69 protein-coding genes and 4 tRNA genes (2 of these 73 cut by a window edge) are annotated in these 54,524 nt (G+C 45.6%); 53 read left to right on the top strand and 20 right to left on the bottom strand.

Features of this window, described 5'->3' with window-relative positions; translation table 11 throughout:
- The 46 genes from pth to rplQ form a co-directional block, all read left to right on the top strand.
- Positions 1–530: the 3' portion of an aminoacyl-tRNA hydrolase gene (gene pth, locus B0F88_RS05005; RefSeq protein ID WP_104422841.1), read on the top strand. Its footprint begins 40 nt before the window's first position; only the last 530 of its 570 coding nucleotides appear in the window; its start codon lies beyond the left edge, outside the window; the stop codon is at positions 528–530.
- Positions 531–586: 56 nt separating this feature from the next.
- Positions 587–671: transfer RNA gene (locus B0F88_RS05000), tRNA-Tyr, on the top strand.
- Positions 672–688: 17 nt separating this feature from the next.
- A tRNA-Gly gene (locus B0F88_RS04995) sits at positions 689–762 on the top strand.
- A gap of 13 nt (positions 763–775) precedes the next feature.
- Positions 776–851, top strand: a tRNA-Thr gene (locus tag B0F88_RS04990).
- A 26-nt stretch (positions 852–877) separates the two neighbouring features.
- Positions 878–2,068 carry an elongation factor Tu gene (gene tuf, locus B0F88_RS04985; protein WP_104422840.1) on the top strand — a complete coding sequence of 397 codons (1,191 nt, stop codon included), beginning with the start codon at positions 878–880 and terminating at the stop codon, positions 2,066–2,068.
- Positions 2,069–2,116: 48 nt separating this feature from the next.
- A tRNA-Trp gene (locus B0F88_RS04980) sits at positions 2,117–2,192 on the top strand.
- Positions 2,193–2,236: 44 nt separating this feature from the next.
- Positions 2,237–2,614 (top strand): preprotein translocase subunit SecE, encoded by a 378-nt coding sequence (secE, locus tag B0F88_RS04975; RefSeq protein ID WP_104422839.1) that lies wholly within the window; start codon positions 2,237–2,239, stop codon positions 2,612–2,614.
- Between the two features lie 4 nt (positions 2,615–2,618).
- Entirely contained in the window at positions 2,619–3,152 is a 534-nt protein-coding gene (gene nusG, locus B0F88_RS04970) for a transcription termination/antitermination protein NusG (RefSeq protein WP_104422838.1), read from the top strand.
- 107 nt (positions 3,153–3,259) lie between these two features.
- A complete protein-coding gene (gene rplK / locus B0F88_RS04965; protein ID WP_006890501.1) occupies positions 3,260–3,691 on the top strand; it encodes a 50S ribosomal protein L11 in 432 nt (143 codons plus the stop codon).
- Entirely contained in the window at positions 3,691–4,383 is a 693-nt protein-coding gene (gene rplA / locus B0F88_RS04960) for a 50S ribosomal protein L1 (RefSeq protein ID WP_104422837.1), read from the top strand. Before rplK ends, rplA begins: the two co-directional genes overlap by 1 nt.
- 182 nt (positions 4,384–4,565) lie before the next feature.
- Positions 4,566–5,060: a 50S ribosomal protein L10 gene (gene rplJ / locus B0F88_RS04955; protein ID WP_104422836.1), complete on the top strand. Its 495-nt coding sequence runs from the start codon at positions 4,566–4,568 to the stop codon at positions 5,058–5,060.
- 74 nt (positions 5,061–5,134) lie between these two features.
- A complete protein-coding gene (gene rplL, locus B0F88_RS04950) occupies positions 5,135–5,503 on the top strand; it encodes a 50S ribosomal protein L7/L12 (protein WP_104422835.1) in 369 nt (122 codons plus the stop codon).
- A gap of 138 nt (positions 5,504–5,641) precedes the next feature.
- Entirely contained in the window at positions 5,642–9,736 is a 4,095-nt protein-coding gene (gene rpoB, locus B0F88_RS04945) for a DNA-directed RNA polymerase subunit beta (RefSeq protein ID WP_104422834.1), read from the top strand.
- A 124-nt stretch (positions 9,737–9,860) separates the two neighbouring features.
- The gene (gene rpoC / locus B0F88_RS04940; protein ID WP_104422833.1) at positions 9,861–14,054 is read left to right on the top strand and encodes a DNA-directed RNA polymerase subunit beta'; all 4,194 of its coding nucleotides are present in this window, start codon (positions 9,861–9,863) and stop codon (positions 14,052–14,054) included.
- 185 nt (positions 14,055–14,239) lie between these two features.
- Positions 14,240–14,614, top strand: coding sequence for a 30S ribosomal protein S12 (gene rpsL / locus B0F88_RS04935; protein ID WP_006890494.1), 375 nt, complete (start codon positions 14,240–14,242; stop codon positions 14,612–14,614).
- 19 nt (positions 14,615–14,633) lie between these two features.
- Positions 14,634–15,104 carry a 30S ribosomal protein S7 gene (gene rpsG / locus B0F88_RS04930; RefSeq protein WP_104422832.1) on the top strand — a complete coding sequence of 157 codons (471 nt, stop codon included), beginning with the start codon at positions 14,634–14,636 and terminating at the stop codon, positions 15,102–15,104.
- A gap of 30 nt (positions 15,105–15,134) precedes the next feature.
- Positions 15,135–17,231, top strand: a complete 2,097-nt coding sequence (gene fusA, locus B0F88_RS04925; protein ID WP_104422831.1) for an elongation factor G — start codon at positions 15,135–15,137, stop codon at positions 17,229–17,231.
- Between the two features lie 29 nt (positions 17,232–17,260).
- Positions 17,261–18,451 (top strand): elongation factor Tu, encoded by a 1,191-nt coding sequence (gene tuf / locus B0F88_RS04920; protein WP_104422830.1) that lies wholly within the window; start codon positions 17,261–17,263, stop codon positions 18,449–18,451.
- A 5-nt stretch (positions 18,452–18,456) separates the two neighbouring features.
- The gene (rpsJ, locus tag B0F88_RS04915) at positions 18,457–18,768 is read left to right on the top strand and encodes a 30S ribosomal protein S10 (RefSeq protein WP_005373966.1); all 312 of its coding nucleotides are present in this window, start codon (positions 18,457–18,459) and stop codon (positions 18,766–18,768) included.
- Between the two features lie 19 nt (positions 18,769–18,787).
- A complete protein-coding gene (rplC, locus tag B0F88_RS04910) occupies positions 18,788–19,438 on the top strand; it encodes a 50S ribosomal protein L3 (protein WP_104422829.1) in 651 nt (216 codons plus the stop codon).
- A gap of 3 nt (positions 19,439–19,441) precedes the next feature.
- Positions 19,442–20,062 carry a 50S ribosomal protein L4 gene (gene rplD, locus B0F88_RS04905; protein ID WP_104422828.1) on the top strand — a complete coding sequence of 207 codons (621 nt, stop codon included), beginning with the start codon at positions 19,442–19,444 and terminating at the stop codon, positions 20,060–20,062.
- Positions 20,059–20,358, top strand: a complete 300-nt coding sequence (gene rplW, locus B0F88_RS04900) for a 50S ribosomal protein L23 (RefSeq protein WP_104422827.1) — start codon at positions 20,059–20,061, stop codon at positions 20,356–20,358. Before rplD ends, rplW begins: the two co-directional genes overlap by 4 nt.
- A gap of 41 nt (positions 20,359–20,399) precedes the next feature.
- The gene (rplB, locus tag B0F88_RS04895; protein WP_104422826.1) at positions 20,400–21,227 is read left to right on the top strand and encodes a 50S ribosomal protein L2; all 828 of its coding nucleotides are present in this window, start codon (positions 20,400–20,402) and stop codon (positions 21,225–21,227) included.
- Positions 21,228–21,239: 12 nt separating this feature from the next.
- The gene (gene rpsS / locus B0F88_RS04890; protein WP_006890485.1) at positions 21,240–21,512 is read left to right on the top strand and encodes a 30S ribosomal protein S19; all 273 of its coding nucleotides are present in this window, start codon (positions 21,240–21,242) and stop codon (positions 21,510–21,512) included.
- 8 nt (positions 21,513–21,520) lie between these two features.
- Complete coding sequence (gene rplV, locus B0F88_RS04885) at positions 21,521–21,856, top strand: 50S ribosomal protein L22 (RefSeq protein ID WP_104422825.1); 336 nt, start codon at positions 21,521–21,523, stop codon at positions 21,854–21,856.
- 9 nt (positions 21,857–21,865) lie between these two features.
- Positions 21,866–22,537 (top strand): 30S ribosomal protein S3, encoded by a 672-nt coding sequence (gene rpsC / locus B0F88_RS04880; protein ID WP_104422824.1) that lies wholly within the window; start codon positions 21,866–21,868, stop codon positions 22,535–22,537.
- Positions 22,538–22,555: 18 nt separating this feature from the next.
- Positions 22,556–22,969, top strand: a complete 414-nt coding sequence (gene rplP, locus B0F88_RS04875) for a 50S ribosomal protein L16 (RefSeq protein WP_104422823.1) — start codon at positions 22,556–22,558, stop codon at positions 22,967–22,969.
- Positions 22,969–23,160: a 50S ribosomal protein L29 gene (gene rpmC / locus B0F88_RS04870; protein WP_104422822.1), complete on the top strand. Its 192-nt coding sequence runs from the start codon at positions 22,969–22,971 to the stop codon at positions 23,158–23,160. The genes rplP and rpmC overlap by 1 nt, the downstream gene beginning before the upstream one ends.
- 1 nt (position 23,161) lies before the next feature.
- Positions 23,162–23,425 (top strand): 30S ribosomal protein S17, encoded by a 264-nt coding sequence (gene rpsQ / locus B0F88_RS04865; RefSeq protein WP_104422821.1) that lies wholly within the window; start codon positions 23,162–23,164, stop codon positions 23,423–23,425.
- A 42-nt stretch (positions 23,426–23,467) separates the two neighbouring features.
- A complete protein-coding gene (gene rplN / locus B0F88_RS04860) occupies positions 23,468–23,836 on the top strand; it encodes a 50S ribosomal protein L14 (RefSeq protein ID WP_104422820.1) in 369 nt (122 codons plus the stop codon).
- 13 nt (positions 23,837–23,849) lie between these two features.
- The gene (gene rplX / locus B0F88_RS04855; RefSeq protein ID WP_104422819.1) at positions 23,850–24,167 is read left to right on the top strand and encodes a 50S ribosomal protein L24; all 318 of its coding nucleotides are present in this window, start codon (positions 23,850–23,852) and stop codon (positions 24,165–24,167) included.
- 16 nt (positions 24,168–24,183) lie between these two features.
- The gene (gene rplE / locus B0F88_RS04850) at positions 24,184–24,723 is read left to right on the top strand and encodes a 50S ribosomal protein L5 (RefSeq protein WP_104422818.1); all 540 of its coding nucleotides are present in this window, start codon (positions 24,184–24,186) and stop codon (positions 24,721–24,723) included.
- A 13-nt stretch (positions 24,724–24,736) separates the two neighbouring features.
- Positions 24,737–25,042, top strand: a complete 306-nt coding sequence (gene rpsN, locus B0F88_RS04845) for a 30S ribosomal protein S14 (protein WP_104422817.1) — start codon at positions 24,737–24,739, stop codon at positions 25,040–25,042.
- 33 nt (positions 25,043–25,075) lie between these two features.
- Positions 25,076–25,471, top strand: coding sequence for a 30S ribosomal protein S8 (gene rpsH, locus B0F88_RS04840; protein ID WP_104422816.1), 396 nt, complete (start codon positions 25,076–25,078; stop codon positions 25,469–25,471).
- Between the two features lie 15 nt (positions 25,472–25,486).
- Entirely contained in the window at positions 25,487–26,020 is a 534-nt protein-coding gene (gene rplF / locus B0F88_RS04835; RefSeq protein WP_104422815.1) for a 50S ribosomal protein L6, read from the top strand.
- Between the two features lie 9 nt (positions 26,021–26,029).
- Positions 26,030–26,383 (top strand): 50S ribosomal protein L18, encoded by a 354-nt coding sequence (gene rplR / locus B0F88_RS04830; RefSeq protein WP_104422814.1) that lies wholly within the window; start codon positions 26,030–26,032, stop codon positions 26,381–26,383.
- 9 nt (positions 26,384–26,392) lie between these two features.
- Entirely contained in the window at positions 26,393–26,899 is a 507-nt protein-coding gene (rpsE, locus tag B0F88_RS04825) for a 30S ribosomal protein S5 (protein WP_006890472.1), read from the top strand.
- Between the two features lie 5 nt (positions 26,900–26,904).
- Positions 26,905–27,090 (top strand): 50S ribosomal protein L30, encoded by a 186-nt coding sequence (rpmD, locus tag B0F88_RS04820; protein WP_104423005.1) that lies wholly within the window; start codon positions 26,905–26,907, stop codon positions 27,088–27,090.
- The gene (rplO, locus tag B0F88_RS04815; protein ID WP_104422813.1) at positions 27,090–27,524 is read left to right on the top strand and encodes a 50S ribosomal protein L15; all 435 of its coding nucleotides are present in this window, start codon (positions 27,090–27,092) and stop codon (positions 27,522–27,524) included. Before rpmD ends, rplO begins: the two co-directional genes overlap by 1 nt.
- 21 nt (positions 27,525–27,545) lie before the next feature.
- Complete coding sequence (gene secY, locus B0F88_RS04810; RefSeq protein ID WP_104423004.1) at positions 27,546–28,847, top strand: preprotein translocase subunit SecY; 1,302 nt, start codon at positions 27,546–27,548, stop codon at positions 28,845–28,847.
- Positions 28,848–28,882: 35 nt separating this feature from the next.
- Complete coding sequence (gene rpmJ, locus B0F88_RS04805; protein ID WP_081466878.1) at positions 28,883–28,996, top strand: 50S ribosomal protein L36; 114 nt, start codon at positions 28,883–28,885, stop codon at positions 28,994–28,996.
- 76 nt (positions 28,997–29,072) lie between these two features.
- A complete protein-coding gene (rpsM, locus tag B0F88_RS04800; RefSeq protein WP_104422812.1) occupies positions 29,073–29,429 on the top strand; it encodes a 30S ribosomal protein S13 in 357 nt (118 codons plus the stop codon).
- 28 nt (positions 29,430–29,457) lie between these two features.
- Positions 29,458–29,844 carry a 30S ribosomal protein S11 gene (gene rpsK, locus B0F88_RS04795; protein WP_006890467.1) on the top strand — a complete coding sequence of 129 codons (387 nt, stop codon included), beginning with the start codon at positions 29,458–29,460 and terminating at the stop codon, positions 29,842–29,844.
- A 19-nt stretch (positions 29,845–29,863) separates the two neighbouring features.
- Positions 29,864–30,484, top strand: coding sequence for a 30S ribosomal protein S4 (rpsD, locus tag B0F88_RS04790; protein ID WP_104422811.1), 621 nt, complete (start codon positions 29,864–29,866; stop codon positions 30,482–30,484).
- A gap of 21 nt (positions 30,485–30,505) precedes the next feature.
- On the top strand, positions 30,506–31,519 hold the full coding sequence (locus B0F88_RS04785) for a DNA-directed RNA polymerase subunit alpha (protein WP_104422810.1): 1,014 nt from the start codon (positions 30,506–30,508) through the stop codon (positions 31,517–31,519).
- 17 nt (positions 31,520–31,536) lie between these two features.
- The gene (gene rplQ, locus B0F88_RS04780) at positions 31,537–31,914 is read left to right on the top strand and encodes a 50S ribosomal protein L17 (RefSeq protein WP_104422809.1); all 378 of its coding nucleotides are present in this window, start codon (positions 31,537–31,539) and stop codon (positions 31,912–31,914) included.
- 518 nt (positions 31,915–32,432) lie between these two features.
- On the opposite strand, the gene B0F88_RS04775 is transcribed toward rplQ, so the two are convergent.
- From B0F88_RS04775 to B0F88_RS04750, 6 genes are all read right to left on the bottom strand, one after another.
- Complete coding sequence (locus B0F88_RS04775) at positions 32,433–32,858, bottom strand: hypothetical protein (RefSeq protein ID WP_104422808.1); 426 nt, start codon at positions 32,856–32,858, stop codon at positions 32,433–32,435.
- A 51-nt stretch (positions 32,859–32,909) separates the two neighbouring features.
- Positions 32,910–33,464 carry a cytochrome b/b6 domain-containing protein gene (locus tag B0F88_RS04770; protein ID WP_104422807.1) on the bottom strand — a complete coding sequence of 185 codons (555 nt, stop codon included), beginning with the start codon at positions 33,462–33,464 and terminating at the stop codon, positions 32,910–32,912.
- An 81-nt stretch (positions 33,465–33,545) separates the two neighbouring features.
- Complete coding sequence (locus tag B0F88_RS04765; RefSeq protein ID WP_104422806.1) at positions 33,546–35,009, bottom strand: efflux transporter outer membrane subunit; 1,464 nt, start codon at positions 35,007–35,009, stop codon at positions 33,546–33,548.
- Entirely contained in the window at positions 35,006–35,965 is a 960-nt protein-coding gene (locus B0F88_RS04760; protein WP_104422805.1) for an efflux RND transporter periplasmic adaptor subunit, read from the bottom strand. The genes B0F88_RS04765 and B0F88_RS04760 overlap by 4 nt, the downstream gene beginning before the upstream one ends.
- Positions 35,966–36,251: 286 nt before the next feature.
- Positions 36,252–36,965, bottom strand: a complete 714-nt coding sequence (locus B0F88_RS04755) for an ABC transporter ATP-binding protein (RefSeq protein ID WP_104422804.1) — start codon at positions 36,963–36,965, stop codon at positions 36,252–36,254.
- A gap of 3 nt (positions 36,966–36,968) precedes the next feature.
- Complete coding sequence (locus B0F88_RS04750) at positions 36,969–38,129, bottom strand: ABC transporter permease (RefSeq protein WP_104423003.1); 1,161 nt, start codon at positions 38,127–38,129, stop codon at positions 36,969–36,971.
- Between the two features lie 280 nt (positions 38,130–38,409).
- Here B0F88_RS04750 and B0F88_RS04745 point away from each other — a divergent pair, with 280 nt between their 5' ends.
- Positions 38,410–39,351, top strand: coding sequence for a DMT family transporter (locus B0F88_RS04745; protein WP_104422803.1), 942 nt, complete (start codon positions 38,410–38,412; stop codon positions 39,349–39,351).
- 6 nt (positions 39,352–39,357) lie between these two features.
- Here the strand turns inward: B0F88_RS04745 and B0F88_RS19635 are convergent, their stop codons facing one another.
- The 10 genes from B0F88_RS19635 to dusA all read right to left on the bottom strand — a co-directional run bounded on the left by B0F88_RS19635 (position 39,358) and on the right by dusA (position 48,298).
- Positions 39,358–39,567, bottom strand: a complete 210-nt coding sequence (locus B0F88_RS19635) for a transcriptional modulator of MazE/toxin MazF (RefSeq protein ID WP_258076570.1) — start codon at positions 39,565–39,567, stop codon at positions 39,358–39,360.
- A 121-nt stretch (positions 39,568–39,688) separates the two neighbouring features.
- The gene (locus B0F88_RS04735) at positions 39,689–39,916 is read right to left on the bottom strand and encodes an AbrB/MazE/SpoVT family DNA-binding domain-containing protein (RefSeq protein ID WP_104422802.1); all 228 of its coding nucleotides are present in this window, start codon (positions 39,914–39,916) and stop codon (positions 39,689–39,691) included.
- Between the two features lie 68 nt (positions 39,917–39,984).
- Positions 39,985–40,431: a DUF1810 domain-containing protein gene (locus tag B0F88_RS04730; RefSeq protein ID WP_104422801.1), complete on the bottom strand. Its 447-nt coding sequence runs from the start codon at positions 40,429–40,431 to the stop codon at positions 39,985–39,987.
- 146 nt (positions 40,432–40,577) lie between these two features.
- Positions 40,578–41,948: a GGDEF domain-containing protein gene (locus tag B0F88_RS04725; protein ID WP_104422800.1), complete on the bottom strand. Its 1,371-nt coding sequence runs from the start codon at positions 41,946–41,948 to the stop codon at positions 40,578–40,580.
- Between the two features lie 164 nt (positions 41,949–42,112).
- On the bottom strand, positions 42,113–42,694 hold the full coding sequence (locus B0F88_RS04720) for a lytic transglycosylase domain-containing protein (protein ID WP_104422799.1): 582 nt from the start codon (positions 42,692–42,694) through the stop codon (positions 42,113–42,115).
- 10 nt (positions 42,695–42,704) lie between these two features.
- Positions 42,705–43,907 (bottom strand): formate-dependent phosphoribosylglycinamide formyltransferase, encoded by a 1,203-nt coding sequence (purT, locus tag B0F88_RS04715; protein ID WP_104422798.1) that lies wholly within the window; start codon positions 43,905–43,907, stop codon positions 42,705–42,707.
- Complete coding sequence (locus B0F88_RS04710; RefSeq protein ID WP_104422797.1) at positions 43,907–45,502, bottom strand: MutS-related protein; 1,596 nt, start codon at positions 45,500–45,502, stop codon at positions 43,907–43,909. The genes purT and B0F88_RS04710 overlap by 1 nt, the downstream gene beginning before the upstream one ends.
- Positions 45,503–45,660: 158 nt before the next feature.
- The gene (gene hemH / locus B0F88_RS04705; protein WP_104422796.1) at positions 45,661–46,629 is read right to left on the bottom strand and encodes a ferrochelatase; all 969 of its coding nucleotides are present in this window, start codon (positions 46,627–46,629) and stop codon (positions 45,661–45,663) included.
- Between the two features lie 30 nt (positions 46,630–46,659).
- Positions 46,660–47,202, bottom strand: a complete 543-nt coding sequence (gene folE / locus B0F88_RS04700) for a GTP cyclohydrolase I FolE (protein WP_104422795.1) — start codon at positions 47,200–47,202, stop codon at positions 46,660–46,662.
- A 124-nt stretch (positions 47,203–47,326) separates the two neighbouring features.
- Positions 47,327–48,298, bottom strand: coding sequence for a tRNA dihydrouridine(20/20a) synthase DusA (dusA, locus tag B0F88_RS04695; protein ID WP_258076569.1), 972 nt, complete (start codon positions 48,296–48,298; stop codon positions 47,327–47,329).
- Between the two features lie 134 nt (positions 48,299–48,432).
- Between dusA and B0F88_RS04690 the strand changes: the two genes are divergently transcribed.
- The 6 genes from B0F88_RS04690 (at position 48,433) to B0F88_RS04660 (ending at position 51,909) form a co-directional block, all read left to right on the top strand.
- Positions 48,433–49,455, top strand: a complete 1,023-nt coding sequence (locus B0F88_RS04690) for a tyrosine-type recombinase/integrase (protein WP_181049836.1) — start codon at positions 48,433–48,435, stop codon at positions 49,453–49,455.
- A 554-nt stretch (positions 49,456–50,009) separates the two neighbouring features.
- Positions 50,010–50,429: a hypothetical protein gene (locus B0F88_RS04680; protein WP_219820782.1), complete on the top strand. Its 420-nt coding sequence runs from the start codon at positions 50,010–50,012 to the stop codon at positions 50,427–50,429.
- 199 nt (positions 50,430–50,628) lie between these two features.
- Complete coding sequence (locus tag B0F88_RS04675; RefSeq protein ID WP_104422792.1) at positions 50,629–50,904, top strand: hypothetical protein; 276 nt, start codon at positions 50,629–50,631, stop codon at positions 50,902–50,904.
- Between the two features lie 110 nt (positions 50,905–51,014).
- A complete protein-coding gene (locus B0F88_RS04670; RefSeq protein WP_104422791.1) occupies positions 51,015–51,344 on the top strand; it encodes a TrfB-related DNA-binding protein in 330 nt (109 codons plus the stop codon).
- Positions 51,345–51,397: 53 nt separating this feature from the next.
- Complete coding sequence (locus tag B0F88_RS04665) at positions 51,398–51,589, top strand: hypothetical protein (protein WP_104422790.1); 192 nt, start codon at positions 51,398–51,400, stop codon at positions 51,587–51,589.
- Between the two features lie 92 nt (positions 51,590–51,681).
- Positions 51,682–51,909, top strand: a complete 228-nt coding sequence (locus tag B0F88_RS04660) for a hypothetical protein (protein WP_104422789.1) — start codon at positions 51,682–51,684, stop codon at positions 51,907–51,909.
- Here B0F88_RS04660 and B0F88_RS04655 read toward each other — a convergent pair.
- The 4 genes in view from B0F88_RS04655 to B0F88_RS04640 are tightly spaced (at most 1 nt apart) and all read right to left on the bottom strand, a layout consistent with a single transcriptional unit that may run on beyond the window.
- A complete protein-coding gene (locus tag B0F88_RS04655; RefSeq protein ID WP_104422788.1) occupies positions 51,890–52,894 on the bottom strand; it encodes a contractile injection system protein, VgrG/Pvc8 family in 1,005 nt (334 codons plus the stop codon). The genes B0F88_RS04660 and B0F88_RS04655 overlap by 20 nt on opposite strands.
- Before the next feature lies 1 nt (position 52,895).
- Entirely contained in the window at positions 52,896–53,102 is a 207-nt protein-coding gene (locus tag B0F88_RS04650) for a tail protein X (protein ID WP_104422787.1), read from the bottom strand.
- On the bottom strand, positions 53,099–53,491 hold the full coding sequence (locus tag B0F88_RS04645) for a phage tail protein (protein ID WP_104422786.1): 393 nt from the start codon (positions 53,489–53,491) through the stop codon (positions 53,099–53,101). Before B0F88_RS04645 ends, B0F88_RS04650 begins: the two co-directional genes overlap by 4 nt.
- On the bottom strand, positions 53,484–54,524 hold the end of the coding sequence (locus B0F88_RS04640; protein WP_104422785.1) for a phage tail tape measure protein. It continues 1,263 nt past the right edge of the window; the window shows 1,041 of its 2,304 coding nt (coding positions 1,264–2,304); its start codon lies off the right edge, out of view — the gene reads right to left on this strand; its stop codon occupies positions 53,484–53,486. The genes B0F88_RS04645 and B0F88_RS04640 overlap by 8 nt, the downstream gene beginning before the upstream one ends.

The raw sequence follows: 54,524 nt of genomic DNA, 5'->3' as shown, positions 1-54,524 counted from the left end.
AGTACGAAGAGACCCGGCATAATGCCGGGTTTTTGTTTTTAGATGAGCTGGTATCTGGCTCGAGTAGTACGTGGGCTGGGGAGTCTAGATTTGAGGGGTTGCTGGCGGAGATTTCGGTTGCGGGCGGCAGGGTGATGCTGCTAAAGCCAAGTACCTTTATGAATCGATGTGGGCAGGCTGTCGGTAAGGTTGCTAGATACTATAAGTTGGCTCCTGAAGAGATTCTTGTTGTGCATGATGAGCTTGATTTTGATGCGGGTGTGGTGAGGCTAAAAAAAGATGGTGGTCATGCCGGGCATAATGGATTAAGGGATATTATTGTGCATCTAGGGTCAAAAGAGTTTTATCGGTTAAGGATTGGTGTTGGTCGGCCGTCGTCTGGAAAATCTGTTGCGGATTTTGTGTTGTCAGTCCCGTCTAAAGTTGAGCGGGAGTTGATGTTTTCAGCTTTTGATCTTGCTCGAGGGTGTGTGGGGCAGATAGTTGCTGGTGATGTATCGGTGGTGATGAATAAATTGAATTCAGGATGAATGATTGATTGACAATATCTTTTTTGTAAAAGATAATAGACTGGTTATCTGATAACGGAGGGGTTCCCGAGCGGCCAAAGGGATCAGACTGTAAATCTGCCGGCTCTGCCTTCGGAGGTTCGAATCCTCCCCCCTCCACCATCTAATTAAGAAAATCCGCGGGTGTAGTTCAATGGTAGAACTCCAGCCTTCCAAGCTGATCACGTGGGTTCGATTCCCATCACCCGCTCCATATTCAAAGTTAAGCTCATATAGCTCAGTAGGTAGAGCACTTCCTTGGTAAGGAAGAGGTCACCGGTTCAAATCCGGTTATGAGCTCCATGTGTTGATTTTAGAGGTGTATTTTAATGGCCAAAGAAAAATTCTCACGTAGCAAGCCACACGTAAACGTCGGCACAATCGGTCACGTCGATCATGGTAAAACTACTTTAACTGCTGCTTTAACAAAAGTAATGGCGGAGCTTCAAGGTGGAGAAGTTAAAGCCTTTGATCAGATTGATAATGCCCCTGAAGAGCGCGCTCGCGGTATTACCATCTCTACATCACACGTTGAGTATGAGTCGGCGACGCGTCATTATGCGCATGTTGACTGCCCGGGTCATGCTGATTACGTAAAAAACATGATTACCGGTGCTGCGCAAATGGACGGTGCTATTTTGGTCTGTTCAGCTGCGGATGGCCCGATGCCCCAAACTAGAGAGCACATTCTGTTGTCAAGGCAGGTTGGCGTGCCGTATGTCGTAGTGTTCTTGAATAAAGCGGATATGGTTGATGATCCGGAGCTGATCGAATTGGTTGAAATGGAAATTCGAGAGCTGCTGGATATGTATGAATTTCCAGGTGATGACACACCTATTATTATCGGTTCGGCGTTGAAAGCATTGGAGGGCGATACTAGCGAAATCGGTGTTCCTTCTGTGATCAGATTGGTTGATGCGCTGGATAGCTATATTCCTCTGCCGGAAAGAGCGGTAGATGGCGCATTCTTGATGCCAATCGAAGACGTATTTTCAATATCCGGTCGCGGCACGGTAGTGACTGGACGTATTGAGCGTGGCGTTATTAAGGTTGGACAGGAAATTGAAATTGTCGGTATTAGAGAGACAGTATCAACAACCTGTACTGGCGTAGAAATGTTCCGTAAATTGCTGGATCAGGGGCAAGCGGGCGACAATGTCGGCATCCTGTTAAGAGGAACCAAAAGAGATGACGTTGAGCGTGGTCAGGTATTGGCGCATAAAGGCACCATTAAACCGCATTCATATTTCAACTCAGAAATTTATATTTTGTCTAAAGATGAAGGTGGTCGTCATACCCCATTCTTTAATGGTTACCGTCCTCAGTTCTACTTTAGAACGACCGACGTAACAGGCGCTGTTGAGCTGCCGGAAGGCGTTGAAATGGTAATGCCTGGCGATAACATTTCAGTAAAAGTAAAGCTGATTTCACCGATCGCTATGGATGATGGTTTGCGTTTTGCAATCCGTGAAGGCGGTCGTACAGTAGGTGCCGGTGTAGTTGCATCAATACTTGAATAATAGTATTATTAGATATATAATGTTGGTTTGTATAAGGCTTGTCTGAATAGGTCAGTAGTTCAATTGGTAGAATAGCGGTCTCCAAAACCGCGGGTTGGGGGTTCGAGACCCTCCTGGCCTGCCATTCAGATTAAAGCATCTCAATTCTATTTTCATAGCAAAAAACACATGAGCACTCAGGTAGAAGCATCAACATCAGTCTTTGATGTTGTCAAGCAAGTATTTTCCGTAGTCTTTTTGGTCGCTGGTGTGGCTGCGTTTTATTATTTCTCCGATATTTCGCTTTTGTATCGGGTTCTTGGTTTAGTGGTCATGTCGCTGGTCGTTGTGGGGGTAATGCTTACTACGGGGCTTGGGCAAAATGTTTGGGGTTTTGTTTTAGAGTCTAAGCAAGAAGTTAGAAAAGTTGTTTGGCCAACTCGGGAAGAGACTTTTCGTACTACGCTGCTGGTTTTTGCAATGGTCTTTGTTGTGGGCTTGATTTTGTGGTTGTTGGATATGTTTCTTTTTTGGGGTGTGCGTATTTTGACTGGTCAGGGAGGGTAAGAGGATGGCCCTGCGTTGGTATGTTGTACACGCCTACTCGAATTTTGAGAATAAAGTTAAGCAAGCGTTAGAAGAAAGAATTAAACGAGAAGGTCTGGAAGAGCATTTCGGGAAAATCCTTGTTCCCACTGAAGAAGTGGTTGAGATGCGAATGGGTCAGCAAAGAAAAAGTGAGAGAAAGTTCTTTCCTGGGTATGTTCTGGTTCAGATGGATTTGACCGATGAAACTTGGCATTTAGTAAAAGATGTGCCTAAGGTGTTGGGTTTTATTGGTGGGACTTCTGATCGGCCTGCGCCAATATCCGAAAAAGAAGCGATGGCCATCCTAAATAGAGTGGAGGATGGGGTCAATAAGCCTAGGCCTAAAACCATGTTTGAGGCTGGAGAGGTTATTAGGGTTATTGACGGTCCGTTTAAGGATTTTAACGGAGTCGTTGAGGAAGTTAACTACGAAAAAAGCAAAATAAAGATATCAGTGCTTATTTTCGGTAGGTCAACATCAGTTGAGCTTGGCTTTGGGCAAGTTGAAAAAAGCTAATTAATTTTGGTGTTTAGTGTTTGAAAAGAATCACTGTCTGAATAAGGCAGTGATTTTTTGTGTCTAGGGGAGCTGAAAAGCGTTTGTACCCATTTTTGGAGTAAATAATGGCTAAAAAAATAACAGCGTATATAAAGTTGCAAGTTAAAGCGGGAGAAGCAAACCCAAGTCCACCTGTAGGTCCGGCATTGGGTCAGCGAGGTGTTAATATCATGGAGTTTTGCAAGGCTTTTAATGCTAAAACACAAGACACAGAAAAAGGTTTGCCTTTGCCCGTGGTGATCACGGTTTATAGTGACCGCAGCTTTACTTTTATTACAAAAACCCCGCCAGCTTCAATTCTTTTGAAAAAAGCCACGGGTATTAAAAGCGGAAGCAGTAATCCCAATACCAAGAAAGTAGGTACGGTAACTCGTGCTCAATTAGAAGAAATCGCCAAAACAAAGATGGAAGATTTGAACGCGGCCAATTTAGAAGCAGCAGTAAAGACAATTGCAGGCAGTGCGTACAGCATGGGTCTGAATGTGGAGGGATTATAATGGCTAAGTTGTCCAAAAAGGCGAAACTTATCAAAGCAAAAGTTGATAAAACAAAGCAATATTCAATCACTGAAGCGGTTCAGTTGTTGAAAGAGCTTGGCACCGCAAAGTTTAATGAAGCTATTGATGTTAGCGTTAATCTAGGTGTTGATCCTCGTAAGTCTGATCAAAATGTCCGAGGCGCAACAGTGTTGCCAAATGGTACCGGAAAAACAGTCAGGGTAGCGGTTTTTACACAAGGACCTAATGCTGATGCAGCAAGAGAAGCCGGGGCCGACATCGTGGGCATGGATGATTTGGGAGAGCTGGTAAAAAAAGGCGAAATGAATTTTGACGTCGTCATCGCTTCTCCAGATGCAATGAGAGTGGTTGGTCAGTTGGGTCAGATTTTAGGGCCTCGTGGTTTAATGCCTAATCCTAAGGTTGGAACCGTGACCGCAGATGTCGCTACTGCCGTAAAAAACGCTAAATCAGGTCAAGTGCGTTACCGAACCGACAAGTCAGGGATTATTCACTGTACGCTTGGTAAAGTTACATTTGATGCGGATGCTATTCAGGGTAACTTGGAAGCGTTGCTTGCGGATTTAAGAAAAATAAAGCCGACCGCTGCTAAAGGTATATACATTAAGAAAGTGACCCTGTCTTCGACTATGGGTCCTGGTTTATGGCTTGACCAAAGCACTATTTCTTAATTGTTGTAAAAGACTTTGGGTTGCCGACCCGTTCGGTAACCGTCAAAGACCGCAGGTGTTGTAAAACTTAATATTTCCTGCGTAGACGGGAGCTGGAACCTAAAAGCTGGGGAAAGGGACCGTAAGGGGTGTTCAAATGAATGCTTTTTATTAATTCTGGGGATAAATTCCGGAGGTAAGCTGTGGCACTAAATTTAGATGGCAAAAAAGCTGTCGTAGAAGAAGTCGCTGTATTCGCTGCTAAGGCTCATTCTGCAATTGCGGCAGAATATCGTGGGTTGACAGTTACGGAATTGACCGAGCTGCGCAAAACTGCGAGAGAGACAGGCGTTTATTTGCGTGTAATAAAAAACACACTGGCAAAACGAGCAGTCGCCGGTACTGAATTTGAATGTATGCAAAGTGGACTGGTAGGTCCGTTGTTAATCGCCTTTTCTATGGAAGATCCAGGGTCTGCGGCTAGGTTAGTCAGCGATTTTGCTAAAACTCACGACAAGCTAATTACCAAGATAGTTGCTATTGGCGGACAGGCATTTGGTGCTTCGGAGCTTGCTCGATTAGCCAGTCTGCCTACTCGCGATCAAGGTATTGGTATGTTGATGTCGGTAATGAAGGCGCCTACAGAGAAATTTGTACGTACTTTGGCAGCAATTAGAGACCAAAAAGAAGCGGCATAGCAGCATGAGACGTTGCATCGCAACGTTTCTACCACTCAACCAGTTTAAAACTTATTATTTTAGAGGAATACACAATGGCAATTTCGCAAGAAGATATCTTGGAAGCGGTCTCAAAGATGAGCGTTATGGAAATCGTTGACTTGATTTCAGCGATGGAAGAGAAATTCGGCGTATCTGCAGCTGTGGCTGTGGCTGCGGCTCCTGTAGCGGCGGCGGCGGCTGTTGAAGAGCAAACTGAATTTGATGTTGTTCTGACCGGTTTTGGCGAGAACAAAGTTGCAGTTATTAAGGCGGTACGCGGTATAACTGGCTTAGGTTTAAAAGAAGCTAAAGACGCGGTTGAGGGTGTGCCAACAACATTGAAAGAAGGGGCCCCTAAAGCCGAAGCCGAAGAAGCTAAAAAGCAGCTTGAAGAGGCTGGTGCTACTGTCGAAATCAAATAAATTTTGACCCAATTGCAGAGGCGTTGGAATATACGTCTCTACCAAGTATGGCTGGTGACAATCTTGTCGCCGGCCTTTTACTGTTTGCACTAACTGCACGGTAGAAAATTATCTATGACGAAAAGGTTTGGAAGCGATATGTCCTACTCTTTTACCGAAAAAAAGCGTATTCGAAATAACTTTGGGAAAGGTACTGAGGTACTTGATGTTCCCTATCTTCTGGCAACGCAGATTAATTCATATGCGAGCTTCTTGCAATCAGGCGTTACGGCTGAAAAGCGTGAAGACAGTGGATTGCATGCTGCATTTTCCAGCGTTTTCCCAATTGAAAGCCATTCCGGATATGCAGTACTGGAGTATGTGAAATACAGATTAGGGGAGCCTGTTTTTGATGTAAGAGAGTGCCAACAAAGAGGAGCAACTTATGCTGCCCCTCTAAGGGTATTAGTTCGTCTGGTCATCTATGATAAAGAAGCATCCGCGAACGCAAAAGTAGTTAAAGATATTCGCGAACAGGAAGTTTACATGGGTGAGTTGCCGTTAATGACGGACAATGGAACCTTTGTTATTAATGGAACTGAGCGGGTTATTGTTTCCCAGTTACATCGTTCACCGGGTGTGTTTTTTGATCATGACAAAGGTAAGACCCATTCGTCAGGAAAACTGCTATTTAATGCGCGGGTTATCCCTTATCGCGGATCGTGGCTAGATTTTGAATTCGATCATAAAGATTGCGTTTTTGTTCGGATTGACCGGAGAAGAAAAATCCCTGCAACTATCTTGCTGAGGGGGTTAGGCTACGATAACGAAGAAATGATCAAAATTTTCTTCGAAATGAATAAATTCACCGTAGACGCGCAAAAATGCATTTTTCATATCGTTCCTGAGCGTATGCGTGGCGAAATTGCAGCATTTGATATTAAGAGCAAGAAAGGCGAAGTATTGGTTGAAGAGGGGCGTCGGATTACGGCTAAGCATATCCGTGAAATGATTAAATCCGGATTAACCGAAGTAGAAGTACCAAAAGAATACTTAGTTGGAAAGATATTAGGGAATAACCTGATTGACCGATCTACAGGCGAGTTAGTTGCGAATGTGAACGATGAGCTTACTGTAGCGACGATCGATCGATGCATTGAAAGCGGTATTACTGAGCTTAATACCCTGTTTGTTAATGATTTGGACAAAGGTCCATACATATCTAATGCGATGAGGTTGGATACGACTACCAACACTCTCGAAGCATTGGTTGAAATATACCGGATGATGCGTCCAGGTGAGCCGCCGACTAAAGATTCGGCAGAAAATCTGTTCCAAAATCTGTTTTTTACCGATGAGCGGTATGACTTGTCTACAGTTGGACGGATGAAGTTTAATCGCCGATTGGGACGCCAAGAAACAACAGGCCCCGGTACTTTAACAAAAGACGACGTCATTGATGTACTTAAAGAATTAATAGACATTCGTAACGGCAACGGCAATGTTGACGATATTGACCATTTGGGCAACAGACGCGTTCGCTCGGTCGGTGAAATGATTGAGAACCAATTCCGGGTAGGTTTGGTTCGAGTTGAAAGAGCGGTTAAAGAGCGCTTAACGTTGGCGGACTCAGAAGGCTTGATGCCGCAGGAAATCATCAATGCGAAACCGGTTTCTGCCGCGGTAAAAGAGTTTTTCGGTTCCAGCCAGCTGTCACAGTTTATGGATCAAAATAATCCATTATCCCAAGTGACGCACAAGCGTCGTGTGTCGGCTTTAGGGCCTGGCGGTTTAGCAAGAGAACGTGCGGGTTTTGAGGTTCGCGACGTACATGCAACGCATTATGGCCGCGTATGTCCAATTGAAACGCCTGAAGGCCCAAACATCGGCTTGATAAACTCATTATCGGTTTATGCGCGTACCAATAATTATGGTTTCCTGGAAACGCCTTATAGAAAAGTAGTCGATGGCAAAGTAACCGACCATGTCGATTATTTGTCAGCTATTGAAGAAGGCGAGTTTGTTATTGCGCAGGCCAGTGTGGCCGTGGATGCAAACGGGAAGTTGGTTGAAGGTTTGGTATCATGCCGGCATAAAGATGAATTTACTTTGGCGATGTCTGACACCGTGCAATATATGGACGTGTCATCCAAGCAGATTGTATCGGTTGCGGCCTCCATTATTCCGTTCCTTGAGCATGATGACGCTAACCGTGCATTGATGGGGTCAAACATGCAGCGCCAAGCTGTTCCTACGCTAAGGGCTGAAAAGCCGTTGGTAGGTACCGGTATGGAAAGAACGGTTGCCAAAGACTCCGGCGTAACCGTGGTTGCGGCGCGTGGCGGTAAGATTGAAGCGGTTGACGCGGCCAGAATCGTGGTGCGCGTAAACGATACGGAGACTGAAACAGGTACGCCAGGTGTTGATATTTACAACCTGATTAAATATACCCGTTCAAACCAGAATACCTGTATCAACCAAAAGCCATTAGTAAAGCCAGGGGACATTGTTAAAGCCGGCGACATTATGGCAGACGGTCCATCGACAGATATGGGCGAATTGGCGTTAGGGCAAAACATGCTGGTTGCGTTTATGCCTTGGAATGGATACAACTTTGAGGACTCGATTCTGGTTTCAGAGCGAGTCGTTAAGGAAGACCGCTTCACGACGATTCATATCGAAGAGAAGACCTGCGTAGCACGCGATACCAAACATAGCCCGGAAGAAATCACTGCCGATATTCCTAACGTCAGCGAAGAAGCGTTGTCCAAGCTTGACGAGTCGGGAATTGTTTATGTTGGTGCCGAGGTTAAAGGCGGCGATATTCTGGTAGGTAAGGTAACGCCTAAAGGTGAAACACAGTTAACGCCGGAAGAAAAATTATTACGTGCGATTTTCGGTGAGAAAGCGGCCGATGTTAAGGATACTTCATTACGTGTACCAGGAAGCATCGAGGGTACGGTTATTGATGTTCAGGTATTTACCCGTGATGGCGTAAAGAAAGACAAGCGTGCTTTGGATATTGAACAGGAAGAAATCAAGCGTTACAGAAAAGACCTTGATGACCAGCTGAAAATTCTTGAAGAAGATATTTTTGCGCGTGTTGCCAAGCTGTTGATTGGCAAGGTTGCTCAATCCGGGCCAGGACAATTGAAAGCGGGTGCTGAAATAACGGAAGCTTATCTTAATGGCTTGAAGCATTCAGAGTGGCTAAAGATCCGCATGAAAGATGAAGATATCAATCTTCAGCTGGAAACCGTCGTTGCTCAAGTAGAACAGCAAAGAAAAGACTTTGATGAAAAATTTGAAGTCAAGCGTAAAAAAATCACCATGGGTGATGATTTGGCGCCAGGCGTTCTAAAAATGGTTAAGGTTTATCTGGCGGTTAAGAGACGCATTCAGCCAGGCGATAAAATGGCCGGACGTCATGGAAACAAGGGTGTTATTTCCATGATCAGACCGATTGAAGACATGCCTTATACCGCTGACGGAAATCCTGTCGATATTGTTCTGAATCCATTAGGCGTACCATCGCGAATGAACGTCGGGCAGGTGCTCGAGACGCATTTGGGTTGGGCGGCGAAAGGCTTAGGCATCAAGATCGGTAAAATGCTGGAAGCCCAGTACGATCAAGAAAAAGCCAAGGTTGCTGCGATCAGAGAATATCTGGATAAGATTTATAACAGTAGTGGGCGTAAGGAAGATCTGACTTCATTTTCGGACCAAGAAATCCTGGAAATGGCGAGCAATCTTGTCAGTGGCGTGCCTATGGCGACTCCGGTATTTGATGGCGCCAGCGAAGAAGAAATTCGTACCATGTTGAAGCTGGCGGATTTGCCCGAACATGGACAGGTCACGCTTTATGACGGCTTGACGGGCGAACCGTTTGAACGCGAAGTCACAGTTGGCTACATGTATATGTTGAAGTTGAACCATTTGGTCGATGACAAGATGCACGCGCGGTCAACAGGCCCATATAGTCTGGTTACTCAGCAGCCGTTAGGCGGTAAAGCTCAATTCGGCGGTCAGCGTTTTGGGGAAATGGAGGTTTGGGCGCTTGAAGCTTATGGTGCGGCATATACTCTACAGGAAATGTTGACAGTTAAATCTGACGACGTGACCGGTAGAACGCGTATGTACAAAAATATTGTCGATGGCGATCATAAAATGGAAGCCGGTATGCCGGAATCGTTTAATGTTTTAATTAAAGAAATCCGCTCATTGGCTGTCAATATAGAATTGCAGCGGGATTAGGTGTGTAGATCAGGTTTAGCGTAACCCGAGAAACCAACGAACCCGTTGGGTAACGGCGCAAAAACGCGCCTTACCCAGCCTACAGCCTGTAGTATTTAAAGAGGATAAGCTCTTGAAAGATTTAATGAATTTCTTAAAGCGTCAAGGTCGTGCCGATGATTTTGACGGAATTAGCATTGGTTTGGCGTCGCCGGATATGATTCGTTCTTGGTCGTATGGCGAAGTAAAGAAGCCGGAAACGATCAACTATCGTACTTTTAAGCCTGAGCGCGATGGTTTATTTTGCGCTAAGATTTTTGGTCCTGTCAGTGATTATGAGTGTCTCTGCGGTAAATATAAAAGACTGAAGCATCGCGGCGTTATTTGCGAAAAATGTGGCGTAGAAGTTACTTTGTCGAAAGTTCGTCGTGAAAGAATGGGGCATATTGATTTAGCCAGCCCTGTCGCACATATTTGGTTCTTAAAATCGCTGCCGTCCAGAATAGCGTTGCTATTGGATATGACGCTACGCGAAATTGAGCGCGTATTATATTTTGAATCTTTCGTCGTTTTAGATCCAGGCATGACGCCGTTGGAAAAAGGCCAGCTGCTTACCGATGACGATTATCTGGATGCGGTTGAGTTGCATGGGGATGATTTTGTCGCAAAAATGGGCGCAGAAGCGATTTATGACTTGCTTAAATCGATTGATTTAAAAGAGCAAGTTGAAATTTTGCGTGAAGAGATAAATTCGACTAATTCAGAAACCAAGATCAAGAAATACTCAAAGCGCTTGAAAGTAATGGATGCGTTATTGAGTTCAAAAAATCGTCCCGAATGGATGATCTTGAAAGTATTGCCGGTATTGCCGCCTGAATTGCGCCCGTTGGTGCCTTTGGATGGCGGTCGATTTGCGACTTCTGATTTGAATGATCTTTATCGTCGAGTCATCAACAGAAACAATCGTTTAAATCGCTTGCTGGATTTGAATGCGCCCGACATTATCGTTCGTAACGAAAAGCGCATGTTGCAGGAGTCTGTTGATGCGTTGCTGGATAACGGCCGTCGTGGTCGAGCGATTACCGGCACGAACAGAAGACCGCTTAAGTCGTTGGCGGATATGATCAAAGGCAAACAAGGGCGTTTCAGACAAAACTTGTTGGGTAAGCGTGTTGATTATTCAGGACGCTCGGTAATTGTTGTCGGTCCTACATTAAGACTGCATCAGTGCGGCCTTCCGAAAAAGATGGCATTGGAATTGTTCAAGCCGTTTATTTTTAGTAAGCTGCAATTTCGCGGATTAGCTACAACCATTAAAGCAGCGAAGAAAATGGTTGAAAGAGAAGGGGCTGAAGTCTGGGATATTCTCGAAGAAGTTATCCGTGAGCATCCGATTTTGTTGAACCGTGCGCCTACTCTGCATAGGCTGGGTATTCAAGCATTCGAACCTACTCTAATTGAAGGTAAGGCGATTCAGTTACATCCGCTGGTTTGTAGCGCATTCAACGCTGACTTTGACGGCGACCAAATGGCTGTACACATTCCGTTGTCTATTGAAGCGCAGCTGGAAGCCAGAACATTGATGATGGCGACAAATAATATCTTGTCTCCAGCAAACGGTGAGCCTGTTATCAATCCGTCTCAAGACGTGGTATTGGGGCTTTATTACATTAGCCGTGAAAAAATCAACGCAAAAGGCGATGGCAGCATATTTGTCAGTGTCGGCGAAATTCATAAGGCATTGCTAGCTAAAACAGTTGAATTGCAATCTAAAATTCAATTGCGCATCACCGAAAAAGTGGTGAATGAAAGCGGCGAAACTGAAGACAAAACGCATCGCGTAGAAACTACTGTGGGCCGTGCGTTAATTTGGGAAGTGGTTCCAGATCGCACACCATACGAGCTGGTTAACTGCGATATGACCAAGAAGAACATATCCCGGTTAATAAATTATAGTTATCGTTATTTAGGCAACAAAGATACTGTCATACTTGCTGATCAGTTGATGTATCTGGGCTTTAAGTATGCAACGATTTCCGGAATTTCATTCGGCATCGAAGATATGGTAATTCCGGCTAAAAAAGTCGATATTATTAAGGCTTCTGACGCCGAAGTTAACGAAATTCAAAGTCAATATGCTTCCGGCTTGGTAACTGATGGCGAGCGATATAATAAAGTTGTTGATATTTGGTCGCATGCCAACGATCAAATCGCCAAGGTCATGATGGACGGGCTTGGTGAAGAGTCGGTTGTTGATGCTAACGGCAATACGGTAAAACAAAAATCGTTTAACTCTATCTTTATGATGGCCGAGTCTGGTGCGCGGGGTTCTGCGGCGCAGATTCGACAGTTAGCCGGTATGCGTGGTCTGATGGCAAAACCTGACGGCTCCATTATTGAAACGCCTATTACGGCTAACTTTAGAGAAGGCTTGGACGTATTGCAGTACTTTATTTCTACGCATGGTGCTCGTAAAGGTTTGGCCGATACCGCGTTGAAAACTGCGAATTCCGGTTACTTGACTCGTCGTTTAGTGGACGTTGCTCAGGACTTGGTAATTAACGGTGATGATTGCGGTACGACTAACGGGTTGATTATGACTCCAATCATCGAGGGTGGTGATGTTGTTGAGCCTTTATCTGAGCGTGTATTAGGCCGTGTTGCTGTCAATGACATCATGGATCCGGCTGGCGATGTTTTAGTCGTACCTAAAGGCACATTACTGGATGAGCATTGGGTGTCTGTTCTTGAGGCTCATAGTATTGACCAGGTTTTAGTTCGTTCAATTATTACTTGTGAAAACAGGCATGGAGTATGTGCGGCCTGTTATGGACGTGACTTGGGGCGCGGGCACTTGGTGAATATAGGTGAGGCGGTCGGTGTTATTGCTGCGCAATCAATCGGTGAACCGGGCACGCAGTTGACTATGCGTACCTTCCATATCGGTGGGGCGGCATCCAGATCGGCTGCAATTAGTAATGTACAGGTTAAATCTGCCGGTACTGTAAGGCTTAATAACCTGAAATCGGTTGTTAACCGTGAAGGTAACCTGGTTGCTGTTTCAAGATCAGGCGAAGTTGGCGTGGTCGATGATTATGGTCGTGAGAAGGAGCGTTATAAAATTCCTTATGGCGCCGTACTTTCCGTACAGGAAGGTTCTCGAATTAATGCCGGTGACATAATTGTCGTTTGGGATCCTCACACTCACCCAGTTATCACTGAGGTTGATGGTGTTGTTGAGCTGATTGATTTTGTTGATGGTGTTACTGTACAAAAGCAATCCGATGAGGTTACTGGCTTGAGTTCGTTAGTCGTCACCGATCCGAAGCAAAGGGGAAGTGCAGGTAAAGAATTGCGGCCTATGGTAAAGCTTTTTGATAGCAACGGTCAGGCGATTTATTTGCCGGGAACTGAAATACCTGCCCAATATTTCCTGCCCGCAGGGGCTATTGCCGGAATCAAGGATGGCGGCGAAGTGAAGGTGGGGGATGTTCTAGCCAGGATTCCGCAAGAATCAAGTAAAACAAGGGATATTACGGGTGGTTTGCCGCGTGTTGCAGATTTATTTGAGGCGCGAAAAACAAAAGATCCGGCAATTCTTGCTGAGGCCAGTGGAACCATTTCTTTTGGTAAGGAAACCAAAGGTAAACAACGGGTCATTATTACCGATCCTGCGGGCGAGCAAAGTGAAACACTGATACCCAAATGGCGGCATATCACGGTTTTTGAAGGTGAGTATGTAGAAAAGGGGGAGACGATAGCAGAAGGTGAGTTAACGCCGCATGATATTCTTCGATTAAGGGGGATTGAAGAGTTGGCTAACTACTTGGTTAAAGAAATTCAGGATGTGTATCGTTTGCAAGGTGTAAAGATTAACGATAAGCACATTGAAGCTATTATTCGTCAAATGCTTAGAAAGGTTGAGATTACCGCTTCGGGTGATACAGTATTTTTGAAAGGCGATCAGGTTGAGCGCGCCGCACTGAGAGAGGAAAATGATAGGGTTGAGGCTGAAGGAAAAATCCCTGCAAGCTACAATTCCGTATTACTCGGTATTACCAAAGCGTCATTAGCTACCGAGTCATTTATTTCGGCAGCGTCATTTCAGGAAACAACTCGTGTGTTAACCGATGCCGCAGTGCGCGGGTTAAGCGATGGATTGCAAGGGCTAAAGGAAAACGTTATCGTTGGACGATTAATTCCAGCAGGAACGGGATTGGCTTATCATGAAAGCAGAAAGAATAGATTCTCTCGGCACGAATTAGTAGAAACTGAAGCACCTTTAGCTGTAGATGCGGGAGACGTGGAAGAAGCCCTTAAGCAGGCTTTAAATATTTAGGAGCTTAATAATGCTCATATTTAAATTGAGCTTGACCTGTTGAGTATTAACAAGTATCATGCTCTGCTCAAATGAGCTAACGTGCTTGAGTCGGGTCGAATTGCAATTAACCGTCGACGTTTAATTATGTGCGGCGGTTCTTTTATTATCTGACAATTTAATTGTATATCGGAGTAAACAAAGTTATGGCCACGATCAACCAATTGGTTCGTAAGCCTCGTGCTAAAAAAATAGAAAAAAGCAATGTTCCTGCGCTGGAGGCTTGTCCTCAGCGTAGGGGGGTATGTACTCGCGTTTATACGACAACGCCTAAAAAGCCAAATTCTGCGCTTCGAAAAGTGGCCAGGGTTAGATTGACTAATGGAGCTGAGGTTAGTAGCTATATTGGCGGTGAAGGGCATAATCTTCAGGAGCATTCCGTGGTTCTGATAAGGGGCGGTCGTGTCAAGGATTTGCCAGGTGTTAGGTATCATGTTGTTCGTGGTAGCTTGGATGCGTCAGGGGTAACTAACAGAAAATGTGGTCGCTCTAAGTACGGAACAAAACGCCCTAAAGGCTAAACGTTGGTTGGTGAGATAAATGTCTAGAAGAAGAGTTGCTACAAAAAGAGAAATTATTCCTGATCCAAGATTTGGCAGTGTTATGCTGACTAAATTTATGAATATGATCATGGAGAGCGGTAAAAAGTCTGTTGCTGAAGGGATTGTCTATGGCGCTTTGGATGTGATTGAGAGTAAAGGTCATAGTGAGCCTCTGGAAGTGTTGTCTAAGGCCTTGGAAAACGTTCAGCCTCGTGTTGAGGTTAAGTCTCGCCGGGTTGGTGGTGCTACTTATCAGGTTCCTGTCGAAGTGAGGCCTTCAAGGCGTATGGCTTTGGCTATGCGTTGGTTGATTGATGCTTCTCGCAAAAGAAATGAAAGGAATATGCCGGCCAAGCTGGCTGGTGAGTTGATGGATGCTTTTGAGAGCAGGGGTTCTGCTGCTAAAAAGCGTGAAGACACGCATAGAATGGCGGAAGCAAATAAAGCTTTCTCTCATTATCGCTGGTAATTAACGAATTACATTGAAAGTTGTATAGTTGTGGCACGTAAAACTCCAATAGGGTTTTATCGAAATATCGGTATCATGGCGCATATTGATGCAGGTAAAACCACAACAACAGAGCGTGTGCTCTACTATACAGGTGTGTCTCATAAAATAGGTGAGGTGCATGACGGTGCTGCAACAATGGATTGGATGGAGCAGGAGCAGGAACGAGGGATTACTATTACCTCGGCTGCAACGACCTGTTTTTGGAGTGGAATGGAGGGGCAATTTCCGCAGCATCGTATAAATATTATAGATACGCCGGGGCACGTTGATTTTACTATAGAGGTCGAGCGGTCTCTTCGTGTTTTAGATGGGGCGTGTGCGGTTTTTTGTGCTGTAGGTGGGGTTGAGCCTCAGTCTGAAACGGTTTGGCGGCAAGCTGATAAGTATCGTGTGCCGCGAATAGTTTTTGTGAATAAAATGGATCGCGCCGGGGCTGATTTTTTGCGCGTTATCGGGCAGATTGAGGCTCGATTAGGTGGAAAAGCTGTGCCAATGCAGATGCCGATTGGTGCGGAAGATGGTTTTGAAGGGGTTGTTGATCTAATTAAAATGAAAGCCATATATTGGGATGAGTCCAATATGGGCATGACCTTTAAGGAGAGGGAAATTCCGGCTGATATGTTAGAGCTCTGCAAAGAGTGGAGGGAGCATATGGTTGAGGCGGCTGCGGAGGGAGATGAGGGGTTATTAGAGAAATACCTTGAAGAAGGGGAATTGTCGGATCAAGAAATTAAGCGTGGTATTCGTTCTCGAACGATAGCCAATCAAATTGTCCCGGCATATTGTGGTTCAGCCTTTAAGAATAAAGGTGTTCAGGCAATGCTGGATGCGGTTATTGAGTATTTGCCTGCTCCTGTTGATGTTGAGGCCATAAAAGGCCATCTGGAAGATAATGAGGGTGAGGTGGTCCGCCCTGCTGATGATGAGGCTCCTTTCTCGGCGCTAGCATTTAAAATTGCTGCTGATCCTTTCGTAGGGACGTTAACATTCTTTAGGGTTTATTCGGGTGTGCTTAATTCTGGGGATAGTATTTATAACCCGATAAAAAAGAAAAAAGAGCGCATTGGTCGGATAGTGCAAATGCATGCCAATAGTCGCGAAGAAGTTAAAGAGGTGTGTGCTGGAGATATAGCGGCCGCAATAGGGCTCAAGGATGTGACGACAGGTGATACGCTCTGTGATCTGAAAGAAATTATAGTGCTTGAGCGTATGGACTTTCCTGATCCGGTTATTTCGATTGCGGTGGAGCCCAAAACGAAAGCTGACCAAGAAAAGATGGGGTTGGCATTAGCTAAGCTTGCTCAAGAGGATCCGTCTTTTAGAGTGCATACAGATGAAGAGTCTGGGCAGATAATTATCTCGGGGATGGGTGAGTTGCACCTTGAGATTATTGTTGATCGCATGAAAAGAGAGTTTAATGTTGAGGCCAATATTGGAGCTCCGCAGGTTGCATATAGAGAAACAATTCGAAAGACTGTAGAGCAGGAAAGTAAGTTTGTGCGGCAATCCGGTGGGCGTGGGCAATATGGGCATGTCTGGTTGCGTATTGAGCCGCAAGAAGCTGGTTCTGGTTATGAATTTATTAATGAGATTGTTGGCGGGGTTGTTCCAAAAGAATTTATACCTGCTGTAGATAAAGGTATCCAAGAGCAGCTGAAGAATGGTATCCTAGCTGGCTATCCTGTATTGGATGTAAGGGTGTCTCTGTTTGACGGTTCGTACCACGATGTAGATTCAAATGAAATGGCTTTCAAAATTGCCGGTTCTATGTGTTTTAGGGAAGGGGCAAGAAAGGCGGACCCTGTTTTGCTTGAGCCGATAATGAAAGTTGAAATCGCTACGCCTGAAGAATATATGGGGGATGTTGTGGGCGACATTAACAGGCGGCGTGGAATAATTCAGGGTATGGATGATACTCCATCAGGCAAAACACTTAGCTGCGAAGTGCCGTTGTCGGAAATGTTTGGCTATGCAACTGATTTGCGTTCAGCGACACAGGGGCGGGCTACATACAGTATGCAGTTTGAAAAATATAATGAAGCACCTGCAAATATTGCGGAAGCGGTTATTAAAAAATCTTCATAAAATTGAATATAATTTAAAGGTATTAACTCATGGCCAAAGAAAAATTCTCACGTAGCAAGCCACACGTAAACGTCGGCACAATCGGTCACGTCGATCATGGTAAAACTACTTTAACTGCTGCTTTAACAAAAGTAATGGCGGAGCTTCAAGGTGGAGAAGTTAAAGCCTTTGATCAGATTGATAATGCCCCTGAAGAGCGCGCTCGCGGTATTACCATCTCTACATCACACGTTGAGTATGAGTCGGCGACGCGTCATTATGCGCATGTTGACTGCCCGGGTCATGCTGATTACGTAAAAAACATGATTACCGGTGCTGCGCAAATGGACGGTGCTATTTTGGTCTGTTCAGCTGCGGATGGCCCGATGCCCCAAACTAGAGAGCACATTCTGTTGTCAAGGCAGGTTGGCGTGCCGTATGTCGTAGTGTTCTTGAATAAAGCGGATATGGTTGATGATCCGGAGCTGATCGAATTGGTTGAAATGGAAATTCGAGAGCTGCTGGATATGTATGAATTTCCAGGTGATGACACACCTATTATTATCGGTTCGGCGTTGAAAGCATTGGAGGGCGATACTAGCGAAATCGGTGTTCCTTCTGTGATCAGATTGGTTGATGCGCTGGATAGCTATATTCCTCTGCCGGAAAGAGCGGTAGATGGCGCATTCTTGATGCCAATCGAAGACGTATTTTCAATATCCGGTCGCGGCACGGTAGTGACTGGACGTATTGAGCGTGGCGTTATTAAGGTTGGACAGGAAATTGAAATTGTCGGTATTAGAGAGACAGTATCAACAACCTGTACTGGCGTAGAAATGTTCCGTAAATTGCTGGATCAGGGGCAAGCGGGCGACAATGTCGGCATCCTGTTAAGAGGAACCAAAAGAGATGACGTTGAGCGTGGTCAGGTATTGGCGCATAAAGGCACCATTAAACCGCATTCATATTTCAACTCAGAAATTTATATTTTGTCTAAAGATGAAGGTGGTCGTCATACCCCATTCTTTAATGGTTACCGTCCTCAGTTCTACTTTAGAACGACCGACGTAACAGGCGCTGTTGAGCTGCCGGAAGGCGTTGAAATGGTAATGCCTGGCGATAACATTTCAGTAAAAGTAAAGCTGATTTCACCGATCGCTATGGATGATGGTTTGCGTTTTGCAATCCGTGAAGGTGGTCGTACAGTAGGTGCGGGCGTAGTTGCATCAATAATCGAGTAATGTATATGTCTAATCAAACTATCAGAATCCGTTTGAAATCATTTGATCATAAATTAATTGATCAATCGGCTGGTGAGATAGTAGAAACAGCAAGAAGAACGGGAGCCCAAGTTAAAGGCCCCATTCCATTGCCTACTAAAAAAGAACGTTTTACGATTTTAATTTCTCCGCATGTAAACAAAGATGCTAGAGATCAGTATGAATTGAGAACGTATAAACGATTATTAGATATCGTTGAACCAACAGATAAAACCGTAGACGCATTGATGAAGTTGGATCTTGCGGCTGGTGTTGATGTTCAAATAAAATTGAATTAAGAAGCAGGGGAATTGGCAGATGTCAATAGGTCTTATAGGTCGTAAATGTGGTATGACCAGAGTTTTTTGTGAAGATGGTTCGTCAGTACCAGTTACTGTACTCCAGATTGACTCAAATAGAGTTACTCAGGTTAAAGGTATTGAGGTTGATGGCTATCGTTCGATTCAGGTAGCGGCGGGCGATAAAAAATCTTCTCGAGTCAATAAAGCGATGGCTGGTCATTACGCGGCGGCTAATGTGACAGCTGGACGCGGCCTATGGGAGTTTAGGCTTGAAGATGGTGAAGGTGAGAATTTATCTACCGGATCTCAATTATCTTTAGATATATTCTCAGTTGGTCAAGTTGTTGATGTTCAAGGTAAAAGTATAGGTAAAGGCTTTGCAGGTGGTATAAAACGCCATAATTTCAGCATGCAAGACGCTACTCATGGCAACTCGCGCTCACACAGGGTTTTGGGTTCTATTGGTATGTGTCAAACACCTGGTCGTGTATTTAAAGGGAAGAAAATGGAAGGTCATATGGGGGCTGAAAAAGTTACAGTTCAGAATCTAACTATCCATTCAATTGATACGGCAAGAAATTTAATTTTGGTGAAAGGTGCTGTGCCTGGTGCCAAGGGCGGTGATGTAATTATTACGCCCGCTATGAAAATGCGAAATAAAGGTTAAGCCATGAGTATGCAAATACCTGCTTTAAACGAACAAGACTCTTCAGGAAATGTTGGTGTGGCTGAGGCGATATTCGGTCAGCCTTTTAATGAGACATTGGTTCATCAGTTGGTTGTAAAGTATCTGGCTGGCGCTCGTGCTGGAACGAAAGCGCAGAAGACGCGGTCTGATGTCAGTGGCGGCGGATCAAAGCCATGGAGACAAAAAGGTACTGGACGTGCAAGATCTGGAACAACGCGTAGCCCAGTGTGGAGAACCGGTGGTGTCGCTTTTGCTGCTAGACCAAGGTCTTACGATCAAAAATTGAATAAAAAAATGTTTCGGGTCGGCGTCAGGTCAATATTGTCCGAATTGCTTAGGCAAGATCGCTTGGTGGTTAGTAATGATATTTTACCTTCCAGCCCTAAAACAAAAGAGTTGAATTCAAGGATAAAAAATATTGATGCGAAGCGAATTCTTATTGTTGTTGAGAATGTAGATGCAAATTTAGCGTTGGCGTCAAGAAACATACCTTATGTAGAAGTGATTGAGGCGATTAATTTAAGCCCTGTTTTATTGGTTTCAGCCGATAAAGTTATTGCTACACCTGGTGCGTTGAAGCAAATAGAGGAGCGCTTAGCATGAGTTTAAATCAATATCACTTGGCAGGCGTGCTGAAAGCTCCGATTATATCTGAGAAGAGCACTATTGCTGCGGAAAAAGACAATCGATTTGTTTTTAAAGTGCAAAAACAAGCCACTAAAAAACAAGTTAAAAGTGCCGTGGAGCTAATGTTTAGCGTTGAAGTTGATTCTGTTCAAGTTTTAAACGTTAAGGGCAAGCAAAAAAGATTTGGCGGCTCATTGGGGCAGCGATCTGATTGGAAAAAGGCTTATGTAAAACTTAAGCCCGGCCATGATATAGATTTCTCCGCTGCTTAATAATTTAAGTTTTAAAAGATCAATAGGAAACGGTAGAAAGCATGGCTATTGTAAAGTCTAAACCGACGTCACCGGGTTCACGGTTTGTAGTGCGCATCAAAAATGATGAGTTGCATAAAGGAAAACCGTATGCGCCTTTGTTGAGCAAGAATAGCAAAAGTGGCGGGCGTAATAATCAGGGGCGTATAACAACGCGCCATGTTGGTGGTGGGCATAAACAACACTACCGGATAATTGATTTTAGAAGAAATAAAATCGATATTCCTGCCGTTGTTGAGCGTCTGGAATACGATCCAAACAGAACTGCGAATATCGCTTTGATCCTATTTAAGGATGGAGAGCGTAGATATATCATTGCACCTAAAGGAATTGAAGTTGGGCAGGAGGTGGTCTCTTCGGAAACCACGGCTGTCAAGCCTGGTAACTGTATGCCGTTACGAAATATACCAATGGGTACGACGGTTCATTGCGTGGAGTTAAAGCCTGGCAAGGGGGCTCAAATTGCTCGTAGCGCCGGCACATCAGTCCAATTGGTGGCTAAAGACGGAGCTCATGCAACTATCAGATTGCGTTCTGGTGAAATGCGTAAGGTCATGGCTGATTGCCGCGCTGTGATTGGAGAGGTTTCCAATTCAGAACATAATTTAGTATCTCTCGGAAAGGCTGGTGCCTCAAGATGGCGTGGTGTTCGCCCGACTGTTCGAGGTGTTGTAATGAATCCAGTTGATCATCCGCATGGTGGTGGTGAAGGCCGTACATCTGGTGGTAGACATCCTGTATCTCCCTGGGGTATGCCAACTAAGGGCTATAAAACCAGAAATAATAAGCGTACTGATAATATGATTATCAGACGTCGTAAGCTCAAATAGAGAGGAATTAACGTGCCACGTTCAATTAAAAAAGGTCCTTTTATTGATCATCATCTGCTCAAAAAAGTTGAAGATGCGGTAAGTACTAATAATCGGAAACCGATTAAAACATGGTCAAGAAGATCAATGATTATTCCAGATATGTTAGGTTTGACTATCGCAATTCATAATGGACGATTGCATATACCTGTTCTGATTTCTGAGAATATGGTCGGGCATAAATTAGGTGAGTTTTCGCCAACTCGCACATATAAAGGCCACGTGGCTGATAAGAAATCTAGATAGGTTGTATTATGGAAGTTTCAGCAAAATTAAAAAATGCTCCACTATCTGCACAAAAAGCGCGGTTAGTAGGTGATCAGATTCGTGGTATGCCGGTTGAGAAGGCTTTGAATACATTGAAGTTTAGTTCAAAAAAAGCGGCTGCGATTATTAAAAAGATTCTTGAATCTGCTATCGCTAATGCGGAGCATAATGAAAGCGCAGATATTGACGAATTGAAAGTGTCAACCGTTTATGTGAATGAAGGGGCGACTATGAAAAGATTCAAGGCAAGAGCTAAAGGACGTGCAAATCATATCCTTAAAAGAACCTGCCATATTACAGTTAAAGTTGCAGAATACGAGTAGGGGCAGAAAATGGGGCAAAAAGTACATCCAACAGGCATACGTCTCGGTATTGTAAAAGATTGGAATTCGCGATGGTATGCGAATAGTCAGGATTATTCTGTTTTTCTGCACCAAGACTTGACGGTCAGGGACTATATTAAAAAGAAATTAGCTCATGCTTCTGTAAGTCGTATTCAGATTAATCGTCCGCCAAATAACGCGCATATTACGATACATACAGCAAGGCCTGGTATCGTCATCGGTAAAAAAGGCGAAGATATAGAAGCGTTGAGGCAGGGTGTGTCTAAAATAATGGGCATCCCTGTTCAGCTTAATGTTGAAGAGATCAGAAAGCCTGAATTAGACGCCCAGTTGGTTGCTGAGGGTATTGCGCAACAGCTTGAAAAAAGAATCATGTACCGTCGAGCTATGAAGCGTGCTGTAACTAATACAATGAGATTAGGTGCAGAAGGCATAAAGATTAATGTTGGTGGTCGATTAAACGGCGCCGAGATTGCTCGAAGTGAATGGTATAGAGAGGGACGAGTTCCTTTGCATACATTAAGGGCAGACATCGATTATGCAACAGCTGAAGCACATACTACCTATGGAATTATCGGCATTAAAGTGTGGATATTCAAAGGCGAAGTATTCGATATGGATGCGCATATAGCATCGATTAATTCAGAATCTAAAAAATAGTTGAAGGGATAGAGAACAATGCTTCAACCTAAAAGAACTAAATTCCGTAAGCAACATAAAGGCAGAAATAACGGTACTGCCGTGCGTGGCTCATCAGTAAGTTTTGGTGATTTTGGTCTTAAATCAGTAAGTCGCGGTAGACTTACTGCTCGCCAAATTGAGTCGGCTCGTAGAACTATTACTCGTCATGTTAAACGTGGCGGTAAACTTTGGATTAGAATATTCCCAGATAAGCCAATTACCAAAAAACCATTAGAAGTTCGTATGGGAAAAGGGAAAGGTAGTGTAGAATACTGGGTTGCTCAAGTTAAGCCAGGAACTATGTTGTACGAAATACAAGGTGTTTCTGAAGAGTTGGCTCGAGAAGCATTCGCTCTAGGTGCTGCAAAGTTACCTTTGAAAACACTTTTTACCGCTCGGACAATAATGTAATGAAAGCAAGTGAATTACGCCAAAAATCAAAAGACGAATTAGGGGCAATGTTGCTCGAATTGTCGCGTGAACAATTTAATCTTAAGATGCAAAAGGGAACGGGTCAGCTGTCTAAGCCAGATCAAGTAAAAAAGGTTAGACGTGATGTGGCACGTATCCATACCATATTAAACGAAATGGCGAGCGCATAAAATGAGCGAAAATGTAACTAAGTTGCGGACGATCACTGGTCGGGTTGTTAGTAATAAAATGGATAAAACCATTACGGTTTTAGTTGAGAGGGTTGTAAAACACCCTATCTATGGTAAATACATTAAGCGTTCAACTAAAATGATGGCTCATGATGAACAGAATATTTGCCATGAAGGCGACGTAGTATCCATTACATCATGCAGACCTATGTCCAAGAATAAAACCTTCAAATTGGTTCAAGTCTTGGAAAGTGCCAACAAATAGCATTGCGTAGCTATTTAATAAACAGATAATTAGGAATAAATCATGATTCAGATGCAAACTAACCTTGACGTCGCCGATAATAGCGGTGCAAAAAGGGTCATGTGTATCAAAGTATTAGGGGGGTCTCATAGGCGTTATGCCGGGATTGGTGATATCATCAAAGTAAGCATAAAAGATGCTATACCTCGCGGAAGAGTAAAAAAAGGCGAAGTCTATAACGCATTGGTTGTAAGAACTAGCAAAGGCGTTCGTAGGCCGGATGGGTCTGTTATCCGTTTTGATGGCAATGCTGCGGTTATTCTGAATAACAATCTACAGCCGCTTGGTACGCGTATTTTTGGCCCTGTAACACGTGAGCTAAGAGGTGAAAGATTTATGAAAATCATTTCGCTGGCTCCTGAAGTTTTATAAGGTAGGGTTTAAAATGCAAAGAATTAAGCAAGGCGATGAGGTTATTGTTCGTACCGGTAAGGATAAGGGCAAAAGCGGCAGAGTAAGTAAAGTTTTGAAGGATAATAAGGTTTTGGTTGAAGGGATTAATCAAGTTAAAAAGAACCAAAAACCAAATCCAAACGCTGGGGTTTCGGGCGGAATTGTTGTGAAAGATATGCCGATTAATATTTCTAATATCGGATTATATAATCCTGCAACCAAAAAAGCGGATCGTGTTGGCTTTAAGTTTCTAGAAGACGGGAAAAAAGTCAGGTATTTTAAGTCAACAAATGAAGTTGTTGATGTGTAAGGTGTAGATAAAGATCATGGCTAGACTAGAAACCGTATATAAAGAAAAAATTCTTCCAGCATTGGTTGAGCAGTTTGCTTATGCTTCTGTAATGCAGGCGCCTCGAATTACAAAGATAACCCTGAATATGGGGGTAGGTGGCGCTGTTGCTGATAAAAAAATATTGCAGTCCGCAGTTAGCGACATGGAAAAAATTTCCGGCCAAAAGCCGGTCATTACTTTGGCGAGAAAATCAATTGCGGGTTTTAAAATCCGTGACGACATGCCTATAGGTTGCAAGGTAACCCTGCGTAGCGATAGGATGTATGAGTTTTTAGATCGCTTAATAAGTATTTCTATACCTCGCATCCGCGATTTCAGAGGATTGAGCCCTAAAAGCTTTGATGGGCGTGGTAATTATTCTATGGGCGTTAAAGAACAAATCATTTTTCCTGAAATTGATTATGATAAAATAGATGCTTTGCGCGGCATGGACATAACTATCACAACAACAGCTAGAACGAACGAAGAAGGTTTAGCTTTGTTGAGGCTTTTTAATTTTCCATTTAAGAACTAAAGGGCTCATTAAAATGGCAAAAAAATCGATGATTGCGCGTGAAGATAAGCGTAAAAAATTAGTACAGAAATATGATGTTAAGCGTAAGTCTTTGAAAGAAATCATCAGAGACCCTAATGCTTCATTTGAAGATAAAGAATCTGCTCATTTACAACTTCAGAAATTGCCTAGAGACTCTAGCGGATCGAGAGTTCGTAATCGTTGTAACTTAACCGGACGTCCACACGGTTATTATCGTAAGTTTGGTCTTAGCCGCAATAAATTAAGAGAAGCAACGATGCGTGGCGATGTGCCAGGCTTGGTAAAGGCAAGTTGGTAAGATCTTTTAGATCAAGTTTGGAGAGATTATAAAATGAGTATGACAGACCCAGTCGCAGACATGCTGACCAGAATTAGAAACGGGCAATCTGCGGGTAAAAAGATCGTTAAACTGCCTTCATCAAAATTAAAAGTATCTATAGCGAAGGTATTAAAAGAGGAAGGCTTTATTGGGGGCTATTCTGTAGAAACAATTGGTAGTCATACAGAAATGACTATTGAATTGAAGTATTATAAAGGTGTCCCTGTAATTGAAAACATTAAAAGAATTAGTAAACCTGGTTTGCGTATTTATAAATCTAAGGATGAATTGCCGAAGGTTCTTGGCGGGTTGGGGATTGCTATTGTATCAACATCGAAAGGTGTTATGACCGATAGAGCTGCTCGTTCAAGTGGACATGGCGGTGAAGTCATTTGTACTGTTTGTTAAGGTGTAGGCCGGGTTATGTCAAGAATTGCAAAAGCTCCAGTAAATATTCCAAAGGGTGTGGATATAAAGCTCGAAGGTAATAATATGACTGTAAAAGGAAGTAATGGTCAGTTATCTTATAGTATTAATTCAGCTGTTAGCTTTGATATTACGGATAACGTAATTCAGGTTCAATGGGACAGTAATGATAAAAAAGCTACTGCTCAAGCCGGAACAGCAAGAGCTATAGTAAACAATATGGTAGTTGGAGTATCTTCAGGATTTGAAAGAAAACTGACCCTGATTGGTGTGGGTTATAGAGCTCAAGCTAAAGGTAATATCCTTAATCTTGCACTTGGATTTTCGCATCCAGTTGATTTTGAAGTTCCGGCTGGGGTTTTAGTTGAAACGCCAAGCCAAACTGAGATAGTTGTCAAGGGAAGTGATAAGCAGTTAGTAGGCGAAGTTGCTGCGAAAATCAGAGCTTATCGTCCACCTGAGCCTTATAAAGGTAAAGGTGTCAGATATGCTGACGAGCATGTTGCAAGAAAAGAAGCTAAGAAGAAGTAAGGTAGCGTAATGGATAAGAAACAATCTCGTATGAAGCGCGCATTAAAATTGCGTAGCAAAATTAAAAAATTAAGCACTGTTCGTTTGTCAATTCATAAGACTTCGCAACATATTTATGCGCAAGTAATAAGTGCTGATGGAACGAAGACTTTAGCTAGTGCATCAACTACTCAAGCTGAAATTAAATCGACGTTAAAAAATACTGGAAATATTAGCGCAGCAGCTGAAGTTGGAAAATTTATTGCGCAAAAAGCAATTGCTGCCGGAGTTTCTGAGGTGGCTTTTGATCGTTCAGGATTTAAATATCATGGTCGCGTTAAAGCATTGGCTGACGCTGCTCGTGAAGCCGGTTTGAAATTTTAGGGGAATAAGATGTCTACAGCACCTTCTCAGGTTAGTGCAGATGGGTTACAAGAAAAATTAGTTAATGTAAGACGTGTTGCAAAAGTTGTAAAAGGCGGTAGGGTTTTTGGTTTCACAGCATTAACAGTAGTTGGTGATGGTGAGGGCAGAGTCGGCTACGGTGTGAGTAAAGCTCGCGAGGTACCTATTGCCATACAAAAGTCTTTGGAGCAAGCGCGCAAAAATATGCGTAAGGTTTCTTTGAAAGGCGACACATTGCAATATCCTATTATGAATACTACTGGCGCGGCTAAAGTTTACATGCAGCCCGCTTCTGAAGGTACCGGTATCATTGCTGGTGGAGCAATGAGAGCAGTATTTGAAGTAGTTGGAGTGCATAACGTATTAGCTAAATGTATTGGAACTAGTAATCCTATTAATGTTGTTAGAGCAACTATTAATGGTCTTACAGGTATGCATAGCGCTAACCAAATAGCTGCAAAACGCGGCTTATCAGTTGAACAGATTATTGGGTAGTGGTTATGACTGGCAATAAAATAAGTGTTACGATGACAAAAAGTAGATTTGGGCGTTTACCGCGCCATCAAGCCTGTTTAAAAGGTTTGGGCTTGCGTAAAATCAACCAGACGGTTGTTGTGCTCAATACACCTGAAAACCGAGGTATGATAAATAAAGTATCGTACATGTTAAAATTCGAGGAAGTTTAATGTTTTTAAATACTATCCGTTCAAGTGAAGGGGCTCGAAAGAAATCAAAGAGAGTGGGCAGGGGTATTGGCTGTACGCTAGGTAAAACTTGTGGAAGAGGCCATAAAGGCCAGAAAGCTCGTAGTGGTGGCTTTCATAAAGTTGGCTTTGAAGGTGGGCAAATGCCTTTGCAGCGCCGACTGCCTAAGATTGGCTTTACTTCATTAATAAGCAAGTACTCAGCAGAAGTAAGGTTAAACGAATTGAATAATCTAGCTGCTGAAGTGATAGATCTTAAGGTTCTAGTTGCAGCAAATATAGTTCCAGTATTTACAAAAAAAGCTAAAATCATTAAATCTGGTGAGTTGACCAAACCTGTTGTTGTAAGAGGGATTAATGTAACAGGTGGAGCTAGAAAATCTATTGAAGCAGCTGGCGGAAAAGTAGAGGTTTAAGTGAGTACTTCAAGAGCTCAGGTGGCAGGCAAAGTTGGTGGTTTTTCGGAGCTTAAGGCTAGACTGCTTTTTGTTTTAGGAGCCTTTTTTGTATACAGAGTCGGTGCCCACATTCCTGTTCCTGGAATAGATCCTAAGGCCCTTGCTGTTATGTTTGAACAACAGAGCGGATCAATTCTGGATATGTTCAATATGTTTTCGGGTGGCGCTTTGATGCGTTTGAGCTTATTTGCTCTTGGTATAATGCCCTATATTTCGGCGTCAATTATTATGCAGTTGATGACGGTTGTTATACCAGCAATGGAGCAATTAAAAAAAGAAGGCGAGTCAGGTCGGCGTAAGATTTCGCAATACACTCGATTTGGAACTGTTATTTTGGCGACTTTTCAGGCTATTGGAATTTCTTTGGCGTTGCAGAACCAAACTGCTGGGGGTCTTTCGGTAGTTTTGAGTCCAGGTATTAGCTTTATTGTTATCACAACTGTTACTTTAGTTACCGGTACAGTTTTTTTGATGTGGTTAGGTGAGCAGGTTACTGAGCGTGGTATTGGTAACGGTATATCACTTATCATATTTGCCGGTATCGTTTCTGGTATACCCAAAGCGGTAGGTGGTACATTGGAACTGGCGAGAACAGGTGAAATGAATGGGGCATTTATCATTTTGCTGTTTCTTTTATCAATTTCCGTCACAGCGTTGGTTGTATTCGTAGAGAGAGGACAAAGAAGGATTTTGATTAATTACCCAAAGAGACAGCAAGGTCGTAAAATGTATGCCGGGCAAAGTAGTTTCTTGCCACTAAAACTTAATATGGCGGGTGTAATACCACCTATCTTCGCATCAAGTATAATTTTATTTCCAGCTACGATTGCAGGATGGTTTGGAAATAGTGATGGGTTTTCCTGGCTTCAGGATGTAGCTACAATGCTCTCTCCTGGGCAGCCTGTTTATGTTATTTTTTATGCAACAGCTATTATTTTCTTTTGTTTCTTTTACACGGCTTTAGTGTTTAATTCAAAAGAAACTGCTGATAATTTAAAAAAATCGGGTGCATTTTTGCCTGGAATAAGGCCTGGTCTTCAGACAAGTTCTTATATAGACAAGGTCATGACTCGATTAACATTAATTGGTGCATTTTATATTACACTTGTATGTTTATTGCCTGAGTTTTTGATTGTGTACTGGAATGTTCCGTTTTATTTTGGTGGAACATCTTTGTTGATTATTGTTGTGGTTGTAATGGATTTCATTTCTCAAATGCAAACACATGTTATGTCCCAGCAATATGATGGCTTGATGAAAAAAGCCAATCTAAAGAAATAAATTATTGCAAAAGAGCAATATCTAGGAGTTAGTGAGTGAAAGTTCGAGCCTCTGTAAAAAAAATATGTAGAAAATGTAAGGTTGTAAAAAGAAATGGCGTTGTCAGGGTTATCTGTGAAGACGGAAAACATAAACAACGGCAAGGATAATAATTGTTGCGCCGTTATTAATGTAATGCTATAATTTGGCGCTTAACTTTAGAGTACTACCAAGGGGAGTATCTAGATGGCACGTATTGCCGGGATAAATATACCAGATCATAAGCATGCAGTGATTGCATTGACCGCAATTTATGGCGTTGGACGTCAAACTGCAAGTGAGATTTGCGCTGAAGTGGGTATTGCGCCTTCGATAAAAATAAAAGAACTAACTGAAGAACAGTTGGAGTTAATTCGAAATGTCGTTTCGAAGATGACGGTAGAAGGCGATCTTCGTCGCGAAGTTTCTATGAATATCAAACGTTTGATGGATCTTGGTTGCTATCGCGGGATAAGGCATCGTAGAGGATTGCCTTTAAGAGGGCAGAGAACGAGAACAAATGCTCGTACTCGCAAAGGCCCACGTAAGGCAATTAGAAAATAAGATATTCCTTTAAAGAGGGTTGAGGTAAATGGCGAGTCAAAATCGTTCTAGAAAACGTATTAAAAAAGAAGTTGCTGATGGCATAGTGCATGTGCATGCATCTTTTAATAACACAATTATAACTATCACAGATAGAAAAGGTAATGCTCTTTCCTGGGCAACATCAGGAGGGTCTGGTTTTCGAGGCTCACGAAAAAGCACGCCATTTGCTGCGCAGGTTGCCGCTGAAAAGGCCGGGTCAGTCGCTTTAGAGTTTGGGATGAAGAATCTAGATGTAATGATTAAGGGGCCTGGACCTGGGCGTGAGTCCGCTGTCCGTTCTCTGAATAATTTGGGATTCAAAATAAACAATATTGTTGATGTGACGCCGATTCCACACAATGGTTGTCGGCCTCCAAAAAAACGCCGCGTATAAAAATCTGGAGTAGTTTGTTATGGCAAGATATCTTGGGCCTACCTGTAAATTAAGTCGAAGAGAAGGGACAGATCTGTTTTTGAAAAGCAGAGGAAAGTCTTTAGAAAATAAGTGCAAATTGGATCAGCGTCCTGGTCAGCATGGTACTAAGCGTACAAGAAGTTCTGATTATGCGCTTCAGTTAAGAGCTAAGCAACGCTTACGCAGAATATATGGCATTTTAGAAAAACAGTTCAGAAACTACTATAAGTCGGCGGACTTAAAGAAAGGGGCTACAGGTCAAAACTTGTTGAACCTGCTAGAGTCAAGATTAGACAATGTGGTGTATCGTATGGGCTTTGCTTCTACTCGCGCAGAAGCTCGTCAGTTAGTTAGCCATAAGTCTATCCAGGTAAATAATGTTTTAATCAATGTTCCTTCTTACCAGGTTTCTCCTGGCGATGTTCTTTCTATTAGAGAGAAAGCAAAGAAACAACAAAGAATTGTTGATGCATTGACTGTAACTGAGCAATATGGATTTCCATCTTGGGTTGAGGTTAATTCTAAGGCAATGTCAGGTACATTTAGCGCCTTGCCAGATCGTGTAGATTTGGGCAGTGACATTAACGAGCAATTAGTAGTTGAGCTTTACTCTAAATAATCGCAGTTTTGAGGGATATAAATGCAGAATTCTATTTCTGGCTTGCTGAAGCCCCGCTTAGTTGAGGTAATAAGCAAAACACCTAATCATTCTAAGATTGTTATTGAACCTCTTGAAAGGGGATTTGGTCATTCTATTGGTAATGCTCTGCGGCGAGTGCTGTTGTCTACAATTCCCGGTTGTGCAGTTACGGATGTTGAAATTGAAGGCGTTCTCCATGAATACACTACTATAGAGGGTGTTCAAGAAGATGTAATTGATATTTTGCTTAACCTTAAGAAGTTAGCAGTTGTGCTTCATTCCAAAGATGAGGCTGAGCTTACTCTTTCAAAGCATGGGGCAGGTTGTGTTACGGCTGCGGATATTATAGTTCCACATGATGTGGAAATTATTAACCCAGACTTGGTAATAGCTAACCTAACGCAGGTTGGTGTTTTAAACATGAAGATCAGAGTGCGCCGAGGAAGAGGTTATGAACCTGTCAGTGTTCGTAAGTCAAATTCGGAGCATAGTCTGGTAGTTGGAGCTCTTCAGCTGGATGCTTCATATAGTCCGATTATAAAAGTAGCTTATCAGGTTGAAAGTACGCGTGTTGAACAGCGTACTAATTTAGATAAATTAATAATCGAATTGGAAACAAACGGTACTGTTGATCCAGAAGAAACTATTAAGCTTGCTGCTACCATACTTCACGATCAGTTATCTGTATTCGTTGATTTTGAAAAAGTAAATGATCAACTTGCAGAAGAGGAGGTTGAAATTGAAGAGATATTTGACCCTGTTCTTCTTCGTCCTGTAGATGATCTTGAGTTAACTGTACGTTCAGCTAACTGCTTGAAAGCTGAGAATATATTTTATATTGGAGACTTAATTCAACGTACTGAAGTTGAGTTGTTGAAAACTCCAAATCTTGGCAAAAAGTCCTTAACAGAAATAAAAGACATTCTTGCTTTAAAGGGTTTATCTTTGGGTATGAGGTTGGAAAATTGGCCGCCTGAAAACTTAGCAGATCAAACTCACGCAATAACACACTAACATTAGGTCTTCTTACAATGAGACATCGTAAATCCGGTAGAAAATTCAATATAAATAGCAGTCACCGCAAGGCGCTATTTAGTAATATGGTTAGTTCATTATTTAAACATGAATTAATAAAGACAACTTTACCAAAAGCAAAAGAGTTAAGAAGCTACGCCGAGCCATTAATTACTTTGTCTAAAGAAGACAGTGTCGCTAAAAGACGTCTTGCTTTCGCTAGGTTGCGTGATCGCGATGTTGTGACTAAGCTTTTTAATGAACTAGGCCCCCGTTACAAAAATAGAGCTGGTGGCTATCTGCGTATTATGAAATGTGGATTTAGACCTGGTGATGATGCTCCTATGGCTTATGTCGAGCTGGTTGACAGACCTAGTTCTTCTATAGAAGATTAATGGTTTGTTAATTTAAAAAACAGTTTATAAAATTAAATCGGTCCTTGGAACTAATAATATATATTTTAGTTCCAAGGACTGACAGATAAAATTGAAGTCCATTTACAAAGTCTCATCGTAATTTCATCTAATGGTTCAAATCTAATCTGGCAGTACTAATTTTGATAAGTATCTGTCAAATTAAATTCTCTTTCTTTTCCTGTCATTTTGCTATCGTGTGTTGTCACCGGTGATGTCCCTTACAGCACTTGCCTCTTACAAGACTGATACTTCTATCTAGTCGGCAATTCTCCCTTATTTTTAAGATAAATCCAAACGAATATGCCGGAAGTCACACTTTGTGAGTTCTTTAGATGTTGGATTGGTATTGGCGCTTGCTTAACACTCTAGGTGTTTGGTTAGTTGCTTTACCGCCCTTGTGTATCCATCAATCAAGTCGATTAGATTAGTCCGCTACGGCAAGCTTTATACAATGATCGTCCCTTTCGGTTTTACCCGGCTTGCTCTCCACGATTCAATCACAGCTGATTTCCATCTGCGAAGTTTAGTTCACCGATTTTATATCCATATTCATCCCACATGATAAGTAATCCATCTCTCTTGCCATCTTTGTATTTGGTTTCGACATATCTTTTGCCATTTGAATGGTGCATTTCATGTCTGCCTGAGAAAGGTTTATCTTCATTAGGCAAATAAGCAAGCTCATTTCTAATGTCCAGATCTGCTGAAGTGACTATTTCTTTCGGTTTTGTATCTTTTAAAACAATTTCTTTAGGCTTGACAGTTTTTTTCGTCTTAACTGCTTTCTTCGGTTTCTTGTTTTGGGAAATATTCTGTTTAGCTCTTTGGTGTGCCTGCGCCCTTAATTGCTCTAAAACCCTAATGTCGGCGTTACAGTCAGAGATAAAAAAAATTGTCGTTAATAAAAAGATTATTTTTTTCATAAAATACCTTTAAAGCCTTGTGGGATAGGCTGTTTACGTCTGGCTTGCCGACTATTTCCGTTTAAATCCATGTAGCATCGCCCGGGCCAGATTTTCACGGTGTATATAGCTTTCAACGGCAACGCCTACGACATGCACAATTACCAGAATCAGCGTGAAGTTGGCGAAAAATTCATGTACTTCTTCCCACATTTTTTCGTTAGCGGGGCCGATAGCCGCCAGCGGTCCGGCGGCCTGATCGGCTCCGTACACCGCAAAGCCGGTGATGACCGTCGCTAATAAACTGATCAGCAATAATACGATCATCGCCGCCCCCGCCGGGTTGTGGCCGATGTAACGTTGGGTTTTTAATGCGATCAGGTCTTTAACATAAGCGATCGACTTGGCAGGACCGCATAAAAAATTCGAGAATCGGGCATAGTCGTTGCCGACAAATCCCCAAATCAATCTGAACACCAATAATCCGGTCACCAGATAACCGGCCCAGACGTGTACTGTTAATAAGTCGTCTTCAGTCAGGTAAGCGATAAAAAATCCGGCAACCAGCAGCCAGTGAAAAATTCTAAGCGGAAGATCCCATACTTTAACGAATGCTTGCGATTCCATTTTTGTACTCCTGTTGTATTGATAAGTTATTGGGGTAAAAGGAAAAATGCTCTTGAGCTGACCATTACTGTGAAACCTATTCTAGTTATCGGCAGGCGATCGATTAACATTACCCACAATAGTCTCGGTTTGCCAGCCGCCGCCTAATGATTTGTACAGGGCGACCAGGTTACTGGAAAGCTGGGACTCGCTGGCGACCAGCAAGCTCTGGGCTTGATAAAGCGCCGTTTGGCTGGTCAGTACGTCGATAAATGCGGTCAAGCCCTTTTGATAGCGCTCGTTGGCTAATTGAACCGCCAGTTGGTTTGCTGCAACGGCTTGCGCCAGGGCTTTGTGCCGCTCCTGCTCTTTGCTGTAGGCGATCAGCGCATCTTCCACTTCTTTAAATGCGGATAATACGGTGGATTGATAGCTCAGGAAGGCTTGCTCGAATTGCGCTTTTTTGCTGTTGATATTGGCGTTCAGTTTTCCCCAGTTGAAGATCGGCAGGGTTAATGTCGAGGCTGCCGACCATGATTTTCCGATCGGGGTGAAGTCGGTGACGGTTGTGTTTTGTAAACCGAGGAATGCGGCCAGATTGATTTTTGGATAAAGCTCCGCAGTCGCAACGCCGACCGATGCATTGGCGACGGCCAGTTGCCGTTCGGCGCGGCGAATATCCGGCCTGCGCTGTAATAATTCGGACGGGAGGTTGGCTATTACATTAGCGGCAACGGTTGGGATAACGCCTTGCTGGTCAAGCCGAACGGCCAGCGCACCGGGTTCTTTGCCCAGCAATACGCTGAGTGCATGTATCGATTGCTTGACTAATGCTTCATAGTTCGGCAATTGCGCCTCTGTCGTGGCAGCCAGGGCTTGCGCCTGAGTTTCTTCAAGCATGCTCGCAAGTCCCGCCTGTCGCCGGATTTGAGTCAGCTGTAGGGTTTCCTGTTGTGCATGCAAATTTTCACGGGTGATTGCGATCAGTCGTTGATTGGCGCGCAGCTCGATGTAATTGCGGGCGACATCGCCCAACAGGGTGATCAGGACATCCCGGCTGTTTTCAACTTCGACATCAATCGTTGCATCGGCGGCTTCTACCGCACGCCGGATGCCGCCGAAAAAATCCAGCTCCCATTGTGCGTCAAAACCCATTTGAAAAATATTGATGAACTGATTGCCGATGCCAAAACCGCCGCCCGCAGAGGATGTGCCGGTTTGGGAAGCCGGCGAGGAGGAGTTGTTGAACCGCCTGCTGACGCTGCTTTTGGCGTCCAGGCTGGGCAAGCCCGCTGCAATGGTCGCGGTGCGCAGGGCGCGGGCGTCTTTAACACGCTCCAGCGCAAGCTTTAAATCCAGGTTGGAAGCGATAGCGTCGCCGATCAGTTTGTCGAGTACGGGGTCGTTAAAGGTTTTCCACCATTTGTCCGGTTGGGCTTGTGTGCCGACAGCCGTTTCAGTCCATTGCTCAGGAACCGGGATTTTCGGGCGCTCATAGTCGGGGCCGACAGCGGAGCAGCCGGATAACAGCAGGACAGCAAAAAGCGCAAGCGGGCGACGGATCATAACGGCGAGCCGCCGTTGCCTGCATAATCCTTGGCTTCGATGAATACGTCCATTTGCTGGCCGACATAGACCGGCAGTTGGTTCCGGTCGAAACTGTACAGCGCCTGCAATACACGGGTATCAACCTGTTCGGTGCTGTCGCCGGTCAGCGATTTTTTAGGTACCACGTAGGGCTCCACATAAGCCGGAGTCAGATCGGTTTTAAAGTTTCGATTGCCGCGCAGGTATGCAACCGCCTTGCTGTTTTTGTCAAACCGCCAGGCATCATTTTCGTCGATGTCAACCCGCACATGCAGCCGGTCCATATTGCCCAGCACCAGCAGCGGTGTGTTCAGGGCTCCGGCCTGGGCGAATTCGCCGGGCCGGATATTGACTTGCAGTACCTCGCCGTCTATCGGAGCCTGAACGACGAGCCGGGCCAGCGTGGTTTGTGTCGTTGTCAGTGCGGCTTCGGCCTGCTGTACCAGGGCCTTGGCGCTGTCCAGTTTGGTTTTGCTGATAAGCTCGGCATTGCCCCGTCTAAGCAGCTCTTCGGAACTGATGGCGCGCCGGTCGGTCACCGCCTCGGCTAGATCGCTCAGTGATTTGGTGTCTTTGAGCGCAGCTTCCGCTTCGTTAACGTCCGTCCGGGCTTTTGCAAGATCGGCGAGTTTAACGGCCAAGTCGGCGCGGGTCTCGCGGTCGTCCAGATAAAACAGCGGCGTTCCGGCTTTGACTTTGTCGCCAACTTTGACGGCCAAGGTCTTGACGATGCCGGACAAGGGCGTTCCGATGGCGATATTCCGGCTTTCCGATTCGACAATACCCGCCCCGGCAATAAACGATTTAAACGGTGCGGAGGCGGGCGCGGCCACGGGCGGAGCAACCGGTGTCGGCTTGTTGCTGCTAACGACCGTATAAGACGCAAAAAGGAATCCGGCAACCGCCAGTATCGGTAATGTGTATTTGACTTGCATATCACCTCCTGTAGATAGTTTTAGGGTAACGTCCCATTAATAATCAGTAAATCAACTAAAAAATCATCACCACGAAGACACGAAGGACACGAAGTTTTATTTTTAAACGATGAAGAACATGAAGGATTTAAGTCTTTATGTCCTTCATGTTCTTAATGGTCATTGTCCACGAAAAGCACAAAAGGCTCGAAAGTTTTGCCGCATAATTTTTAGCCTTTAGCCTTTAGCCTTTAGCCTTTAGCCTTTAGCCTTTAGCCTTTAGCCTTTAGCCTTTAGCCTTTAGCCTTTAGCCTTTAGCCTTGTCCCTTGTTTCTTTAACCTTAACAATATGCCCGTCATCCATTTCGGCAATGCGGTCGGCAAAGTCGAAAATCCGGGCGTCATGGGTCACGATGACCAGCGCCCTGTCTTTGTGCAAAGCCACTTCCTTGAGCAAGGTCATCACATTGCGCCCGGTTTCATGATCCAGCGAACTGGTGGGTTCGTCGCAAACAATCAGTCTCGGGCTATGCACCAGCGCTCTGGCAATGGCGACGCGTTGCTGCTGTCCGCCGGAAAGCTCCGAAGATAAAGCCGTGACCCGCGCGCCCAAGCCCACTTGCTCCAGAACAGCAATGGCCTTGCGTTCGGCCTCGGCGCGCTTCATGCCGTTGATGATCAGCGGTACCGATACGTTTTCCGCCGCGCTGAGTGCCGGCAGCAAGTTAAAGGCCTGAAAAACAAAACCGATGTTGCGCGCCCTGAAATTCAGTTTGTGTTGATTGCTCATGTTCAGCAAATCCTCGCCGAATACTTCGCAATAACCGCTGTCCTGATCCAGAATGCCGGCGATGACTGAAATCAGCGTGGTCTTGCCGCAGCCTGAAGGGCCGACCAGCATCATCAGTTCGCCCAACGCAATATCCAGATTGACGCCGTTCAGCGCGGTCACTTTTTGGTCGCCGGTATCGTAAACTTTGACCACATTCTGGCAGCGTACCGCCAATGATGACGGATTCATGCCTTAGCCTTTAAACACGATAGCCGGTTCCAAACGGATCACTTTAATTATGCTGAGCAGCGCCGCAAAAATACAAATCAGGCTGACTCCGGCGCCGCTAAACAGCAGCAGTTGCCAGGGAAACTTGAACGCCAGTATCGTATGACGCATCGAATAGCCGAACAAAGCGGTCAAACCGACGCCCAGGCCGTAACCGATGACGCCGACTAAAACCGCCTGTAATAAAATCATGCGCAGCAATATCCAGTTGCTGGTTCCCATCGCTTTCAGCACGCCGAATTGACGCAGGTTCTCCAGCGTACTGTTGTAGAAGGTCTGGCCGGCAATGGCCGCGCCGACGATAAAGCCCAGCAGCACCGAAATGCCGAAATTTATCGGGATGCCGGTGTTGTGCATAAAATACTCATAAGTCAGTGTTGCAAATTCTTCTCGCGTATAAGCCGCCAAACCGGTTGTTGCACGGATACGGCGGGTCAGCTCGGCAAGGTCTTGTCCTTGTTTGGCTTTAACCAGAATGAAGGACAGCAGCTTGCGCTCTTTGGGTGCGTAGTTCTTGGCGCGGGAATAGGTGGTGTAAACCACGGGTTGGGACTGAAAGGTACGGGTGACCTTGGCGATGCCGACAACAATCGCGCGATGATCGTTTAACTCCAGACTGTCGCCGACTTTAAGCGGAATGGGCTTGCCGCCGGGTATCGGCGAAGGCTTGCCCAGTTTATCCTGGGCGCCGTCTATATCGACGATGACGCCGTCGCTGCGGCGTAAATCTTCAATCGTTCCTTCCAGCATGACCGGCGGTCCGCCGATTAATGTCGCGTCGTCCAGGCCGATAACATTGCAGGTTTGAAAGGTGCCGTCGAGCAGCCGCGCTTTTAGCAACCCCTTGTACATCGGCATGGCCCACTCCACGCCTGAAACGCCGCGTACCCGATAAAGCTCGGTGTCCTGCAAGGGCTTGATGTCATCGACGAACTGCACTTTAGCGTCCATGACCCATATATCGGGCAAGCCTACATCCGATATGAAACTGTAAGAGCGCGACATAATTCCCAAAAAAATGGCCGGTTGTTGGGTCATGATTAACGACGCAAAGGTCAGCCCCATGACGATACCGAGATATTTGCCCCGATCTCCCATCAGCATTTTTAAGGCAATGTGATTCATGAGTTTGAACTCGTTGTTGGTTAAGCTTAATTTTATCATGCAACGCAAATTGACAACGCACAACCGTATTCATAGAATAGAAACCATGAACCAATTACCTATGATTTCATCCCTAAAACAAAACACACGATGGCTGCGAAAAATTATTAGCTTTCGCCGCAGTGCTGTTTTTTTGGTTCATTAAGTCCATTTTAGCTAAGCAACTGCGGGTCTTGTCCCCAGTCACTTAGTTAGTCTTTCCGGCAAGATTCGCAGTTTTCCCAATTATAAGGAGAAGTTTGTGCATCAACCCGAATCCGCTATACCGCAAAACAATCGTCAGGTTATTATCGGTTGCCTGTTTGTTTTACTCGGCGCGTTAGGCTTTTCAGCCAAAGCGGTGCTGATCAAGTTGGCTTATGCTTACAGTCATCAATTGGATGCGATCACTTTGATGGTGCTGCGCATGGCGATTTCATTGCCTTTTTTTCTTGCGGTTGCGTTATGGTCGGCTAACGATTCGACACAAACGAACGATGCGCAACGTTTAAATAGGCTGGACTGGCTGATGATTTTCGGCCTAGGTATATTGGGCTATTACGTTGCCAGCTTGCTTGATTTTGCCGGACTGCAATATATCTCGGCAGGGCTTGAGCGCTTGATTTTATTTCTTTATCCGACTTTTGTCGTTTTGTTCACGGCGGCGATACAACGCCGCACGATTAACCGGCACCAGGCTGTTGCCTTAGGTTTGAGTTATGCAGGGATGATTTTGGTGTTTGTCGACAACATGACGGTAATGACATCATCGGGACTCTTGCTGGGGTCGTCATTGATTTTATGCAGCGCGATCGCGTTTGCCTTTTTCCTGATGGGCAGCGGCATGATGGTCAAGCGGATAGGATCGACGCGTTTTACCGCCTATTCGATGACCGTAGCGTGTCTTGCGACCGGCCTGCATTTCGTAATTCAGCATGGCGTTGAGCTGTTGAATTTGCCGGAGAGCGTTTATTGGTTGGCGTTGATCATGGCGATTTTTTCGACCGTGCTTCCGGCATTTTTAATGAATGCCGGGATCAGGCGCATCGGCGCCGGTTCGGCGTCGATCATCAGTTCTATCGGGCCGATAGGGACGTTGGCGCTGGCTTTTTTGTTGTTGGGCGAGACTTTGACGATAGCGCAGCTGGCCGGGACTGCTTTGGTGTTGGTCGGTGTTTATGTGGTTAGTCGGGCCAAGGTATAAAATCGGCTAACTATTAATATCAAACAACTGACTGCAAGCTTTGATAACTGCTTGCTGATCGCTATCAGCCAAAACACCGGCTTTTCTGATAATCAAGCGGTTATCAAGGGTAAATAATTTCATTCGGATAATGGAAGCAGAAGAAAGTCCGGTGCTGTTCAAATCGGAAATATTTACATCGTGCAACCAATTGGAATTTTTGGCGCTGGTAATCATCGCCAAAACTTAATGCCCCACTGAAGCATTAAATGAGGTGCTGGATAACACCAAAGCAGGTCGCCTTTTCGTCGTATCTTGATCTGTGCATGGAAAAGGCACGACCACAACAGAAAATGTTTCAAAGATCAGCATACGCTTCGTCATCCGCAGCAGAATTCCATTCGCTCAATGTGTCGTGCAGCGCTTCAGTAAAGGCTGAGTCGATGGACTTCGCTTTGCGAAGATGGACGCCGGCCTGATCAATTTCAAAGACAATCGCATCGCCTTCATGCAGATTCAGGGCTTCCAGAACAGGTTCAGGAAGGGTGGTCTGGTTGTGGTGTATTAATTGGCTGCTGGTTTGCATACATTAAATCCCAAGTTGAATTGATAAGTCACGTAGCCACATACGCATAACGCCGATGACAGTTTGCCTCATTTCGCCTTAAGTTTCTCTAATAATTGCAGCGTCAAAGCATCTCGCTCGCCGTTAAAATACTTGTCAAGGATTCGGGAAAACACGGAGCATGGAGCCGCCACATAGGCAAACAATGTCATGGACGATTTAAGCTTTAGATCATCAGGGTAACCAAATATTTCTGAAATTGATCGTCCTTCAATGGCAAAAACCGCTTCCGCGCATTCCGACAGTCTTTTTCCAAGAACAGGATGATCTAGGTATTGCCGGGCCTCTTCTATGCTCTTAATGGCATAGTGTTTTGATGTTGTACTGTGTCCCAATCCATCAAGTTGCGGGAATATGTACCTCATCCAGTGAGCCCGTTTCCGGCCGCTTTTTAACTCTTCGAGGACACTGTCATAGATGCTTGCTTGCGCAGTCGGGAAACGGCTTAAGTCTATGGCGTCGTTTGCATTTGTCATGCTTGGCTCCTTGTTGTTCTGCTCAACAGGTTATTATCCGGCACATGGGGCGCAATAGAAGCTTTGTCGCGAATGATAATCTTGCAAAGCTTGCGCTTTACCGTGTCATCCTATGTGCTATATAAAAACAAAGAATCCATGACCGGCTATGCAGCAACCACAAGGCAGTTTCGTCCATTTCGTTTAGCTTCATAAAGCGCTTCGTCGGCCAACTTAATTGTGCGGAGAAAGTCAGGGTGACCATCGTGCATAGCGACACCTACGCTGATAGTTACGGTTAAACTGGGTTCCTTTTCAATAACAAATTTCGTGCTCTCAACTTCTAAGCGAATTTTCTCGCCAATTCTTTTTAACACTACTTCATCTATATCACTTAGAACAATTAGAAACTCCTCGCCGCCTAAGCGAAATACAAAATCGCCCGCGCGCACCTGATGTGCCAAGATATTAGCAAGTTGCTCCAGTACTTTGTCGCCGCTGTCATGTCCATAGGTGTCATTAATTTTTTTGAAAAAATCAATATCCAGCGTAACGAGACCAAAAGTTAAATTATTTTTCAGGCTACATTCGGTTTCATGACGTAATACCGTGTCTAAATAGCGTCTATTAAACAATCGCGTCAGTGGGTCGCGTCCACTATCTTGGGCAATAATATCCTTAGCTATATTTTCTAATAGCCACATGGTTTTTGAAACATATTGATCCAATGAATTGAGTTTTTCTTTTCTTTTATCGAGTTGATCAAATTCGGCAGTTAAAGCACACATCGATTCATCCATGTTGTTTAATAACCGCAGTAACATTTCATATTCGGAGTCGGCTAAGAATAATTTGGCTTTGTGTGTAACCCACAGGCCGAAATTGGAATGCCGAATGTTGGGCAAGCTACTTATATTGATTCGTTCCTGCTGAATATTAAGTAATAACTCACGCATCCAATCCGATAGTGACGCGCGTAGCCGTTCACAATCAATGGCTAAATTATGTGTAGAAAACTGTAGTTTAAAAGACTGTACGTCTTTTTCATTGACGACTAAATCACCTTGATAACTTTCATTGATTAGGGCAAGCCCAAGATCCATGATTTGATTGGCCAATATCATCGCTGTTGCCAAGTCATCTCTATTAAATGAAGATTCTTCCAGCAATCGTATGACTTCATCTTTTATAATAAACATACCGTAAACAACAAAACTCATCGGTACGTCAACTCTTCCGTGTATATGGCCTATTGTTATTTGATAATCAATATATTCAGTAATTAGCTTACTGTTATACTTATAAGAAAATGCTAAGTCTATCCATGCCGACAAGCTCGCGCGTAACCGGTCTTTTACAATATCATGGTTAATGAAATATGCCGCTTTGGTATTGCCCAGCATCGTATTATAAAAATGTGTGGCTATCGCATCGCTGTGCGGTTTAATTATCTCTGAAATCTTTATTATTATGTCTTCATTCTTTTTGCAATGAATATTTTCAAATAAATGGTGGTAGTGTTGTTTAGATATTGCCATTTTTTCAATTTTTATTGGGGATTGTTTATATTCTGCTTCACGTTAGTTGCACTTGATAAAATCGATTTTTCTTGATTTTTATTAATGTGACAGCATTCAAAAATACATAAAAACGATTCAGAGCAACCAAACCATTGCCCCGCCAGCAACGAAAAATCAGCCCGTTAGTTCAACCGCGACCTGTTATATAAAGCCAGCACCGTCTTAACGTAATTGCGCGTTTCAGGGTAGGGCGGAATGGAGTTGTTGTACCGGATCACCGCATTTTCACCGGCGTTATAGGCGGCAACGGCCAGATTCAGATTTGAATTAAACATCCTGAGCAAATCTTTTAAATAACGAGTGCCTCCGTCGATATTCTGATCGGGGCTATTCCGGTCAATAACGCCGTAACGCTTTGCGGTATCGGGCATTAACTGCATTAAACCGACGGCTCCTGCGGAGGAAATTGCTTTTGCATCGTAAGCGGATTCCGCCTGAATAACGGCGTGCAGCAGCTTAACATCAACCTGATGCCGGTTGGCCGCCTCGGTAATAATATCGGCGAACTTCTTTTTGTTGACGCCCATATAGGGCAGGGCGGCGGAATAATTTATCGGCCTTGTGCGTATGATGCGTTTGTACAGGCTATGTTTAGGCTTGTCGGTATAGTAGATGCGGCCGTCAGTGTCGACAAATTTATAGATGTCGGCCAGCACCTCGTTCGAGATGAGTAAAGTAGTTAAAATAACGGCAACTCTCATCATTGATGTTTGCCTACCTGTCGGGTTTAATAACGATCATGCTTGCGGCTTTAACGGCTCTGCTTCTGGCTTCATCGACCGTTTCGGCGGTGGCTAACGCAACGCCCATGCGCCTTTTGGTAAAAGCCTCGGGTTTGCCGAACAACCTGACTTCGCTGGTCGGGACGGACAGCGCCTGGTCCAGTCCTTCGTAAATCACGCCTTCGGCATCTACGCCGCCTAATATGACCGCACTGGCTCCGATGCTTTGCATCGCGGTATCGACCGGTAAGCCTAAAATGGCTCTGGCGTGCAATTCGAATTCGTTTTGTTTCTGGGTGGCCATCGTCACCATGCCGGTATCATGCGGCCTGGGGCTGACTTCGCTAAACCAGACGGCATCGTCTTTGATAAATAACTCAACGCCGAACAGACCGAGTCCGGCGATCTCATTGGTTATTTTGAAAGCGATGTCCTGCGACGCTTTTATCGCGGCGGCACTCATGGCTTGCGGTTGCCAGCTTTCCCGGTAATCGCCGCTTTCCTGCACATGGCCTATCGGAGCGCAAAAGTGAGTCTCGACTTCGCCGTGCTGATTCAGCGCGCGCACCGTCAGCAGGGTGATTTCAAAATCGAAGTCTATTTTCGCTTCGACAATGACCTTGCCGGTATCGACCCGGCCGCTGGATTTGGCGTAATCCCAGGCCGCCTTAAGTTGGTCGGCGCTTTTAACCATCGACTGGCCTTTGCCGGATGAGGACATGGTCGGCTTGATAAAACACGGATAACCGATGCCGCCGTCAACCGCCGCCTGCAATTCGTCGAAACTTTGCGCAAACGCATAGTTCGAGGTGGGGATTTTAAGCTGTTCGGCGGCCAGGGTTCTGATGCCTTCCCGGTTCATCGTCAACTGAATCGCCCTGGCGTTGGGTACCACGGTACACCCGCCTTCAGCTTCAATGTCAATCAGCGCCTGGGTCGCAATCGCTTCGATTTCCGGGATGATAAAATCCGGCTGTTCCAGCGCGATCAGTTTTTTGACTGCCTCGGTGTCGGTCATATCGATCACATGGCTGCGATGCGCGACATGCTGCGCCGGTGCATTCGGATAGCGGTCAACGGCAATCACTTCGACGCCGTAGCGTTGCAGTGCAATAGTCAGTTCCTTGCCCAACTCGCCGCTGCCGAGCAGCAGGGCTTTGGTTGCGCCGTTTGATAATGCGGTGCCTATTTTCATTATGAATCCGCCAGATAGTTGTCGATGTCTTCTTTGGAAAAACCGATTTTTTTCGCCACGCGGTCGGCATGGCTGACCCGCGAAATGCCCGGAACCAGTTTGTAAGTCGGCGCGTCGTCGGCAAACTCGACCTGTCTCGGCAGGCCTATGCGCTGAGCGACAAAATGATCGACCAGTTGATGGTTGTGGGTGATTAAAATGGTGCTGTTGCCTTTCCGGTAAAAGCCGTTCAGCACATTCGACGACGATTCCATTTTTTCCTCGAAGGTCGTGCCTTCGGATAATTCGTCCAGCACCACCAGGCTTTTCGGGCTTGCGGCCAGGAAAATATCTTTGGTGCGTTTCAATTCGGTGCCGAAGCGGCCTTCGCCGTCATCCAGATGGCTGATGTCGGGGGCCTGATAAAAAATCCGGTCGGCGACGGTCAGCGTTGCCGATTTGGCCGGAACATAGCAGCCGATTTGCGCGAGCAGCTGGATTTGGGTGACGGTTTTGCAAAAAGCCGTCTTGCCCCCGCTGTTGGGGCCTGTGACCAGCACCAGTTTGTCGTCTTCCAGTACGAAGTCGTTGCCGACATAATCCGGGTTTTGTTTGCCCAAAACCGGGTTTCTGGCATCTTCAAGGTTTATCCGGTGATGCGGCGCATCGACCAGTTCCGGCAACACCTTGCTGCCGCCGAACGCATCGGCGAATTTGATAAACGACAGCAATTCGTCGAGCCGGCCCAGCGCATCCAAGGTTTCGCCAACAGCAGGGGAACTCTTGAACTCGTTTCTCAGCGGAATAATGCAGCTGTCGCGGTCGAAGCCGCCGACGATCGGGTAATAGACCAGCAAGAAAGGCACAAAGAAAATACTTGCGGTCGGGATCGCCTCAACCGAAACCTGGAACATGTCGGTCGGGAAAAAATGCGCCAGCGCCCAGACGGCTCCGAAAAACAGGCTGATCAGCAGCGGTTTGAACAGCCGGGGCTTGAAAATAACCGCAGGCGAAAACGAACCTTTCCGTTGTTCCTTGCATTGAATATCGTTTTCAGTGATGTAAACAGGTCCCTGCATCAGCGAATAGGGCCGCGACTCTGCGAAGGCTTTGATTTTGTCGAAAAGGCCTTTCAGGTAGTCGCTTTGCGGGGCTTCGGCAGATTGAACCTGATCGACCAGTTCCAGCATAAAACGGACACCCCGTTTATATTGCAGATAGCCGTAGCCCTCGATTTCATGCTCTTCCCTGGCGGTGCCGAACGTACCTAGGAATTCGCCGAACAACAGCAAATAGAAGTTTTTTTCATCGGGTACAGCGTATTGGATGATTTGTTCAAGCCGCTCTTTTAGCGCCGGATTATTGCGCAGTTCTTCAACGGCTTGCTGTTTGGCCTTGATCTGGTCCAACTCATTCATCGGCTGGGCTAAAGAACGGTATAACACCGCTTGCCCGGCAATCGTCGAGGCGTGATTGACGGCGTCGAACAGTTCATCAACTTCAATGGTGTTGAAGGTTCGCTGGTCGATAACGCCGTCACCGGTTTCCAGCGGTTTGCTGGATTTGATGGTCGGCCAGCTGCTGTCTTGCCAGCTTTGTAATAGTGTTTGTTTCATCTGATTAGCCTTTGTCCGCCGTTTGCAACACCAAAAGTGCGTATATTCAATCAATAAATGTCAACAGATTGATTCACCACGAAGACACGAAGGGCACGAAGAAAAAGCCAACATAAAAACTTCGTGTTCTTCGTGCCTTCGTGGTGCAATGTCTAAAATTAAAGCTTCTGTTCAAGCAGATTAACTATAGCATCAACATGAATTTCCGAATCATTCAATGCGGCTATATAGCGATATTCTTCACCGCCGGACTCCATAAAAATAGCCTTGTTCTCCATCGCTATTTCTTCCAGCGTTTCCAGGCAATCCACCGCAAACCCAGGACAAACGACATCCACCTTTTTAATGCCGCGGCCCGGAAGCTCCTTTAAGGTGTCCACGCAATAAGGTTTCAGCCATTCCGCCTTGCCGAAGCGCGATTGGAACACAATCATCCATTCTTTCTCACCAATACCCAATTTTTCGGCAATCAGGGCCGCGGTTTTATGGCATTGGTGAAAATAAGGGTCGCCCCATTTTGTCAGCTGCTCGGGCAAGCCGTGAAAGGACATCAATAACAGCTCGTTTTTGCCGTGTTCCCGCCAGCTCTGCTTGATCGATTCGGCGACTGCGGCGATATAGTGGCTGTGCTGGTGATAATCGCTGATGAAGTGAATGTGGGGCAGATGTTTCCAGGTATTCAGTTCCTTAACCATGTCGTCATAGATGGACGCGGTGGTGGTTGAGGAATACTGCGGATACAGCGGCAGGATGATTAAGTTATCGACGCCCGCCGTTTTGAAGGCTTTTAACTGCGTCGCTATCGAAGGTTCGCCGTAGCGCATTACATGCCGGGTAGTGACGCCTCTGGCATGCAACCTATCCGCAACCCGTTCGGTCAATTGCAGGGTCAGGAAAATTAACGGAGAGCCTTTCTCATGCCAGATATTGCGGTAGGCTGAGGCCGATTTGCGGGGGCGAAAGGGCAGCACAAAAAAATGCAGTATCACCCACCATAATGGCCGCGGCAGGTTGACGACGCGCGGGTCCCAAAGAAATTCCTTAAGAAACCGCCTGACCGCCGACGTTGTCGGTGCGGTAGGCGAACCCAGATTCGCCAGTAATACACCGGTCTTTTTCGTCGTCATCAGTTCGACCTCGTTCGCCACAGGTCAGACCTATCGGTTGATCAAATTTAAAAATTCCGAGCGGGTGCTGATTTCTTTGCGGAACACGCCGGTCATGACTGACGTGGTCATCACCGAATTTTGCTTTTCGACGCCGCGCATCATCATACACAAATGCTTGGCCTCGATAACCACGGCCACGCCTCGGGCGCCGGTTGCCAATTCAATCGCGTCCGCGATTTGCTTGGTCAGTTTTTCCTGGATTTGCAGGCGGCGTGCGTACATATCGATAACGCGAGCCACTTTGGACAGGCCCATCACTTTGCCTTTCGGCAAATAACCCACATGGCATTTGCCGATAAACGGCAGCAAATGGTGTTCGCATAAGGAATACAGCTCAATATCCTTCACAATAACCATGTCCTCGGTGTCGGCGCTAAAGATGGCGCCGTTAAGCACTTCTTCCAGCGTTTTTTCGTAGCCGTTGTTTAAAAATTTGAAAGCCTTGGCCGCACGTTTTGGCGTATCGAGCAGGCCCTCGCGATTTAAATCTTCACCGACCGCTTCGATAATCTTGGCAAAATGCTGTTCCATTGTTTCAATCTCAGTTATAAAAATAGTCGGTCAGTATACAGTATGGCGTTGTGAATTTTAAAGCTTCCGCTCCCTGCTCACGCTCCTTACCTACATCCCTGTAGGCAAAGCTCCCGCTCTTTACCTATATCCGAGCAGGTAGTGCTTCCAAAACCACATTGATGTCCGCGCCGGGTTTGCAGACATTTTCGCTAAGATGCCTGCGCCAGCCCCTGGCGCCCGGCTCGCCATGAAAAAGTCCTAAAATATGCCGGGTGATGCTGTTTAAGCGGACGCCGTCGTTAAGCTCAAGCTGCTGCCGAATATAAGGGATTAACAGCTCCATAATCATTTCCCGCGACCGCGGCTCTTGGGTCTCGCCATAAAAGCGCCGGTCCACATCGGCCAATATATAAGGGTTGTGATAGGCCTCCCTGCCGACCATGACGCCATCAACATGCTGCAAAACAGCTTCGGCCTGCTCCAAAGTCGTGATGCCGCCGTTCAGGATGATTTCCAGCTGCGGAAAGTCCTGTTTTATTTGGTAAACCATATCGTAGCGCAACGGCGGAACATCGCGGTTTTGTTTCGGCGAGAGGCCGCTCAGCCACGCCTTTCTGGCATGGATGATAAAGGTTTCGCAGCCGGCGACGGCAACCGTCGATACAAACTGCACCAGTTCTTCATAAGAATCGCGCTCATCGATGCCGATTCTCGACTTGACCGTGACCGGAATCGACACCGCCCGGCTCATTGCGGCAACGCATTCGGCGACCAGCTCCGGTTCCGCCATCAGGCAAGCGCCAAAACGGCCGTTCTGCACCCGGTCGCTGGGGCAGCCGACATTCAGGTTGACCTCGTCATAGCCGTAATCTTCTGCCATCTTGGCGCAAACGGCTAATTCCCGGGGATTGCTGCCGCCCAATTGGAACGCCACCGGATTCTCAGCGGCATTAAATTGCAAAAAACGGCGGTGGTCGCCGTGAATCAGCGCGCCGGTAGTCACCATTTCGGTATACAAAAACGCGTGTTGTGAAATCAGCCGATGAAAATAACGGCAGTGCCTGTCGGTCCAGTCGAGCATTGGGGCAATGCATAACCTCCGAGCAGGCGGAATACCTACTGATTGCCTACTTACGGCTGGTTTGTATGATGCTTTTATATTTTTATTGTCGGTCATTATATCTCTATTTTTTGCTATTTTTGCTCTGCCGGTGCTACGATAGTCCTACTCAATTTTGGTGTAGGACTATGGCGAGCATTACTAAGCGGAAGCGCAGCGACGGCACGATTGCCTACCGGGCCGACATACGCATTAAAAGAAAAGGTGTAATTGTACACCAAGAAAGCAGGACGTTTGACAGGCATGCACTTGCTAAAGCTTGGGGGGCAAAGCGCGAACTGGAATTGCAGGAGATTGAGGTTTATGGCGAACAAAAGTCGGTTTTGATTAAAGATCTTATCAGCCAGTATATCGAACGGTTTGTCGATAATTATGGGCGCAGCAAACAGGCTGACATCAAACGACTGACAAACTACGACATAGCAAATATCGACGCCTATAAACTGAAGGTATCACACCTAATGAATCACTGCATTGAGCGCAATAAAGTGGCGCAGCCGCAAACGGTGCAGAATGATGTGATTTGGCTACGCGTCATCATGCGCACTATGCGAGATGTTGACGGACACGACTACAGTATGGATGTGTTTGATGATGCCACAATCGCGCTAAAAAGGGAAAAGTTGATAGCAAAGTCAAACAGAAGAGAGCGCCGGCCAACTTCGCTTGAATTGTGGCGATTATCACGCTATTTTGCAAAACGAGAGGGGACTATACCCATGCTGCGCATAATGTGGTTTGCAATCTACTCAACTCGGCGGGCGAACGAGGCTTGCAGGCTGTTATGGTCTGACAATAATGATCAAAAGGCGACTGGCATGGTCAGAGATCTCAAGCATCCCAAAAAAAAGAAGGGGAACAATAAGCGGTTCAAATATACGCAATCAGCCTGGAAAATTGTTCAAAAGCAGCCTAAGGTAGACGAGCGGATTTTCCCATACAACTCAAAAACAATTTGCAGCTACTTTGCTGACGCCTGCGAGATGCTGGAAATACATGATCTGCATTTCCATGATTTGCGCCACGAGGGAGTTAGTCGTTTGTTTGAGTCGGGGCTACAAATTGAGCAGGTGCAATTGGTTAGCCTTCATCAGAGCTGGACAGAGCTAAAACGATATACTAATTTGCGTCCTGAAAATTTGATAGCTTAGCGCTGTGGCGGCTTGTCGCACTTGAACTAAGAGTTATACATTAATGCGAGCAATATTAACTTACGAAGATACGGGCAACAAAAGGACTTGCGGGTAAACAGTAGGTGCAACGGGGCGGGAGATTTTTGCATAATTTACTCTGGCGCAGAGGAGCAAATACATGCTGCGGCGAAAGAGTTATTGCAAAAACTAGAGCGAGACAGAAGGATTGGAAAATGGATTATGGTCTACGACCAAGAGCAGTACAACGGACAGGCAGTTAAGGAAATTTATGTATAACGCCATGTTCAGGCGACCGCCGCTAAAGGACGCCAACAAGCACGAATAACTTTGAAAAACACCAACCTGCGAACCGCGCTTAGGGCGGCGGTTCGCCTTGACCGATTAGTTAGGCTTTGATGATGACAGTATCTGTACTTTTTGCCAGATCAGACAGCAACTACAAAATGCTGGACGGTTGCGATGTGTGGGACGCGGAGCGCGATGCACTACGATGGCCAGGCGGTAATCCAGTAATTGCACACCCTCCATGCCGGGCGTGGGGAAACTTTGCAATGTTTGCAAAACCACGCCCTGGCGAAAAAGAGCTTGCGATTTGGGCTATTGAGCAAATTAGAGCGTTTGGCGGAGTGCTTGAGCATCCGGCGGGGTCAAAGTTGTGGCCGACGCTGGGATTACCAGAGCCAGGTAAGCGCGACAATTTTGGCGGCTGGACGCTCCCGATAAACCAGCATTGGTGGGGACACCGTGCGGAGAAAAAAACGCGGCTTTATATTGTCGGCTGTGAACCAAAAAACATCCCGAACATGCCAATGCGCTTGGACTACCCAACGCATGTAATCGGCGATGTGGGAAGGGCAGGAAATGGGAAGCGGCCGGAAATAAGCAAGGCCGAGCGCGAGCACACACCGCCTGATCTTGCATCCTGGCTGGTAGCATTGGCCGAAATGTGTGTGCTTAACGCGCTGAAATAACCAGCGCCGCCCACGACACCTCAAACAAAACGAAGATTATTAACGGCGTCTGGTTAATTGACGGGTTAGGCCATACGCATAAAGTGTATACAAAAGTATAGACAAAGGGATAAAAAAGGAGGAGAATCTTTAGTCAATGGAGTAGATAACTGATCCAGGCGGATACCGGACGAAGCCGGTGATTATCGGAGATAAGACAATGAAAACACTATACACATCAAGCAGACCTGATTCAGACTTTGCCATCGTTGATGTTGATGGCGTTATTTATGCCGTTGACGAAGACCGAGTAATGGGCGGATTAGGTAAATACAAAATTGGGCGCACCAGTAAATTTCAAGCAGGATCAAATGAATTTATTGAAGTTTCGCCAGAAGGCGATGTAACTAAAATAGATGCCACTGCGGACGATTGCGTATTTTTTGGCGATTTCGACTTTGATGATGACGCCGAAACTTTTGAGGATTTATTTTGAGACCGTCAAGGAAATCGATTAGCAGTAACTAATCGATAAATACGAAGCTTCACTTCAATGAGGCCCTGACGATCTCGGGGCCACTCTAAGACTAAAAAAGGCCAAAGTCAATGACGCCAGAAGAATTTGATTTAGCAGCATCAAAAACAAGACTAAGACCACATACTACCGCCACTGCACGAGCCGTACTTGTTGATGGGATGGGATTGACGCAAGCCGGTAATGCTGCTACACCGCGAATGATGCGGCAACAAGTGGCCGATGCCGTAGCAAGGATTGAGCGAGAGTACCGTAAATTAATTGGCGCACCGCAAGGATGGGGATGCATCACATTAGTATTGCCGCGATTTAGCGAGGACTGGGACGAGGCCGAGGAATTGCAAAAACGAGCTTATGAGCGAGCCGGTCTTAAGCTGCCCGCAACAGCTAACGCGCCGTAGCGTAGCGGAGGTCGCCGTTGAGCGATGGGTTATAAATTTATTTTGGAGTATATATGAGCAATCAAGCACAAGAGACAAGAGAAATTTTGGAAGACGTTGTAGGCCGATGGTCGCCAGATACAGGCGAAGAACTTAACATCCGCATGATGCGGGCATTGCTGAATTTGGCGGCATTTGAAAAAGATATTGCGGCAAAAAGGGCCGGACAACAACCTATTAGGACTGATTACCCGATAGATTTATAACTACGGAATATTCGGTAAAAACGACGATTTTTTTAAAAAAAACCGCGCCGCCGAACGGCGGCGTCACCTTGAGTGCCGTGTTAGGAGAACAAATGACCGCTACACCCTACATCATTTGCAGAGATGACGAAGTTCTGATAATTGGAGAGCCTCATAACCTTGAAGCGCTTGGCCACGCTCTACTGCTCAAGGCAAAGATGCGCGGCAACTTAAGTTGCACCATCACCGACGGAATCAACAAACCAATCAGAATTATTTCAAGCGATGACATTGACGCCGCTGATGGCGCAAACAAATATCCTAATCTGCCTTTACTTTAGCGTTAATCTGAGTTGTAAACCCAGATTTACTAAACGAATGCTCGACCCGAATTGCTGTCCACTCGCCGGCGATGCCAGTCCTAAACCCGTTTAAAATCAACGGCGACTCTGCAAATAAATCTGGATCTCCGACCGATAAAGTAATGTCGACTGTCGCCGCACCCTGATCAAGCTCTGATTTTTTCGCCCGCGCCGCTTCGATCGCTTGTTGCTGGTCATCATAGGTGTGCCGCAGGGTATGCGCAGGTTTTTCGGCGCTGGTGCTGACCGCGATATTCTGCCCGGTCTGTTTGTCGTGATACATCGCGGTCACCGCCGCATATTTACCGCGATCTGCAATAGTGCATTGGTACCCAGATACCTGTGTTTTGTCGATAATAATCGGCGATAAGCTGGCGCCACCAACGCTTTTCGACTCGCCGGCTTTGGCGAGGATCAAATGATCGTGAGTAACTTTGGCGACAGCGCCGTATTTTTCAGCCAGCCTGGTGAGCAAATGCAGGTCTGATTCTTGCGTTTGATCCACATGCCCCAACTGGATAGCAGATAGATTGGCAGATGTTTTGCCGACAAGGCCGTTACTGCCGGCGATTGTTTTAACCAGATCGCCCAGAGTAATGTTATCGAAGTGCCGGGTTTGCTGAGATTTAAGCTCGCCGGCGGACATGTCAGCGGCTTTTCCGCTAATGCTCAGCGTTTCAGGAAATCCGGTTAACGAGATTTCATCGACCGTGTAAATGCCAACTTTGCTAATCCCGGTTTCTTCGTAGCCAAGGTAAATATCCAATTTTGCGCCTTTGCGCGGCAAGGCAAACAGCCCATCCCGATCGTCCAATTCAATAGTGCAGGTATCTGACCTAAAACCGGCCTCATCAGTTGTCTTGATGCTGATTAATCGATCGTTGATGAGCGCTGTAATGTCTGAGCCGCCGGCTAATACCTTAAACGCCGGTGTTACCTTATCTACTTTAAATGCCGACGCCATATTAATCCCACAATTTAATCGTTTTCACCGTTTCTGAGACGGGTATTTCCGGTAAATCAATCACTACGCCCGAAGGCAACACGGGCCCATGATCGGCCAAGTTTCGATTGACCTCATAGACCAGCTCAACCGCACCGGGACTACCGCCGTAGTAGCGGTGGCAAATCGCATCGATCATATCGCCGGTTTTGGTGCGGTATTGGGTCATGCATCTTCACCGTATCGGGTCATTTTTAAAGTAAAGGACATTTTGCGGGCCACGCCGTTGGATAAAAATGTATCTTTGCTCTCTTCGATTGACTGAATGCACCACTTACCCCAAACATAGCCGTTACCGTCGACCAATATCAACGGCTGACCCTTTCCGGCCTCGGTGCGCATATTGTCTATCTGATGCAGTCCACCAGCATAATCGGGGTAGATGTCGCCCGATAGTGTGATCGAATCATCGCCAGGGCCGGTGTATTGTTGCGCCGGCAGCTTTCCGTAACGCTCGACAGCCTGCCATCGGTAAGCGGTTGATCGGCTAAAGGCCTGATAAGCGGCGGTGTTGATGGAGAAATTAAACACCCCTAAGCGCATCATGATGTTAATCATGCAAAGCGCCTCTGGCGTCTGCGGCCTGTTGCCGCTTCAAATGCTTTGCTACCCGTTCGGCCAGGGCGTTTTGATCTTCCCCAGGCTGCTGGGTGATATGGATCGTCGCGGTATTGGTTTGATGAATAGCCGTCGCGGGGGCTGAACCAGCAGCAGGCGGCATCGCAGGCAACGGCGTAGCCAGCGCCGGCGCCGCAACCGTTGAGGCCATTGCCGCACCTAATACAGTGCCTTTGGCTTGCTGAGAGATATTACTAGCTGCCGATGATACCACCCCTCCAATCGAGCTACCTATCCCCTTAATCCACTCGACTGATTGACCAATCCATGCGAACTTTTCAGCCAGCCAGTTTATTACTGGCTCCCAAACTGCACGTACAGATGATGCGGCAGTAAAAAAAGCAGCCCCAATGGCGCTACCCACCGTAGTTACTACTCCGCCGATGGCCGTAAATACACCGCTAAACCACGTCGTTATCCCACCCCAATTGTTATATATATAATAGACGGCCGCACCCAGGGCAGCGACAGCGACAACGGCAACGGCAACCATTGCCCCGATAGGGTTTGCTATTATGGCCGCATTCCATAACCATTGAGCTGTAGTAACCACGCCGGTCCAGGTAGCCAGGGCTTTTTGCTGGATAGCCGCGCCGAGAACAGCGGCTTTTTGCGCGACCAATGCTCCGGTAGCTCTTAATGACGACAACTGGAAAAAATCCAAAATACCGGCAGCAACGGTAAATACATCCTTAACAACAGTCACGGCATAGCCAACGGCCAAAGTCGTTACTTTTAAGCCGATCAGACCCACTGTAGCACCTATTACCACTTTTGTGACCCCAGGGAATTCCGCCGACAAATCAGCCAAATCGGATGATAGACCCCCGGCAGCACCCAGCGCGGTATTAAATCCGGGCAATAACACGCTACCCAAATTGACCGCCAGCTCAGTCGCCCTGTTCTTTGTGATAGTCAATTGCGCAGCAGTTGTAGCCAATTGAGCTGAGAATTCTTTTGATATACTGCCCTT

It is taken from the genome of Methylobacter tundripaludum (assembly GCF_002934365.1).
GTDB classification, from domain to species: domain Bacteria; phylum Pseudomonadota; class Gammaproteobacteria; order Methylococcales; family Methylomonadaceae; genus Methylobacter_A; species Methylobacter_A tundripaludum_A.
Note: the sequence above shows the minus strand (reverse complement) of the source record. Positions and strands in the feature narration are given on the sequence as shown.

What these genes read in the sequence shown, in the direction of transcription:
- tuf (WP_104422840.1), top strand. Translation starts at nt 878, where the DNA reads ATGGCCAAAGAAAAATTCTCACGTAGCAAGCCACACGTAAACGTCGGC.
- secE (WP_104422839.1), top strand. Translation starts at nt 2,237, where the DNA reads ATGAGCACTCAGGTAGAAGCATCAACATCAGTCTTTGATGTTGTCAAG.
- nusG (WP_104422838.1), top strand. Translation starts at nt 2,619, where the DNA reads ATGGCCCTGCGTTGGTATGTTGTACACGCCTACTCGAATTTTGAGAAT.
- rplK (WP_006890501.1), top strand. Translation starts at nt 3,260, where the DNA reads ATGGCTAAAAAAATAACAGCGTATATAAAGTTGCAAGTTAAAGCGGGA.
- rplA (WP_104422837.1), top strand. Translation starts at nt 3,691, where the DNA reads ATGGCTAAGTTGTCCAAAAAGGCGAAACTTATCAAAGCAAAAGTTGAT.
- rplL (WP_104422835.1), top strand. Translation starts at nt 5,135, where the DNA reads ATGGCAATTTCGCAAGAAGATATCTTGGAAGCGGTCTCAAAGATGAGC.
- rpoB (WP_104422834.1), top strand. Translation starts at nt 5,642, where the DNA reads ATGTCCTACTCTTTTACCGAAAAAAAGCGTATTCGAAATAACTTTGGG.
- rpoC (WP_104422833.1), top strand. Translation starts at nt 9,861, where the DNA reads ATGAATTTCTTAAAGCGTCAAGGTCGTGCCGATGATTTTGACGGAATT.
- rpsL (WP_006890494.1), top strand. Translation starts at nt 14,240, where the DNA reads ATGGCCACGATCAACCAATTGGTTCGTAAGCCTCGTGCTAAAAAAATA.
- rpsG (WP_104422832.1), top strand. Translation starts at nt 14,634, where the DNA reads ATGTCTAGAAGAAGAGTTGCTACAAAAAGAGAAATTATTCCTGATCCA.
- tuf (WP_104422830.1), top strand. Translation starts at nt 17,261, where the DNA reads ATGGCCAAAGAAAAATTCTCACGTAGCAAGCCACACGTAAACGTCGGC.
- rpsJ (WP_005373966.1), top strand. Translation starts at nt 18,457, where the DNA reads ATGTCTAATCAAACTATCAGAATCCGTTTGAAATCATTTGATCATAAA.
- rplC (WP_104422829.1), top strand. Translation starts at nt 18,788, where the DNA reads ATGTCAATAGGTCTTATAGGTCGTAAATGTGGTATGACCAGAGTTTTT.
- rplD (WP_104422828.1), top strand. Translation starts at nt 19,442, where the DNA reads ATGAGTATGCAAATACCTGCTTTAAACGAACAAGACTCTTCAGGAAAT.
- rplW (WP_104422827.1), top strand. Translation starts at nt 20,059, where the DNA reads ATGAGTTTAAATCAATATCACTTGGCAGGCGTGCTGAAAGCTCCGATT.
- rplB (WP_104422826.1), top strand. Translation starts at nt 20,400, where the DNA reads ATGGCTATTGTAAAGTCTAAACCGACGTCACCGGGTTCACGGTTTGTA.
- rplV (WP_104422825.1), top strand. Translation starts at nt 21,521, where the DNA reads ATGGAAGTTTCAGCAAAATTAAAAAATGCTCCACTATCTGCACAAAAA.
- rpsC (WP_104422824.1), top strand. Translation starts at nt 21,866, where the DNA reads ATGGGGCAAAAAGTACATCCAACAGGCATACGTCTCGGTATTGTAAAA.
- rplP (WP_104422823.1), top strand. Translation starts at nt 22,556, where the DNA reads ATGCTTCAACCTAAAAGAACTAAATTCCGTAAGCAACATAAAGGCAGA.
- rpmC (WP_104422822.1), top strand. Translation starts at nt 22,969, where the DNA reads ATGAAAGCAAGTGAATTACGCCAAAAATCAAAAGACGAATTAGGGGCA.
- rpsQ (WP_104422821.1), top strand. Translation starts at nt 23,162, where the DNA reads ATGAGCGAAAATGTAACTAAGTTGCGGACGATCACTGGTCGGGTTGTT.
- rplN (WP_104422820.1), top strand. Translation starts at nt 23,468, where the DNA reads ATGATTCAGATGCAAACTAACCTTGACGTCGCCGATAATAGCGGTGCA.
- rplX (WP_104422819.1), top strand. Translation starts at nt 23,850, where the DNA reads ATGCAAAGAATTAAGCAAGGCGATGAGGTTATTGTTCGTACCGGTAAG.
- rplE (WP_104422818.1), top strand. Translation starts at nt 24,184, where the DNA reads ATGGCTAGACTAGAAACCGTATATAAAGAAAAAATTCTTCCAGCATTG.
- rpsN (WP_104422817.1), top strand. Translation starts at nt 24,737, where the DNA reads ATGGCAAAAAAATCGATGATTGCGCGTGAAGATAAGCGTAAAAAATTA.
- rpsH (WP_104422816.1), top strand. Translation starts at nt 25,076, where the DNA reads ATGAGTATGACAGACCCAGTCGCAGACATGCTGACCAGAATTAGAAAC.
- rplF (WP_104422815.1), top strand. Translation starts at nt 25,487, where the DNA reads ATGTCAAGAATTGCAAAAGCTCCAGTAAATATTCCAAAGGGTGTGGAT.
- rplR (WP_104422814.1), top strand. Translation starts at nt 26,030, where the DNA reads ATGGATAAGAAACAATCTCGTATGAAGCGCGCATTAAAATTGCGTAGC.
- rpsE (WP_006890472.1), top strand. Translation starts at nt 26,393, where the DNA reads ATGTCTACAGCACCTTCTCAGGTTAGTGCAGATGGGTTACAAGAAAAA.
- rpmD (WP_104423005.1), top strand. Translation starts at nt 26,905, where the DNA reads ATGACTGGCAATAAAATAAGTGTTACGATGACAAAAAGTAGATTTGGG.
- rplO (WP_104422813.1), top strand. Translation starts at nt 27,090, where the DNA reads ATGTTTTTAAATACTATCCGTTCAAGTGAAGGGGCTCGAAAGAAATCA.
- rpsM (WP_104422812.1), top strand. Translation starts at nt 29,073, where the DNA reads ATGGCACGTATTGCCGGGATAAATATACCAGATCATAAGCATGCAGTG.
- rpsK (WP_006890467.1), top strand. Translation starts at nt 29,458, where the DNA reads ATGGCGAGTCAAAATCGTTCTAGAAAACGTATTAAAAAAGAAGTTGCT.
- rpsD (WP_104422811.1), top strand. Translation starts at nt 29,864, where the DNA reads ATGGCAAGATATCTTGGGCCTACCTGTAAATTAAGTCGAAGAGAAGGG.
- B0F88_RS04785 (WP_104422810.1), top strand. Translation starts at nt 30,506, where the DNA reads ATGCAGAATTCTATTTCTGGCTTGCTGAAGCCCCGCTTAGTTGAGGTA.
- rplQ (WP_104422809.1), top strand. Translation starts at nt 31,537, where the DNA reads ATGAGACATCGTAAATCCGGTAGAAAATTCAATATAAATAGCAGTCAC.
- B0F88_RS04775 (WP_104422808.1), bottom strand. Translation starts at nt 32,858, where the DNA reads ATGAAAAAAATAATCTTTTTATTAACGACAATTTTTTTTATCTCTGAC.
- B0F88_RS04770 (WP_104422807.1), bottom strand. Translation starts at nt 33,464, where the DNA reads ATGGAATCGCAAGCATTCGTTAAAGTATGGGATCTTCCGCTTAGAATT.
- B0F88_RS04765 (WP_104422806.1), bottom strand. Translation starts at nt 35,009, where the DNA reads ATGATCCGTCGCCCGCTTGCGCTTTTTGCTGTCCTGCTGTTATCCGGC.
- B0F88_RS04760 (WP_104422805.1), bottom strand. Translation starts at nt 35,965, where the DNA reads ATGCAAGTCAAATACACATTACCGATACTGGCGGTTGCCGGATTCCTT.
- B0F88_RS04755 (WP_104422804.1), bottom strand. Translation starts at nt 36,965, where the DNA reads ATGAATCCGTCATCATTGGCGGTACGCTGCCAGAATGTGGTCAAAGTT.
- B0F88_RS04750 (WP_104423003.1), bottom strand. Translation starts at nt 38,129, where the DNA reads ATGAATCACATTGCCTTAAAAATGCTGATGGGAGATCGGGGCAAATAT.
- B0F88_RS19635 (WP_258076570.1), bottom strand. Translation starts at nt 39,567, where the DNA reads ATGATTACCAGCGCCAAAAATTCCAATTGGTTGCACGATGTAAATATT.
- B0F88_RS04735 (WP_104422802.1), bottom strand. Translation starts at nt 39,916, where the DNA reads ATGCAAACCAGCAGCCAATTAATACACCACAACCAGACCACCCTTCCT.
- B0F88_RS04730 (WP_104422801.1), bottom strand. Translation starts at nt 40,431, where the DNA reads ATGACAAATGCAAACGACGCCATAGACTTAAGCCGTTTCCCGACTGCG.
- B0F88_RS04725 (WP_104422800.1), bottom strand. Translation starts at nt 41,948, where the DNA reads ATGGCAATATCTAAACAACACTACCACCATTTATTTGAAAATATTCAT.
- B0F88_RS04720 (WP_104422799.1), bottom strand. Translation starts at nt 42,694, where the DNA reads ATGATGAGAGTTGCCGTTATTTTAACTACTTTACTCATCTCGAACGAG.
- purT (WP_104422798.1), bottom strand. Translation starts at nt 43,907, where the DNA reads ATGAAAATAGGCACCGCATTATCAAACGGCGCAACCAAAGCCCTGCTG.
- B0F88_RS04710 (WP_104422797.1), bottom strand. Translation starts at nt 45,502, where the DNA reads ATGAAACAAACACTATTACAAAGCTGGCAAGACAGCAGCTGGCCGACC.
- hemH (WP_104422796.1), bottom strand. Translation starts at nt 46,629, where the DNA reads ATGACGACGAAAAAGACCGGTGTATTACTGGCGAATCTGGGTTCGCCT.
- folE (WP_104422795.1), bottom strand. Translation starts at nt 47,202, where the DNA reads ATGGAACAGCATTTTGCCAAGATTATCGAAGCGGTCGGTGAAGATTTA.
- B0F88_RS04690 (WP_181049836.1), top strand. Translation starts at nt 48,433, where the DNA reads ATGGCGAGCATTACTAAGCGGAAGCGCAGCGACGGCACGATTGCCTAC.
- B0F88_RS04680 (WP_219820782.1), top strand. Translation starts at nt 50,010, where the DNA reads ATGTTTGCAAAACCACGCCCTGGCGAAAAAGAGCTTGCGATTTGGGCT.
- B0F88_RS04675 (WP_104422792.1), top strand. Translation starts at nt 50,629, where the DNA reads ATGAAAACACTATACACATCAAGCAGACCTGATTCAGACTTTGCCATC.
- B0F88_RS04670 (WP_104422791.1), top strand. Translation starts at nt 51,015, where the DNA reads ATGACGCCAGAAGAATTTGATTTAGCAGCATCAAAAACAAGACTAAGA.
- B0F88_RS04665 (WP_104422790.1), top strand. Translation starts at nt 51,398, where the DNA reads ATGAGCAATCAAGCACAAGAGACAAGAGAAATTTTGGAAGACGTTGTA.
- B0F88_RS04660 (WP_104422789.1), top strand. Translation starts at nt 51,682, where the DNA reads ATGACCGCTACACCCTACATCATTTGCAGAGATGACGAAGTTCTGATA.
- B0F88_RS04655 (WP_104422788.1), bottom strand. Translation starts at nt 52,894, where the DNA reads ATGGCGTCGGCATTTAAAGTAGATAAGGTAACACCGGCGTTTAAGGTA.
- B0F88_RS04650 (WP_104422787.1), bottom strand. Translation starts at nt 53,102, where the DNA reads ATGACCCAATACCGCACCAAAACCGGCGATATGATCGATGCGATTTGC.
- B0F88_RS04645 (WP_104422786.1), bottom strand. Translation starts at nt 53,491, where the DNA reads ATGATTAACATCATGATGCGCTTAGGGGTGTTTAATTTCTCCATCAAC.